The organism is Collinsella sp. TM10-22 (assembly GCF_003466125.1).
In the GTDB taxonomy this organism is placed as follows: Bacteria; Actinomycetota; Coriobacteriia; order Coriobacteriales; family Coriobacteriaceae; genus Collinsella.
The window spans coordinates 202,044-258,928 of record NZ_QSOC01000005.1; the positions used below are offsets into that span (position 1 = coordinate 202,044).

A 56,885-nucleotide genomic window follows, 5' to 3' on the forward strand; every position below is an offset into this window, starting at 1 on the left:
GCCTTTAAGTTTGGCGAGATCAGCGACCCCACGCAGATGTACCTCTCCGACCTGTACACCATCTCGCTCAACATTTGCGGCAACGGCGGTATCTCGGTGCCGCTGGGCCTGGGCGAGGATACTCAGCTGCCCGTTTCTGCCCAGCTGGTGGGTCCGGCGTTTAAGGACCGTCAGCTGCTCACGTTTGCCCGCGCCCTGGAGCGCGGCTTTGCCGATGCCGCCACGGGTGCGCCCGCGCTTTCCGTCGCGCCCGATTTTGCCGGGAAGGGAGGCGAGCTGTAATGAAGGAGCTTTCCGAGGTCCTGCAGGATTGGGAGGCCGTGATCGGCCTGGAGATCCATACCGAGCTCACCGCACTCGATACCAAGATGTTCTGCAACTGCAAGCTCAGCCACGATGACGAGCCCAACGCCAACGTGTGCCCGGTGTGCCTGGGCCTGCCCGGCGCCCTGCCGGTGCCCAACAAGCGCGCCATCGAGAGCATCGTCAAGGCCGGTCTCGCCACCAACTGCGAGATCCAGCGCCACTCGATGTTCTACCGCAAGCACTACTTCTATCCCGACATGGCCAAGAACTTCCAGACCACGCAGGGCCCGGTCGCCTTTGCCATGTACGGTCATCTGGATCTGGACGTGACCGGTCGCGGTGCCGCCGAGCGCCCCGACTGCGCGTTTGGCGAGGCCGAGGCCCAGAGCCTGGCGAGCGCCTCGGCCAATGCCGAGGGCTTGTCTACGTCCATGTCCTCCACGATGCGCGAGGGCAATCAGCGCGCCGGCCATCTGGCGAGCTACGATGCCTCCAACCTGCAGATGCCCGAGCGTCGCGAGGACGGTTCCTACACGGTGCCCATCCGCATCCTGCGCATCCACATGGAGGAGGACGCCGCCAAGATGGTGCACGTGGGCGGCGCCGAGGGCCGCATCACCGCCGCGGCCGAGTCGCTCGTCGACTACAACCGCTGCGGCACGCCTTTGATTGAGCTCGTGACCGAGCCCGATCTGCGCACGCCCGAGGAGGCGCGCCTGTTTATGGAAAAGCTCCGTCGCATCTTTGTGACGCTGGGTATTTCCGACTGCTCCATGGAGAAGGGCTCCATGCGCTGCGACGGCAACGTGAGCCTGCGTCGCCGCGGCGAGACCAAGCTGGGCACCAAGACCGAGCTCAAGAACCTCAACTCGTTTAAGAGCCTGCACGACGGCCTTGCCTACGAGATCTGCCGTCAGGCCGAGGTGCTCGAGGAGGGCGGCATCATCTACCAGGAGACCCGCCACTGGGAGCCCAGCCGCAAGCGCACCGTGGTCATGCGCGTCAAGGAGACGGCCGACGACTATCGTCTGTTCCCCGACCCCGACTTGGCGCCGTTCGATCTGGATGACGAGTTCATCGATCGCTGCCGTGGCGAGATTCCCGAGCTGCCCGATGCCAAGCGCGCCCGTTTTGAGGCCGACTTTGGCATTAAGGCGGCCGACGCCGAGCAGATTGCCGGCGACCCGGAGTTTGCCGACTTCTTTGAGGCCGCCGCTGCCGGTATGGCCGGCAAGGAGGCCCAGACGGTCGCAAACCTGCTGGTCAACGAGATGATCGCCTATCTTAAGAGCGTGGGCGTCTCGCTGGCCGAGTCCGGCATCGCGCCGGCCCAGGTGGCAGCGCTTGCCAAGCTACTGGCGACCGATGCCATCAGTTCCAACCAGGCGCACGAGGTCTTTGAGGCCATGGCCCAAACTGGCGACGACCCCAACAAGATCGTCGACGAGCGCGGTATGCGTCAGGTGAGCGATGCCGGCGCGCTGCAGCCGATCGTGGACGAGGTGCTGGCAAACTGCGCCGATCAGGCGCAGCAGTATCGTGACGGCAACCAGAAGGTCATCGGCTTTTTGGTGGGCCAGTGCATGAAGGCGAGCCGCGGCAAGGGCAACCCGAAACTCTTCAACGAGTTGCTGAGAAAGGCGCTCGCGTAGCACACGGGCAGGGAAGGCCATCGGGCGGGCGGGGCCCGGGCCTTTACTCTCAACTTCGGACAGTCCTGCGCAAGACGGAGGCGCCACTGGCGCCTCCTTTGCGTGCGGAACTCGTTGCGAGCAAAGGCCCGGGCCCCGCCCGCCCGATGGCCTTCCCCGCCCTGACGACTCGGCCTTTCGGGTCAGGTGGCTGAATGGAATAGAGTGAATGGGCGTGCCGTCGGCACGCCCATTGTTTTGAAGGGAAATCATTTTGAGGAAGCACCCGCCCTGCCGGGGCTCCCGGGTTCCGTGACGACTCGGCCGTTCGGGTCAGGTGGGCTGAATGGAATTTGGACTCCAAGATTTCCAAAAAGTTAACCTATGTTGACCTTAATAGTTAGATGAACTAAACTATTTTCTAAAAGTGTGCTCAAGCAAACTTGTTTACTCGGGTGCTGAGGCACCGTGCCGCGTCCAATGCGGCAAAAGGGAGAAGCAACATGAAGAAGTCGACGTTCAATACCCTGCTTGTCGGTGGCGGTTTTCTGCTCGGCACGGACGGCATCAAGCTGCTCACCAGCGCTCCGGTCAAGAACGCCTGCGTGCAGGGTATCGCGTGCGGCATGCGCATCAAGAACGCCTACCAGGACATGATCGAGCAGGCCAAGGCTAATGTCGACGACATGGTTGCCGAGGCGGCCTAAATCACCCAGAGCGAGGCCGCTGCTGACGAGGCAGCCGAGTAACGCTCCCAGGCACAAACTATGAGATTCTCGATTATGAGCGAGATCCCCGGCAGGACCCGTCTTCAATTGGCGGGTCCTGTGCCAGAGAGTGATCTCGATGCACTTCTTAAGCTTAGCGGCGATATCGACGGCGTGCACAAGGTGCGCGTTTATGGCCGCATCGGCCAGATGGCACTCGAATACGATGAGCCGCACCGCGATGCCGTGCTGGCCGCCGTCGGTGCGCTCGATGCCCAGGCCATTGCCGACGCAAAGACGGGTTACGTGATGCAGCTTGAGCCACGCAAGCACAAGCTCGTCATGGATTTTGCCACACTTTTCGGCGCCCACTACGCGCGCCGCTGGTTCTTGCCGACGCCTCTGCGTGCGGTGTTTGTCGTGGCCGGTTACATCGCATTTTTGCGCGCTGCCCTTCATGAGCTGGTGCAGCCGCGCCTGGCTTGCGTGCTGACGACCGACGGCTGGAGCGAGGATGAGGTCCTGCGCCTTTCTGCCTGCCTGGAGGAGCATTTCCCGCATCCGGTGGCGCGCGCAGTCATCAACGCTGCTCGCGAGCGTGGGCTCGAACACCGCGAGCGCCATGCCGCCGTCGAGTACATCGTGGCGCACGGCATCGCTTCGTCCATCGAAGGGCGTCGCGCCATCATCGGTTCCGTGCACTTTGTGTTTGAGGACGAGAGTGCGCAGCTCGATTCCGACAATAAGGAGCAAATCGAGTCCCAGATGCAGGGCCTGTCGCCGCTGTATCTGGCGGTCGACGGCAAGGTTGTCGGCGTGCTCGGCATCGAGGATCCGCTCAAGCCCGGGGCCCGTGAGGCCATCGCCGACCTGCATGCGCTGGGCGTCAAACATGTCGTTATGCTTACGGGCGACTCCGAGCGCACGGCCGAGCGCATTGCGCGCGAGGCGGGTGTCGACGAGTTTAAGGCCGAGCTGCTGCCCGAGGACAAGTACGCCTATGTGGAGCGGATTAAGCGCGAGGGGCGCCACGTTGCCATGGTGGGCGACGGCGTCAACGACTCACCGGCGCTGGGCCTGGCCGATGTGGGTCTGGCCATGGGCGGTGGAAGCGACATTGCCAAGGAGGTCGCCGACATCATCCTGGCCGACACGGATCTCGCCGCACTCGTGCGCCTGCGCCGCATGAGCCAGGGCCTCATTGATCATCTGACGAGTTCCTATTCTAAGGTGATGCTCACCAACTCGGCGCTGTTGGCATTGGGTATTATCGGCATGATCACTCCGCAGACGTCGTCACTGCTGCACAACGGCTCAACGATCGCCTACAGCCTGGGCAACGCAAAGGCGTACCTGCGTTAGCGTTTTCGATTGAGTATATGGCCTGCACCCTGGCGGCTGCGATGCCGCCAGGGTGCAGGCCTTCTTTTGTTTGACGAGATGTTAGCTCAAATATATGATCGTGCTAGCACTGCTAGTAAATGCTGAAGGTGAGGTTGAGATGGCTACCGTTGGCAGCATGGCGCAGGTGAATGTTCGCGTAGATCGCTCGGTTAAAGAGCGCGCCGAGGAAGCGCTGCAGCTTTCGGGCAGGTCACTGCCTGAGCTCATCAAAAAGGTGGTGGCCAAGGTCGCGCAGGGTGGCGGGCAGTGCGAGGAAGTGCTTGCGGCCGTCGACGACCGGCGGCAGACCATCGCGCCCGATACTCCGTTCGCCGCATCATGGGCGGCGGCGGATCAGCTTTACGCGGACCTGGGCATCGCTACGTCGCACGTATCCGACGATCGCGATTGGGACACAATCTATTCGGAAGCCATGGACGAGCGCTATCGCCAAAAGGGGATGATCCTGTGAGCGGGGCTCCCCTCAAAATAATGGTGGATGCCAACGTATGGGTTGATTCGTTTTGCGTCGACCATGCCGAGTCGCTTGCCGCGCGTGCGTTTATTGGGCGGGCGACGGAGACGGGGGCGTTGCTGTTCTTTCCGGTGCATATCGCTAAGGACGTGCTGTACGTTGTCCAACACGAGCTGAAGCGTAGCGTTCTTGCCAGCGGGGGAGCGCTCGACGAGGCTTCTGCCCGCGCGATTGGCGATGCGGCGCTGGCGTTTGTTCGAAATATGACCGAAAACGCCACGGCCGTGGGTGCAGATGCGTCGGATCTTTGGCTGGCCGACAAATATCTGACGCTCCATCGCGATTACGAGGACAACTTGGTGCTCGCCGCATGCAAGCGCGCGCAGGTTGATTACTTGGTAACTAACGATCGCAAACTGCTCGAACATGCCGATCTTGCAGCAAAGACACCTCGTCAAATGATGCCGATTCTTGCTTTGGCCAAACGCGACGGCGCGGCTATCGGTTGACGCGAACTGCTTGCGGGCTTCTTGGACGACGATGAGCCAAGGGGCCCACGTCTGCTATTTACAAAAGCTCGGCCTTAATGGCGGGACTTTCTGCGAGCTGCTCGGCCGCCTTTTCGTCGGAGCTGTCGAGTACTGCCAGACTGCGATAGACCCACTCGTTGACCTGGGTGTTCTTGACGCCTGCGGTTTGCATGAGGGCGCCTACCTCGCGGATTGCTGCGAGCAGATCAGCCTTGGGACCCGCGAGCTCGACTTCGATGCCGTGGTAGGCGGCCACGCCGCGGTTCTCACTCACGTGGTCGATAAAGTCCTCGACGGTCTCAAGCTGCTGGGCGAGAGCTGCATCATCGTCAGCGTCCAGCGCGACGAATGCGTTCGATACCGTGAGGGCGGGATGTCCGCAGGGGACAAAGCCCTCAATGACATCCATGGCTTCGGTAATGGTTGAGCCCAGGCCCACGAGGGCATTGACGAGTTGCTGCTTGGTATCCATAACGGTCCTTTCGACGGGTCAATTGTGCTTGGCGAAAATATACGTGACGCGATCGGTAGCAAAAGTGCGAAGTACAGCGCACATTGGGGTCTTCACAGCTCGTGGATAGAACATCTGTCTGCCTTTAGAACGTGGTAAGATAGCACTCCACAAGCGGGGCTCGCCCCGTATGTTCCTTGAAAAGTCGACGGCTGTTGGGTACTCGTGCCCAATGCCATCCAGACTTTCCCGACATTCGGGGGCGACTGGTTTCGACACGATAGCTCTGAGAGAGGAAGCAAGCCGAGGTCTCCTCGCCTCGTTAAACAGGGGTACCGTCAAATTGAATTGACAACAACTCTTCTTTTGAGCCTATGGCTCTCGCTGCCTAATTTATAGCGGCGCGTCAACCCGGTGATTTCCCCGACACCGGCGCGACGTCATTTTAGGGGAATGCTCCTGCGCACGTAATCGGTATGGCGCAGGCTAAGACCGAACCGGTTAGGACGCCGCGAGCGTGTCGCTGCGCGCAAAGCGTCCGAGACAAAACCAGCGACTGAGCTTGGAGATGCCAATCAGGGGGCTTTCGTGGACCGGAGTTCGATTCTCCGCGCCTCCACCACAAGTAATAGGCAGGTAGATATTCGTATCTACCTGCCTTTTTATTTCCAGCCCGTACCGCGGAGAATCGAACTCTATGCAGGGCGCGGGCGTAAAGAAAACGCGTGAGCGTTTTTAGCCCGCGGGCGAGGACGCCGGCAGGCGGCCGAAGCCGGTGCGGATTTGCGAAGCAAATACGCGGATTCTCCGCGCAATGCCTCGACTAGATATAGACGCGATGCCGATCGCGCTGCAGCCTGCCGTGCCCCGCAGCAACGCAGAGTGAGACGTGCTTTCCGCCAGCCGCCCCGCCCTCCTCAACTCCAAAACCTACACGCCCTCCATCCCAAAACTGGGTAGAAGAAGGCCAAAACGAAACAGCAGGAGGTCAACATGACTGCAGAAGATAAAGCAAAGAACGCCGGCAGGGTCGCGCTCGTCCTGGAGGGCGGTAGTTTTCGCGGGCAGTTTACCGCGGGCGTTCTCGACGTTCTCATGGAGGCCGGCGTCGAGATTCCGGCGGTATATGGCGTATCGGCCGGCGCCCTCAACGGCGTGAACTACAAGTCGCACCAGATCGGCCGTGCTAACCGTATCAACCTGGCTTTCTGCAACGACAACCGCTTCATGGGCGCCGCATCGTTTGCGTCCACGGGCTCCATCGTCGGCTACGACTTTATCTTCAACGATGTCCAGGACCGCCTGGATCCCTTTGACAGCGAGACGTTCGACGCGAGCCCCATCGAGATGTACGCCGTCGCGACGGACATGCTCTTTGGAACCGCCGCGTACCTGTCGGTCAAAAGTGCCGTGCTCGACCTCGACGCCGTGCGCGCATCGACGTCGCTGCCGCTGGTGACGCCACCGGTCGAGATTGACGGGCACAAATACGTCGACGGTGGCGTAGCCGATTCGGTCCCCATCGAGCACGTGCTGGAGGAGGCAGGCTTCGATCGCGCGGTCGTCATTGTCACGCAGGACCGCTCGTACGAGAAAAAGCCCTACGAGTTTATGCCCGCCGCACGAGCCCGCTATGCCGACTACCCCTATCTGCTTGAGGCTATCGAGACGCGCCACGACCGCTATAACATCCAGCGCATGCATCTGTGGAAGTATGAGCGTGAGGGCCGTGCGCTGGTCGTTGCTCCGCAAAAGCCGGTCGAGGTCGGCCATGTTGAGCACGATCCGGCAAAGCTCCTCGACCTGTATATTCAGGGCCGCCAGGAGGCAAAGCGCCTGCTGGGAGATATCGAGGCGTTTGTCGAGCGCTAGTGTCGCGACGTCATGACCCATGGACGACATGTGCAGAAACTCTGGTCGGAGTCAAAATACCTGTTGACTCGTACGGCGAGCGGGGTAATATGGACGGGTTACTTGCAGAGCCCCGTGAATCTCTGTAACAACACGTACTGTACATGGAGGAGTCTAAGTGATTTCGAAATCGACTCACTACGCCAAGCAGGGCGAGGTCCAGCGCAACTGGGTTCTCGTCGACGCCGATGGTGCTGTCCTGGGCCGTCTTGCCACCCAGATCGCAATGATCCTGCGCGGTAAGAACAAGCCTCAGTTCACGCCCAACAGCGACTGCGGCGACTTCGTTGTCGTCATCAACGCCGATAAGGTCCAGCTTACCGGTAACAAGGCCGACACGAAGACCTATTATCGCCACAGCGGCTACAACGGCGGCCTTAAGGCTGAGAGCTTCCGCCAGGCTATGGAGAAGCACCCGGAGAAGGTCATCGAGCGCGCTGTTCGCGGCATGCTGCCCAAGACCACCCTCGGCCGTGCCCAGATGACCAAGCTTAAGGTCTACGCTGGTGCCGAGCATCCGCACGCTGCCCAGAACCCCACGAAGATTGAGCTGGAGGCTTAAAGATGGCTGAGAACACCGTTGTCTACCAGGGTACCGGCCGTCGTAAGAACGCCGTCGCCCGCGTCCGTCTCGTCCCCGGCACCGGCAGGGTGACCATCAACAAGCGTGACGCCGAGCAGTATTTCGGCCGTCATCAGCTCGTTGAGAACGCCCTTGCTCCCTTCAAGGTGACCGACACCGCCGGTCAGTTCGACGTTATCGCTCTGTGCGATGGCGGCGGCATCTCCGGTCAGTCTGGCGCTCTGCGCCTGGGCATTGCTCGCGCTCTTCTGAACGCTGGCGACTACCGTGCTGATCTCAAGAAGGCCGGTTTCCTTACGCGCGATGCTCGCGTGGTCGAGCGCAAGAAGTACGGCCTCAAGAAGGCCCGCCGCGCTCCCCAGTTCTCCAAGCGCTAAGGTTTTATCTCCTTTCGAGATACAATGTACAAGCGGGGCCTGCCGATTCCTCGGCGGGTCCCGCTTTTCTTTTTCGACTAGGGTGGGCGGTTGCATATCGCCTGCTAGGGAAGGAGCGATCCTATGCCCCAGAACATCTTCGGTACCGACGGCGTCCGTGGCGTCGCCAATGCCGGCCTCTCGTGCGACCTCGCGTTTCGCCTGGGCCGCGCGGCGACCAAGTTCCTTGGTCCGGATATCTGTGTCGGCCGCGACACGCGTCTTTCGGGCACCATGCTCGAGAGCGCTCTGACCGCCGGCATCATGGCCGAGGGCGGCCGTCCGCACTGCTGCGGCGTCATCCCCACGCCGGCCGTGGCCCTGCTCACCGTTCAGAACGAGCTCGACGGCGGCATCGTCATCTCTGCTTCGCATAATCCGCCGGAGTTCAACGGCATCAAGTTTTTTAGCCGCAAGGGCATGAAGCTTCCCGATGCTGTCGAGGAAGAGATCAGCGCCTGGGTCATGTCCGAAGAAGCCATGGCTGCCGACACGCTGCCGACCGGTGCCGGCGTGGGCCACATCATTAAGATGAAGGATGCCCGCAAGGCATACGTCGACCACGCCATCGATACGCTTGATGGCCTGAAGCTCGACGGCCTGGTCGTTGCCGTCGACTGCGGTCACGGTGCTTCCTGCCAGACTACGCCCGCCGCTCTGCAGCGCTTGGGTGCCACGGTCCATGCCATCAACACCGATTACTGCGGCACTGACATTAACGTTGAGTGCGGCTCCACTCACCTCGAGCCCCTGCGCGAGCTCGTACTGCGCACCCATGCTGACATCGGTCTGGCCCACGACGGCGACGCCGACCGCGTACTGTTCGTGGACAGCGTGGGCAATGAGATTGACGGTGACTACATCCTGGCTATCTGCGGTTCTGACCTCGCCGCTCGCGGCAAGCTCGCCAACTCCGAGATCGTCTCGACCGTCATGTGCAACCTTGGCTTCTCCATCGCTATGAAGGAGCAAGGCTTCGAGATGGTTCAGACTGCCGTGGGCGACCGCTACGTTCTGGAGCGCATGCTCGCGGACGGCGCCGTCATCGGCGGCGAACAGTCCGGCCACATCATCTTCCTGGAGCACAACACCACCGGTGACGGCCTGGTGACGGCTCTGCAGCTGCTGGCCGTGCTCAAGCGCACCGGTCGTACCCTCACCGATCTTGCCGGTATCATGAAGAAGTACCCGCAGGTACTCGTTAACGTGCATTCCGACAACAAGGCTGGTCTGGACGATTGCCAGCCCATCTGGGATGCCGTCGCTGCTGCCGAGAAGGAGCTTGACGGCCGCGGCCGCATTCTGGTACGTCCGAGTGGTACCGAGCCACTGGTCCGCGTGATGGCCGAGGCCGAGACGCACGAGTTGACCCAGCGCGTTGTCGACGACATCGTCGAGGTTGTCAAGCGCGAACTTCCCTAATGGTCAAAAACGGGTGCCAAGTGGTAAACTGTTAAGGTTATTTGATTGATTGGTATGTCCGAGGGGGAGCATGTTCACTAAAGTCATAAGGTCTTTTGGTATGCGTGGTCGAGTCCTTACGCTGGATGCTCCCATCTCGGGCGACGTCATTCCGCTCTCCGAGGTAAACGACCAGACGTTTGCCACCGGCCTTTTGGGCCAGGGCGTGGCGATTCAGCCCACCGGAACGCGTGTGATTGCACCGGCTGATGCCAAGGTCGAGGCCATTTTTCCCACGGGGCACGCCGTTGCGCTTAACACGGTCGATGGCCTGGACGTGCTCATCCACGTTGGTTTGGACACTGTTCAGCTCGAGGGCAAGCACTTTACCGTACATGCGCAAGTGGGTGACATCGTCCATAAGGGCGATGTGCTCATTGAGTTTGATCGCGAGGCAATTGCTGCCGAGGGCTACGATGTGACGGTTCCCATCTTGGTGTGCAACTCCGTTGAGTTCTCGAGCATCAAGGGCTCCGTTGGCGTGCATGTCGAAGAGATGGACCAGCTCATCGTTGCTCGCGAGCGCTAGCAAGTGCACGTGGCCATTAGCCTACAATTCAAACACGTTTACGGAGGGCGCCCTTGAAAGAGGGCGCCCTCCGTGGCAAGATGGGATTTGTCCGAAGCTAAAAGGCTTCGGGTCACCGTGGACGGGCAGGGGCCTCGACGCGGCTAGACACGAGACACATACATTACGCGACCTCGCCCTGGTGGCCGCACACGTTGGTTGCGGCCGACGCGGGCCGCGGGCAAGTGCTTGTAAGGGGAGCCTTGCCTCTCTTGTACGAGAAAGGATGCGTAATGAAGATCATTAAAGCTAAAGACTACGAGGATATGAGCCGCAAGGCCGCCAATATTATCTCGGCGCAGGTTATCCTCAAGCCCGACTGTGTGCTGGGCCTTGCCACCGGCTCTACCCCGATCGGTGCCTACAAGCAGCTCGCTGCTTGGTACAAGAAGGGCGACGTCGACTTTGCCGAGGTCAGCACCTACAACCTGGACGAGTATCGCGGCCTTTCGCACGACGATCCCCAGAGCTATCACTACTTTATGCGTAAGAACTTCTTCGATCACATCAACATCGACCTGAACAACACGCATGTGCCTGATGGTTCCAACCCCGATGCCGCCGCTGCCTGCTCTGAGTACGACAAGGTCGTCGCTGCCGCCGGTTATCCCGATCTGCAGCTGCTCGGCATTGGTAACAACGGTCATATCGGCTTCAATGAGCCCGATGACCACTTCTCCAAGGGCACGCACTGCGTCGATCTCACCGAGAGCACCATTCAGGCCAACAGCCGTCTGTTCGACAGCATCGACGATGTCCCTCGTCAGGCCTACACCATGGGTACCCAGACCATCATGTATGCCCGCATGATCCTGGTCGTCGCCAACGGCGAGGCCAAGGCTCAGGCCGTGCATGACATGTGCTATGGCCCGGTTACGCCCGAGTGCCCGGCTTCGATCCTACAGCTGCACACCAACTGCGTTGTCGTTGCCGACGAGGCCGCCCTTTCGCTCTGCGAGTAGCGCGAATCCTGCACCTCGACATAGCCTTGCCTAAGGCCTCCGCATTGCGGGGGCCTTTTTGCTATCCCTTTCCGCCCACTTGACCAAGATCTTGCCGCAAGCTTGACGAATGCTGGATGCCCAACAGCTTGATTCATCCCATACCATATTCTATGCAAAAATGCCACTAAAAGGTCGTAGACGGTAGCGGGTGCTAGGCGAGTTGAATGACATGGCTGAACCTTGTTCATTTGCGTTACACTGCCGCTTAGATGGGACATGCTGACAAGCTCATTTACCTGCTTAAAGACCGATTAGTCGGGGGATTAATAACAATCGGCCCTTGCTGTACAAAAACTTGCCGCTTGCGTACCAAAAGACAACCTAAAGCACAAGGTCGCTCTATTCATAGCGCGGCCTGTATGGTCTTGCGGTTACAGTGTCCATACGGTCGAGTTGAGGAGTGGGCATGGTAAACGATTTGAGCAGTATAGACGACCTCGAGCTGATGCCGCTGGGCGGAGGCTATATGGTGCGCCGCGAACGCTTGATGAATGAGCTTATAGCCAAGGGCCGAAAGGCCGGAATCGTGGTTCTTTATGCGCCCGACGGGTTTGGGAAGACCTCGGTGCTGCTGCAGTACACCCATGAGGTTAAATGCGACCCGACGCGAGGCCCCGTGCGGATTATCGAGGCCGATCGCGCCATTGGGCGCGAGGTGTTTATGCAGCTCGAGGTGGTTACCGAAGAACTCAAAGACAAACCGCACTCCCTTATCGCGATTGATAATGTGCCAAACCTCGATCAGCACGATACCGAAGACCTCATCGACAGGATTCGCGGCCTGCGCGCTATGGGGGTAGGAGTCTTTATCTCCTGCCGTCCTTCAAATCGTCAGCTGATTCACGGGCTGGGCGATTCGGTTAAGATCAATGCGCAGATGCTCAAGGTGCATGCCTATGAGTATTCGGCGTGGGCATCGGCGTTTTCGATCAGCACGTCGCTCGACTTTTATCAGCTCACGCAGGGCGTGCCCGAGCTCGTTTCGGCATTGCAGACGGGTCTTTATGGCCAAGGCGACGTAGCCGGTCTGCTCGAAAACGAGATTGTCAACGTATATGGTGCGGCACTTGCCGATCTGGCTTCGCTCGACAATAATGCGCTGTTTTGCGTGGCATGTCTCATGATTTTGATGGGCGAGGGCAATATCGCAGAACTCGAGGCTTGTGGGGTGAGGCTGTCGATGGTCGACCAGTCCTACTTTGTACGCGACTACCCGATCTTTGGCTTGGACCCCGCCGAGCGGAGTTTTACGTGTCTGGGTACGGAGGATAACGGACGCTTGCGTTTGCGTAAGTTGGTGGCCGAGGTTCGCCCCGAACTTGTTCCGAGGGCGGCCCGGATTTTGCTTAAGGCGGGCCGATGCGATGCGGCGATGGGCCTGGCGGACGCCTTTTTGGACCGTGATGCGGTCCTTGAACTTGCTGGTCAGTATGGGGTCGATCTTGCTCTGACGGGGCACGGGGCCGATATCTGCCGAGCGGCGCTGGGCACGATCGATGTCGACGATCCGGCTCCAGAGCCAACGCCTGCCGAGGCGCTTGGCGTATATCTGGCAGCGGTCAGCGTGTCCAATACAAAGCTCGCTCGCTATATGGCATCGGTTATCGAGCGCGGGGGCGAACGGGCGGCCTGCGAAATAGACCCTGTTTCATGGAGGGTGGCCCAGACACTGACGGCTGTTTGCTATGGGGACAACGGGCTTGGGCTTCCTGCGAACCTGGCCGTGCCAGAAATCGAGACATCCCATACTGCACTCGATATGTTGTCCGCGCATATCGAGGTCAAGCGCTGTCTGACCGAGCGGGGAGATGACGGCGGCGTTCTACAGCGACTCAAAACGAGCAAGGCCTACGACTGTGAGCTCGACATTGCGGGGATTGTTACACGGGCCGATAGCATGCTGGTGGAGCTCTTTGATGGGTCGTTCGCGGGAACCGACGAGCGCGACGACGAGATGACGGTGGTGCGGGAGGCGCTCGACGTGCGTGGGCTTAAGGCGATGGCTATCTGGGTGCGTATGGTGTTGGCGGCACGGCGGCTCCTTTCCGGCTTGCCGGTAACCGACGACGCGGCGTTCAACGAGCTCGATCGTTTTGCCGTGCGCATGCGCGACAACCAGATTCAGCTGTTTGGCCTGTTGCTAGAAGGCTGGCAGTCGCTGGCAGAGGGACGGCCGGTTAATGCAAAGTTCCGTGCGGTCCAAGTGCTCAAACTTGCCGAGGAGTCGATTGCGTACATGCGCGATAACGCATTGCTGCTGGAGCGCGCGGCGTATCTGCGTAACACCTCGATGGTTTCGGTGCGCGAGGAAGCGGAGTTACTCGATATAAGCCAGACGCAGGTTGGTGGAGCGGAGGCCTGGATGGTGGCGTTGCATTTGGCCTGTGCGGGCCGAGACAGCGACCTTGCGGCCTGGATGTCCATGAATCGTGTGGGGATTCTAGAGCCATCGTATCGGCTCTTTGCGCGCCTTGCCATGCATTGTCTGGGCGAGCCGGCGGCCAGGATACGCAAGAAGCTTCCCGTGCGCGAGCTGTCGCGGTACTCGCTGCGCGACGATTTGGAAGGGGAGGGCGAGCGCCTGTTCCAGGCCAGCGAGGTTGAAGCCGTTGATACCATCGACCATATCGAGATTCGCATGTTTGGTGCGTTTCGCGCCGAGCGCGACGGGTTTCCCATCACGGACAAAATGTGGCGCCGCAAGAAGGCGGCGACGCTTGCCGAGCGGCTTGCACTGGGCATGGATGCGCTCGTCGACCGCGAGACGCTGGCAATGGAGCTGTGGCCCCATGCCGAGTTTAATAGCGCCCGTAACAACCTGTACTCGACGATATCGCGCTTGCGGTCGGCTTTGGGACCGACGCCGGATGGCAAGTCGTGTGTACTCATCCAAAATGAATGCATCGGACTCAACGGCGACTACGTCAAGACCGATGTGCGGCTGTTTGACCAGATAAGCCGTGAGGTTTTGGGAAATCGCACGGGTGCGCGCGGGCCCCATTTAGTTGAGCTGTGCCTTAAGATTGAGCAGCTTTATGCCGGACCGCTGTATGTTCCCAATGGCTGTAATCCCACCTACTTTTTGCGTATGCGACGCATTATGCAGTCAAAGTACATCGATTGCATGATTAAGGGAGCAAATGCCGCTCTAGAAGAAAACGATCTGCAGTCGGCGATTTGGCTGGCGGAGTCGGGGCTTCGGCAGGAAACGGCGCGTGAGGATATGGTGCGCTGTGCCATGCGTGTCTACAGCGCGGCGGGGCGGAGGCGCGATATCGTCGAGCTGTACAGCGGGCATATGCACCATCTGAGGGAGCAGGTCAATGGCGTACCCGAGCCCGAGACGCGGCGTCTATATGAGCGCTTGGTGGAGGGTCGGCTCAACCGCGTGCTGGTCGAGCGATAAAAAAACGGGCGCCCGAAGTACTTGGGCGCCCGTAAGCTTGCTATGTGTTGGCTCGCCGGATCATTGGCTCTTAGACGAGCTCGATCTTCTCGATATCCTTGCGCGAGGACTCGCGATACAGCGAGAACTTGCGGCCGATGACCTGGACGACCTCGGCGTGGCAGCGCTCAGCAAGCTCTTCGGCGGCCTCGCGGGCGGAAAGACTGGAGCCGTCCAGCACGGAGCACTTAACGAGCTCGTGCTTCTCCAAGTAGGCGACCGTCTGCTCGACGGTGCCCTCGTTGACATCGGACTTGCCGATGATGATGGCGGGGTTAAGGTGATGGGCCATGCTGCGAAGCTGCTTGACCTGGGCTCCTGTCAGTGCCATGGGTTCTCGCTTTCTATGTATGGGGCGCCCCGCGACGGGGCCTTAATCTACGTGAGCTGTCCCACGATAGCGCAGGAACGGCGCGGTGTGGAGTGCGTTTGCCCAGTTCGCAAAGAATGCGGATGCCAAGTGAGTGGGCGGTGCGGGCTGCGAACAGGCTATGAGCTGGGCGCAGAGACCGGCTCCCATGCAATAAACGCCCAACGAACCTTGCGGACATGATCGAGCATATAGCGCCCCAGCGGCACGCCCTTGGAGCCCGGCTCACCGGCATGGGGGTTCTCAATCATGTGTTGAGCGATGTAGTCGCGCAGGCGGTCGATCTTATCCTCGTTGCCATGCTCGAGCATACGGGAAAAATCCGCCACACCTGCTTCAAGGCTGTCGAAGGTATCGCGACGATGCGATTCTCGAGCCCATAGTACTCAATGCCAGCATCAAGCGTGCCCAACATAGCAGGGGAGAAATCAGCCGCAATCACAGGATGCCCAGCCTGAGCAAGCGGAATAGCAATCGACCCAGCCCCACATCCCATATCCAGCACCGACTCGCGGGGCTCAAGCGCCAATAGCTTTATAAAATCCCGGGCATACGGAGCAGTCTCAAGTGGCCGAAAATGCCGAGCTCGCTTATCCCATTCAAAAGAATCATCAGCCCGCCGCCGACTAGCTTGCAAGCGCACCATTCGCCATTCCAATCCGCGGAAAGCAGCTCAGAATGAATCAAATCATCAGCCACGGGCCATTTCCCCTCACAACAAAAAAGCGACTCCTCCCAAAAGAAGAGCCGCAACCAGCATATATCAGAAAGAACCGATCCAACGCCAAACCGCCGTACCAGCCTAGTGGTGCAGGAGCGAAGCAACTGCAACCGGGATAGAACCCAACTGAGGTCCCGTTGTGCGGGAGCCCCGGGGAGGGCAAATATATAAGGTCGATCGCGAGTTCCGCACGAGCCGGAGAGCACTTAATGTGCTCTCCGTGCGAGTCAGGACTGTTCGAGCAGGCGACCTTATATATTTGCCCTCCCCGGGGCTCCTCGCCCGAACCCCTCAGCTAGTTCTTCAGCGAGTTCAGCGGTGCCGGGAAGCGTCCACCGCGATGGGCAAGCACGGTGCCGGCGTTGGGGTTCACCGGCATGATGGGTGCACGGCCGAACAGGCCGCCGTACTCGACGCAGTCGCCCACGCCCTTGCCAATGGCGGGAATCACGCGGACGGCCGTGGTCTTGTTGTTGATGACGCCGATGGCCATCTCGTCGGCGATGATGCCGGCGATGGTCTCGACCGGGGTGTCGCCGGGGATAGCGATCATGTCCAGGCCGACGGAGCACACGCAGGTCATGGCCTCGAGCTTCTCGAGCGAAAGCGCACCGGCCTCGACGGCGGCGATCATGCCGGCATCCTCGGACACGGGGATGAAAGCGCCGGAGAGACCACCCACGCTGGAGCTGGCCATGACGCCGCCCTTCTTGACGGCATCATTGAGCATGGCGAGGGCGCAGGTCGTGCCCGGGCCACCGCAGGTGCCCACGCCGATGATCTCGAGGATGCGCGCAACGGAGTCGCCGATGGCAGGCGTGGGAGCCAGCGACAGGTCGACAATGCCTTTCTCGACACCCAGACGATGGGCGGCCTCGCGGCTCATGAGCTCGCCGGCGCGGGTGATCTTAAAGGCGGTCTGCTTAATCTTCTCGGCGACCTCCATCATCGATGCGGAATCGGGCAGCGTCTCCAAGGCTGCGGCCATAACGCCGGGGCCCGAGACGCCTACGTTGATGACGGCGTCGGCCTCGCCACCGCCGTGGACGGCGCCCGCCATAAACGGGGAGTCCTCGACCATGTTGGCAAAGCAGACAAACTTGGAGGCGCCAACGGAATCCTGGTCGGCCGTGAGCTTGGCGGCGTCGATGATGGTCTGGGCGGCCATGAGCACGGCATCCATGTTGATACCGGCGCGCAGGCTAGCGACGTTGACGCTGGAGCAGACGCGGCTGGTGGTAGCGAGCGCCTGGGGGATTGACTGGATGACGCGGCGGTCGGCGTCGCCGATGCCCTTCTGGACGAGTGCGGAGAAGCCGCCCAGGTAATCGATGCCGAGCGTCTCTGCCGCGCGGTCGAGGGCATGCGCGATGGGGGTGAGGTCCTCATCCTTGCAGCACGCGGCGATCTGCGCCACCGGGGTGACGGAAACGCGCTTGTTGACGATGGGGATACCGTACTCGCGCTCGAGGTTCTCGGCGGTCTCGACCAGATGTTCAGCCGTGTGCGTCACGTGGTCGTAGATCTTCGTGCACATGCGGTCGAGGTTCTCGTCACCGCAACCCATGAGCGAAACACCCATGGTGATGGTCCTGATGTCGAGGTTCTGCTCCTCAACCATGCCGCGGGTTTCCGCGATTTCTGCGGGCGTGATCGCCATCCTTGCGCTCCTATCTGCCAAAACGAGCATAGTCTTTTCTATTCTAACGTGCCGCACGTGCCAAGTGGCGCGTGCGGCACGTTTTGGTGCGGGGTTGTTTCCGTTGTGTTACCGCCCAAAGACCTCTTCGGCGATACGGGCGCTTTCGGCGGCGTCCTTGGCGTAGTAGTCCGCGCCGATCTGCTTGGCGTATTCGGGGGTGAGTACGGCGCCGCCTACGATGATCTTGACGTCCGGCACCTCGGCATGAAGCAGCTTGATGGTCTCTTCCATGGCCACGACGGTGGTGGTCATAAGCGCCGAGAGGCCGACGAGTTTGATATCGCGCTTCTTGACGGTCTTGAGTACCTCCTGCGGATCGACGTCGCGGCCCAGGTCAAAGACGGTGTATCCGTAGTTGTCGAGCAGCATCTTAACGATGTTTTTGCCAATATCGTGGATGTCGCCCTTGACGGTGGCCACGCAGATCTTGCCCTTGTCGGCAATCTCGCCGGCGGGCATCAGGCGCTTGATGGTGTCGAAGCCCACGCGTGCGGCCTCGGCCGAGGCCATAAGCTGCGGCAAGAAGAACTTGCCCTGGTCAAAGAGGACGCCAACCTCGTCGAGGGCGGGGATAAAGTGATTGTTGATGAGGTCCATGGCGTCGTGGTCTGCCAGCAGGCGCTCGGTCTCGGCGGCGATCTCGCCTTTGCGGCCCGAGACGACCATGCGACGAATCGGGTCGTCGTTGCCGTCGGTGCCGGCGGTGCCAGCAGCGGGCGCAGCGTCGGTCGATACCGCCTGGGCCGCCGTCGGGTTCGCGGCGATCTTGTACGGATCGGTCCAGCCGGCGTAGCGCTCGATGTATCCGGTCGAGCCCTCGTCCTCAACGCTCAAGACGCGATAGCTGTAGACGGTATCCATAAAGCGCTTGGAACCCGGGTTCATGATGGGGGCGTCCAGGCCAGCGCCAAAGGCGGCGGCCAAAAAGACCGAACCCAGGAGCGGCCGCGCGGGCAGGCCAAAGCTGATGTTCGACACGCCGAGCGCGCATTTGACGCCCAGGCGCTCCTTGCACAGGGACATGGCGCGCAGGATCTGCTCGGCCTGGCGTTGATTGGTCGAGGCGGTCATGACCAGGCAGTCAATGAGAATACGGTCCGGTCCGATGCCGTAGCGGGCAGCCTCGGCCACGATGCGCTCGGCGATGGCGAAGCGGGCCTCGGCGGTATCGGGGATGCCGCCTTCGTCGAGCGTGAGGCCGACAACGTTGGTGCCGTAGTGGGCGACCAGCGGAAAGATCTCATTCATGATCTGCTGCTTGCCGTTGACCGAGTTGATGATGGGCTTGCCGGCATAGCGGCGTACGGCGGCCTCGACGGCGGCGGGATCGGTGGAGTCGATCTGCAGCGGCAGCAGCGTGGAGCCTTGGAGCTGCTCGGTGGCCTGTTGAATGATCTTGACCTCGTCGATCTCGGGCATGCCCACGTTGACGTCCAGGATGTCGGCGCCCTGCTCCTGCTGACTGATGCCCTGGCTCACGACGTAGTCCAGGTCGCCGTCGCGCAGGGCCTGCTGCAGGCGCTTTTTGCCGGTGGGGTTGATGCGCTCGCCGATGACGGCGATCTTGTGGTCGTCGCAGGGAAGGTCCACCACGGTCTGGGCGCTCGTGACCGACATGCTGGGCTTGCGGTGACGCGGGCTGGGCGTGTGGTTGTCGATGAGGGTGCGAAGTGCCGCCATGTGCGTGGGCGTGGTGCCGCAGCATCCGCCGACGACGCCAACGCCGTCCTCGATCATGCCGGCGACGGCCTCAGCGTACTCGGGTGTCTGGACATCAAAGACGGTGTTGCCGTTGTCGTCCACGCGGGGGAGTCCCGCATTGGCCTGCACCATAACGGGCTTGTCGGTAACGGTGAGCATGCGTTCGGCGAGCCCGCGGAGCTCGGCCGGTCCCTGACTGCAGTTGATGCCCAAAACGTCGGCGCCGATGGCGTCGAGCGTGATGGCGGCCACCTCGGGGCTCGTGCCCAGGAAGGTGCGTCCGTCTTCCTCAAAGGTCATGGTGGCAAAGACGGGCAGGTCGGAGTTCTCGCGGCAGGCGAGGACTGCCGCCTTGATCTCGGCCAGGTCGGTCATAGTCTCGATAATAAAGAGGTCGACGCCCGCAGCGACGCCGGCGTGCACTTCCTCGGCAAAGAGGTCGTAGGCCTCGTCAAAGCTGAGGGTGCCCAGGGGGCGCAGCAGGGCGCCGATGGGGCCGATGTCGCCGGCGACGTAGCGGGCGCCGGCCTCGCGGGCGCAGGTGACGGCCGCGGCAAAGACGTCTGCCACGGTGGCAGCACCGTCGAGCTTGTGGGCGTTGGCGCCAAAGGTGTTGGCGGTGATCACGTCACAGCCAGCCCCGACATATTGACGTTGGATATCGGTGATAACCTGGGGCTCCTCAAAGTTGAGCAGCTCGGGCAGAGCGCCCGCCTTCATGCCGGCGGCCTGCAACATGGTGCCCATGCCGCCGTCAAACAGCAGGTGCCCCGTGCCCTCGATGGCCGCACGCAGGCGCTCATCCTTAATGTGCAGGTCGTCGATCGTGCGCGTCTTGTACGCGGCGCCGTTGCAGCGCGCAGTATTGACAGGTGCCGCCAGCGCAGTACCGTCAGAATCATGAGTGATAAGCGGAGTAAACATCGATGGCTCCTAATGGCTGGAATAGCAGGTGGTGTGGGCGGCGCGGAAGCGGCAGTACTCACGCATGCGGCAGATATTGCAGGTGGGGCGGCTCTGAGCGTCGTGGACCTCGCCGTCAAACAGACCGATCACCGCGGTCACGCTCTTGGTGGGCATGAGCAGGCTGGTAGGTGTGACGGTAAGCCCGATGAGCCGTGTGGCGTTGAGCACATTTACGATCGAGCGCTGTGCCGTAAGCGGGCAGTCGCCGTAGCCGGGACTGAAGCGCCAGTTACCGGCGAGTCCGTGTGCGGCGGCCGCGGTCTTGACTTGCTGGTCCATCTGCTCGACGGCGGCTTCCACATAGGCAGAGCACGCGGCGTCGAGCACTGCCCCCTCCAGGGGTTGCTGGGCTCCCGTGGTGCGCAGACGACGCTCGGCGTCCATGCCGAGGGTGCATGCCATGAGCGCGGCAAAGCGGGCGTCTTTGAGATGTCGATAGATATCGCGACCCCGCAGCTCAACGTTCGTGCCAACCAAGCGGATGCAGGGCTCGCCCTGCTCGTCGACGCCCGTGGCATCGACGGCAAACACGCATCGCACGCCACGGGGCTCAATGTCCAGTTCTAGGCGCTCGACCACAAGCTCAATTCGTCGTGACAGTTCAGGCTCAATCTGCTGACCGCCGTAGCCCAGATAGCGCAGCATCTCGGCACGGTCGACTCGGGGATGATGGGCAGCGTCGATACGGTAAAGCGCCGGCGACGCAAGGTCAGCCGGCACTTCGACAGTGGTTGTATCAATGTGCGGTTTTTCCATTACCCTAGGCGCTCCATAATGGTCGCGGCGATCGCAGGACGATTCATAGTGTACAGGTGCAGACCGTCGGCACCGTGCTCCTTGAGGTCGCAAAGCTGGTGGGTGGCATAATCTACACCGGCTGCCTGCAGGCTCTCGGGGTCGTTCTCGTACTTGGCGAGAATCTTGATGACGGGGGAGGGCAGCGACGCTCCGCACATAAAGACCATGCGGCTGATCTGGGACTTGCTCATAAACGGCATGATGCCCGCGGTGATGGGCACCGTGATGCCCGCTTTATCGGCAAGCTCGCGGAAGCGGTAGAAGCACTCATTATCAAAGAAAAGTTGCGTCACAAAGAAGCTTGCGCCGGAGTCCTGCTTTTGCTTGAGGTATTCGACCGAGAGGCTGAGGTCCTCGCAGGCAATGTGGCCCTCGGGGTAGGCCGCGGCGCCCACGCAAAAGCCGGCGTCGACGAGCTCGGGGATGAGGTCGCGGGCGTAGGCGTATTCGGAGGCGGGCTTGTCGTCCTCGGTCGCGCCGGCAGGGAGATCGCCACGCAGCGCCAGGATGTTATTCACGCCGGCGGTGCGGTACTCATCGATCTTGGCGGCGATATCGGCATGCGTGCGGCCGACGCAGGTGAGGTGCGCCACCGAGGGCGTATCGAATTCGCTCGTAATCATATGCGCGATGGGGGCGGTGGTGGCGCCGTTGCCCGAGCCGCCGGCAGAGCAGGTGACCGAGACAAAGCTCGGCGAAAGCTTGCACAGACTGCCTGCCACCTTGCGAGCCGTATCGAGGGTGAGCTCGCCCTTGGGCGGGAACATCTCAAACGAAACGGGCACGGTGCCCAGGGATGCTGCCTGCTTAAAAACCTCGTCGACGCGCATATCGTGCTCCTTTAGATACTTTAGTGCGATGTGTTGTAAGGATTCTACAGCACCGCTGCGCCACGCTGGAGTTTTACTTGCCATTTGGGAATACCAATCGAAGATGCTTCGCTATCGTCATTCCCTATAACAACGTAGCTCATTTGGGACGTGCCTCTATAGCCATCAACCAGCTGCCCAGGGTAGTCTTTTTGGGACGGGGCTTTTTTAGCTACCCTATGTCAAATATTGCCTTGAGCTTCGAAGATACCGGATGGGTAGCTAAAAAAGCCCCGTCCCAAAAAGACTACCCTTAAACCATGCGGGGAGGTCTGCAATTTATACAGTTCATTGGCTGTTAAGGGTGGCAATACTGCCGCGATGCGGTAACCTCATTGATTGGTTTCGTGACAGCAACATAACGGTAATGTCGCGGAAACACGGCGAGTCTAAGCTAAGGCTCGTTCGTTAGTAATCAACACCGCTTCTCACGCGGTGCCGATACGAAGGGAGTTCCGTATGGCCGAACTTACTGACCGCTTCGGGACCATGGTGTTCTCTGAGGAAGTCATGAAGGACTGCCTCCCCAAGGACATTTGGAAGCGCCTTGCTGCAACCCTCGAGGGCGGTGAGCCGCTCGACCTAGATGTGGCCAACGCCGTTGCCCATGCCATGAAGGTCTGGGCCATCTCCAAGGGTGCTACGCACTACGCGCACTGGTTCCAGCCGCTTTCGGGCATCACTTCCGAGAAGCACGACAGCTTCCTCGAGCCTAACCACGACGGCACCGCCATTACCAAGTTTACGGGCAAGAACCTCATCCAGGGTGAGCCCGATGCCTCCAGCTTCCCCAACGGCGGCCTGCGCGCCACCTTCGAGGCCCGTGGCTACACCGCTTGGGATCCCACCAGCCCCGCCTTTATCAAGGACGATGTCCTGTGCATCCCCACGGCTTTCTGCTCCTACACGGGCGAGGCCCTGGATAAGAAGACCCCACTGCTGCGCTCCATGACCGCGCTCTCGCGTGAGTCCAAGCGCGTTTTGGCGCTGTTTGGCAAGACCCCCAAGAAGGTCGTTCCTTCCGTGGGCGATGAGCAGGAGTACTTCCTGATCAAGAAGGACGCTTACCGCAAGCGCAGGGACCTGGTCATCACCGGTCGCACCCTCTTTGGCGCTGCTCCCTGCAAGGGCCAGGAGCTCGAGGAGCACTACTTTGGCGCTATCCGCCCCACCGTCTCGTCCTATATGAAGGACCTGGACGATGAACTGTGGGCGCTTGGCATTCCTGCCAAGACCAAGCACAACGAGGTCGCTCCCTGCCAGCATGAGCTCGCCCCTGTCTACGGCGAGGTCAACGAGGCCATCGACCAGAATCTGGTCATGATGGAGAAGATGAAGCTCATCGCCTCCCGCCACGACTTGGTCTGCCTGCTGCACGAGAAGCCCTTCGAGGGCATCAACGGTTCGGGCAAGCACAACAACTGGTCGCTTGGCACCGAGTCCGAGAACCTGCTCGACCCGGGCGACACCCCGCTCGACAACCTGCAGTTCATCGTCTTCCTCACCGCGGTGATCGAGGCCGTCGATAACTATCAGGAACTCCTGCGCGCCTCCGTTGCCTCGGCCGGCAACGATCATCGTCTGGGCGCCAACGAGGCTCCTCCGGCGATTATGTCCATCTTCCTGGGCGACCAGCTCACCGAGGTTGTCGAGAAGATCATCGATGGCAAGGCTTCCGTTCATGCCACGCGCGGTGTGCTTGACCTGGGCGCCGATACCCTGCCCAAGCTGATGCAGGACAACACTGACCGCAACCGCACCTCCCCGTTCGCCTTCACTGGCAACAAGTTCGAGTTCCGTGCCTGCGGCTCCGAGCAGAACGTCTCCGACTCCAACCTGGTGCTCGATGCCGCCGTGGCCAAGTCGCTCAAGTCCTTCGCCGACGCACTCGAGGGTACGCCCGAGGATAAGTTCCAGGACGCCGCGCTCGAGTACTGCAAGAAGGTGCTGACCGATCACCAGCGTATCCTGTTCTCCGGCGACGGTTACTCCGATGAGTGGCCCGTTGAGGCCGAGAAGCGCGGCCTTGCCAACAACAAGACCACGGCCGACGCTCTTCCCGCCTTTGTTTCCGATAAGGCCATTGCGCTCTTTGAGGAGACGGGTGTCCTGACCCGCGCCGAGGCTCAGTGCCGCTATGACTGCAAGCTCGAGAAGTACAACAAGCTCATGAACATCGAGGCCACCACGATGGTTCGCGAGGCGCGTCGTACCTATCGCCCGGTCATTACCGCCTATGCCACCAAGGTCGCTAAGGGCCTTGAGACTATTCGTGCCGCCGGTGCTGAGGCTGCCATGCAGTGCGAGCAGAACACGCTCAACAAGCTCTGCAACGGTATCACCGCCATCAACGACTCCATCAAGGCGCTCGACGCCGTGCATCAGAAGGCCGAGGCCCTCGATGGCCAGGAGCAGGCCAATGTGTATGCACACGAGGTCGTTCCCGCTATGGATACGCTGCGTGCCGCCGTGGACGCCATGGAAGAGATCGTGGCTGCCGACTACTGGCCGGTTCCGACCTACGATGACATTCTGTTCTACGTGTAACAGACACGTTTGATTTTGCGCGCGAAGGGGGTCTCGCCTGTGCGAGGCCCCTTTTTTGCTGCTCAGATCTATTATGGACGTGCTGCCGGGCAAGCGTTTCGTGTGAGGCATCTCAAAAGATGTAACCTGTTTTGGCGCACATTTGGCGCACATGTGCCGAAACGAAAACAGGCCAAGATGAAAAACGAACCCGCACGACTTAACATCGCGCGGGTTCGAACAAAATGCAAATGGTGCCCCCAGCGGGATTCGAACCCGCGATATCCACCTTGAAAGAGTTGAGCTTTCTGAAAATCGCAGATAAATGCATTTCAATAAAGCCAGCTAGATAGTTCGTTTAGTGCGTATTAGTTCATTGTGCCGCAAAGTGATACACTGAATTTTGCGGCGAGATTGCGGCGCAATTTGCGGCATACGACTTGAACGGAGCTAACAATGACCGTGTTTACGACCGTCCGCGTTAGGGAGCGCGATGGACGCGGCTGGATTGCCGAGGCATCGTATAAGGACGATTCTGGCAAGTGGCGCAAACGCTCTAAAACCTTGAAAGCAACGGGTAAGCGCGCGGCCCAGAAAGAAGCCGAGGCGTGGCTAGCCAAGCTGAATGCCGAGGAGGAGCGCAGGGAGGCTGAAGGGGCGACATTGGCGGCCTTGGGACTTAACCCCCAGTCGGCACCGACCGTCTCCTCGTATGTCCGTGACTACATAGAGGGAAAGAGCGAGATTGAACCATCGACTCGCAATGAGTACAGGAGGATGCTTGACAAGCTGATAGGTCCCCATATCGGCGATATCGAGTTGAAAGACCCGGCGCTCAACACGGAAACGGTCAAAGCATGGGTGGCCAAGGTCAGCAAACAGTACGCTCCAGCTACGGTCAGAAAGGCTCTCACTCTATTGAGGTCGGCAATGAGGGAGGCGGTCTATAACGACCTTGCTCCCAAAGACCCGACATTTGGCGTTAAGGTCAAAAAAGACGACTGCAAGCGTAAGAACTCACTAACGCAGGAGGGCGTTCGCGTTGTCTGCGGAGTATTGGAGATTGCAGAGCTAAATCCTTCAATGCTTGGAGTGAAAATCGCGCTCTATACTGGTATGCGCGAGGGCGAGATATGCGCCTTGCGCTGGAAGAACGTTAACCCCGCTCGCGGCGAGCTTACTGTCGAGGAGGCCATCGGAAGAGACGGTAGCAGGTTCTACCTCAAAGCGCCCAAAAACTCAGGTAGCTCTCGTACCGTGTATTTCGGCAGTGAACTGGCTGCTGACTTTGTCGAACGCCGAAAGGCTGTCGAGGCTGAGTGCAATGCTGCCGGAGTAAAGTTCTCTCCTGATATGTTCGTTCTCGGCAACATTCGCGGCGAGTTCCTGCGCCCCCTATACCTCTCTAACAAGTGGCGCGGTCTTGCGAGCGCGTTGGAGCTGAAGGGAACAAGAGGCATACGCCCGTCATTCAGCGACTTGCGCCATACGTTCGCAACTATGGCTGTTGCTGCTCATGTCGATATCAAGGCTATATCCGAGTCGATGGGACACTCGAACGCTGCTATGACCCTGAACACTTACGCCGACGCGACAGTCGAGGGCAAGCAGCGTGCCGCCCAGACCATGCAGGCCGTCTTGACGGGCGGTGGAGAGCAATGAGCATGAGGGACGACTATGAGCTTGACCCGGCATCATTCGAGGTCTTAGGGGAGCATATGGACGCTATCAAGGCGTTTTCTGAGGATAAGGCAAGGGCACGCGAAACCACAAAGTGGATCGAGGCTTTCCCAGATGGAACCGAATGGCTTGAGAGACACGGTTTGGTTAACTTTACTGCTCCAAAGTTCGCCGCTGACTCAAACGCAATTAAGCGAATTTGCGAGGCATGTGGGCTGAAACAGACGGTCATTGCCAAGGTATGCGAGCGCTCGATATCGACCGTTTCAGAATGGGCCAGCCGTCCTGAAACGGTCCCAGCTGTATGCGTTCGGAGGATTGCGGACTGTGCCGAAAGGGCATGGACGAATGAAAACGTTGGGTTCTCTGAGTTCCTAATGGAGCTGATGGACAGCTATTCAGTACCGCGCCGCTTATCGCCTGAGTTCGGATTGGGCATATATTCGAGGGACGCAATCAGACAGTCGTTGCTGTTTCTGAGCCAAGGGCAGTTGGACGCTCTGGTTGAGGTCGTCCGCGCAATGGTCATTGCCAACGGGGAAGAGCCAGATGCGTTCGATGCCTACGATTCTTGTTGTGAGGAGCTATTTTCAAAATAAATCGCTTCGGTTTGGAGTGCGAGTTTAGGGCATCACGCCGAACTATCGCGCGAACTCAGGGCTATAAGGCCTCAAAACTTCGGCTCGCGCAAGTGAAAATAGACGGGTATACCGAATAATTGCAGGTAGACCCGTCTTTTTGTATTGGATAGTTCTTCAGGTTAAGTTTGGTTCAACAGCGCTGTTACGTATCTCAAAGTCCTAGAGAAAGGCACGTCATGTGTACTCAGGAGCATCTGACTGAACTGAACAAGCTTGTGATTGACGGTCGATTCGGGGAACTGCCCAACCCGCTTATCGTTCCCGAGGCCGCGTCCATTGCCCGACGCTCCCGCCCGACCATTACCAGGGCGTGCAAGTCCGGTGCGCTCAAGGCCGTTCAGACGGGCAACAAGTGGAACATCAACCGCGATTCCCTGCTTGCCTATGCGGGCCTTATCTAAGGCGGCGCTTATGGCAAATAATACGAGGGCGGTCGTTGAGCTGTCGCTGGGAGCCGACCCGCTAGAGGCCGCGAAAGTCGGCTGTCTCAACGGCGCGACCCTGTGCAACGCCGACATTTACGGCATGGGGACGTTCGGGCTTGGCATGGAGCGCGAACAGGCGCTCCTGTCTGCCGAGGACGTTGACGGGGACTGCATCCTGCGCATTGCCGCGCCCGACGGCGGGCATGAGCTTGAGGTCCGCTGCTCAGATTGGCTTGCCGACAGGATCGAGCGCATGGACGCCGAACTCAAGCGGCGCGGAAGGCTTGCGAGAAAGGCGGCAGACCCCATGAGGTTTGTGGCAGCTGATGCCCATGAATAATGAGCTGAGGGCCGGGTACCGCGCTGAGGTGGAGCGCAAGGGCAAGGCGCTGAAGGCGATGCGCGAGGCCCGCGGGGTCCGCTCTGATAAAGGGCCGTGCGCGTTCGACAAGGTTCAGCTCAAAGACTGGTATACGTCCCTTCAAATCACGAACGAGGAATGGCGCTGCGCATACGTCACGGCAATGGTTGACTATTGGTTCACGGGCGTTACCCCGGACTATCTCGATGACATTCCGAAAGCGTATTTCAATGCGAACTTCGAGAGGCTCAGCGATGCCAGAAGGCAGTCCTTCGCAAAGAGCGATACCGGAGAGGACTCAAGCCTAGAGGCATGGGTTGACGGTCGCAACGGCACCATTCCCGCTGATAGCGAGGGGGTACCCAACCCCGTACCAGACCCCGTTCCCAGCCCCGTACCCAACCCCGTACCAGACGGGGTTCAGCCCTTATATAGCTATAAGCTACCAACTACTAGCCATGAGCCACAAGCCATTAGCCATGGCCCTACAAGGCCATTGGCTAATGGCGAGGAGGCTACGGGCTATGGGACGAGCGACAGCGAATCGCTTTTCGAGACGGGCGTTGCTCGGTTCCACGCTCCTTGCCCGAATTGCTGGGAAGTGGCAGAGGAGCCTGCCGGGTCCATTGATGGCATGGGCCTAATTCTCGTTAAGTGTCCGAACTGCGGGATGCAAACATATGGAAACCCGCCCGAGGGATATGAGGTCGAACGTGCTTTCGGCCAACCTTCGATCCTGAAGCGCAAAGAGGAGAATAAGCAATGAGAAAGACTGACCAGATGACGCTTGCCGTAAACCAGATGGCGTCTGCCGTAAACCAGATGACATTTGCCGCATATTCCGCCCTCACGGTCGAGGAGTACGGCAGGGAGGCGCTTGAGGCGGGGACCGTGACCTATACCGGGGACGGCGCTCCCGTCTACGAACCCGATGACTCGGGGGTCTACGACCTGACGACCGAGAGCGGCAGGAGGGCATGGAAGGCCAACGCCCCCGAGGGCGTGACGAGGACCATTATCGAGGACGGCGAGCCGTGGCTCGATTCGGTCGTTGGCATGTTCTCCGAACAGCTCGCGGACTGGATGGAAGAGCGGGGCGCGACCCTCTAGAAAGGCGTGGCGCGGGAGGTAGGGCCGCGCCGACAGCGCCCCGCTGCTCAGGGCAGACAATGCTGCCTGAATCGTAGCATATTTTTAAGCACCGTTGCGGATGAGGGGGTTAGTATATAACTACCCAGCGTGACGCGCCAGACACGGCAGACGCATATGCGATGACCTGCGGATATGCCGTCTAAGGCTCTCAGATGCCCTTTTTTAGTTTTAGTATGATTACGGTACCTAGTTGCTCACGCCAGATGCCAGACCGCCCTTATCGGCTGTCCTGTGGCCTCTCAGGGGCATTTCCGCATGGCAGACCGATTGGCTCTTGGGGTGGTTCCGATACTGAGGCGGGGAGAGATTAGCCCGACGCTGGCGCAGTTCAGGCTCTACTGGTTCGTGGCACTCGACATGGAGCGGCAGAAGGCGCGGCGAAAGATAGACCTCATGCGCCCCGAGGGAGACCCGAGGAGGGAGAGGGCGCTCTACTGCATGGAGAGGCAGGAGGAGGTACTGGACCGCGCGTACGCCGACATGCGCGAGATGGCCCCGACAGTGGGCGAGAGGGCGGTCGAGGTCATAACTGCCCACTACCTAGAGGGCGAGGACTGGCATGACCTGAGCGCGAGGATCGGGATAGCCTACGACAAGTGCAAGAAGATAGCGTACAGGGCGTTCAGGGAATACGACGCCGCGACATAGAGAAGGCCGCAGGAGAGCGAACCCTTGCGGCCTTTTTGTTTTCGTTCTCTGGGCGTGGTTTATGACCCGCGCCCCGCTCTCTAGTTCCTGACCGAGTACCGCTTACCGCAGTGGTTGCAAAGGTACTCGCGCTTTCCCTTCCTGCCCATCGCGGCGCCGACCACCATGCCCTCAAGGCCGAACGTCTCCGCGCCAATGAGCGCCTTTCCCGCGCTCGTGGACTTCGACGTGTTGTTCAGGAGCGTGACGTCGGTGGAGTCGCACTTGGGGCAGCGGAGTCCGGCCTTGCGCTGGGCCTTCTTCACCTTATCGGGGGTCGTGTCGAGCGCTGCGCGGTTGAGTTCTGCGTTCGGGTTGGCAGGAGCGTAGCCCTTTTCGGTGCTTGACTTAAGAGTTTGGGGCGTTCCATTCTTACGGCGGTCTCGTTCGTATTTCACGTCTCTGTGAATCTTGCTGATTGTCTCGTCTACCTTCTCACCGGATTGTGCAGTGAGCGCGTACAGGCTGTTAAGCTCTGTCTCCGTCATGCCGTTAGGCCTTCTGGTGTTGTAGACGAGAAGCAGGTCGTTTAGTTCCTTGGTACGGGGCATCCGATACGGAGCAGGGTCGGTTGTCTGCTTCGGCTTCGTCTCCGAAGTGTTATCCGTTGGCCTTTTATTTTGGAATGGCAACGTGAAGAAGTCGACGGTTACAACAACTATGAACAAAGAGCTGACAAGCCCAACTGGGTCGTTCAACATAGTGAGTACCGTTACGTGGTGTGCAAAGATGTACCAGCAAGCTGGGAAAACCAGCACCCAGAGAATCGGTCTAATCTTATCTATCATGCTGAACTCCTGTTCGCAATCGATCCGGTAACGGATTTGGTCGTCATTGGGCACTTCAACGCGCTGTCACTATGCCCAATGCGTCCGACAAGCCTTTTTGTTTTCGCGCGTCCCCGAGGGGCTTAGTAGCGCCCATGCCGGGGCGCTGTCACCTGTCCGGTGGGGTCGGGCGCTGCCCGTCTACTTTGCGAGCAGGAACCTGAGGACGACAATCGGGAGAATGACCGGGGCGAGGACAATCCCGAGCAGGTAAATCCAAAGCGTGCCCTTCATGGCTATCGACCTTCCTTTCCTGTTGCGATAGCGGTTGACTTGATTCTAGTCCTCACTGGACGTGAACGGGACGTGTTCGCCCCGCCTCTCCATGCCGCTCAGCTCCATCTGCTCATCTGCGTACACGGCTATGAGTTTGCGGCGGTGCGCGTTGCATCTGCGGTAGGCGTCGCGGATGCCGTTGAGCCGTACCGTGTTGAGCGCCAGATGCTCAGCCCATCCAACGAGGTCCTTCCTGTCCTCGGGGCTTAGCTCGCGGTAGCTGCCCAGCAGTTTGCGTTCGTCCTCGGTCAGTGGGGTCCTCTTGTTGCGTCTCTTGCTCATGCCCAGTCCTTTCACTCGATTTGTGATTTGGTTGCTCTTCCGAATGCTGTTTCGATCCGAGCGGAGAGCTTGTTGAGAGAAGCATAGGCATTGGTTTTGGAGGTTGAGCTGTCAAACGACCGGAGGCTCTTTTTACCGAACCCACTCACATGCAAGTGCGTTTGCTGAATGATTTGAGAAAACTCGGAAAAGTGGTTTTCGGCGAGTTTTGCGGCGATTTTGCGGCATTTCATTGCGGCGCAAGCCAGAAACGAAAACAGGCCAAGACGAAAAACACGCCTTGACCTGCTCAAATGCTGTGGTGCCCCCAGCGGGATTCGAACCCGCGATATCCACCTTGAAAGGGTGGCGTCCTTGGCCGCTAGACGATGGGGACAGCGGGAAAGAGTATAGCAGACTTTTTTGCCGGCGCGTATATCGTTGGCAAACTGGAAAACCACCACATAGGAGCTGGCTCTCTATCCCGATTTTCAAACATCTCAATCTGTAACATCTGGGCTGATAAATCGGCTCTATGTGTTACAGATCGAGACAAAAGGCAGGCGTCGGGACGAACATCTCATTCTGTAACAGTAAGACGACTTTTAACGGTCTAGATGTTACAGATTGAGACAAACCGCTGGGACGGGTCAAAACCACCACAAAGGTGCCTGTCCCCTTTGTGGTGGTGGGGTGCTAGGGGAGGAGCTTCATCGCGGCGTCGTGGGCAGCGTGCTCGTAGGTGTCGTCGAGGGGTTTGAGCGGCAGCAGGGCGGCGGCCTGTGCGTCGCCGCGGCGCTCGAGGGCGTGGGCGATGAGCCAGTCGGCGAGCTCGGGGTTCTTGGGCAGTGCCGGTCCGTGTAGGTACGTGCCGATGACACCCTTGTAGATGAGACCCTCAAAGCCATCGTCGCCGTTGTTGCCGGTGCCCGTGACGACGGACGTTCCAAGCGGCGTGGCATCGGCGTCCAAAAGCGTGCGGCCGCCGTGGTTCTCGAAGCCAACAAAGGGCTCGGGCGCCAGGTCGGTCTTGACGGCGACGTTGCCGATCAGGCGGTCGGAGCCGCGCACAGTCTCGGCGGCAATGACGCCCAGGCCCTCGATGCGATTTTCGCCCATATAGTACGAACGGCCGAGCAGCTGATAGCTGCCGCAGATGGCGAGCAGCGAACCGCCGTCCTCAACATAGGCTGCGACCTTGTCTTTTTGGGCGAGCAGCTCGTGTGCCACGGCTAGCTGGTCGCGATCGGATCCGCCGCCCATCATGACGATATCGGCATCATGCAGATCGAGCACCTCGCCCATGCGGACCTCATCCACGCGAACGGGGATGCCGCGCCAGGCGCAGCGGCGCTCGAGGGCGATGACGTTGCCGCCGTCGCCATAGAGGTTGAGGGCATCGGGATACAGGTAGACGATGCGCAGCGGATGCGAGAGCTCGACTGGCGCGATACCGACAGGAAGAGCGCTGCCGTCGGCACGGACTACGGCGCGGGCAGCAACCGTGGCTGCATCGGCACCCTTCAGTCCGTCGAGCTCCTTGACCAGCGGTGGAAAGGCCGTGTAGTTGGCGACGGCGTAGAAAGTGTCGCCGGCAGCCTCGTCTGCCACGGCACCAATCGCCTGCTCGACGCTCGAGATGATCGTGGCATCGATGCCGGCGTACTTGAGGCGCACTTGCATATCGTGCGCGCGTGTGCCGCCGGCAAAGGCGACAAGCCCCGTTGTGTCGGCGATGCGCTCAAAGTCGACGTCGTAGATCCACGATACATCGTGGCCGTCGGCATCGTTGTCATTGAGGAAGAAAGCGCAGAGTCTGCCGCCGGCCGTCTTGATGGACTGGATTTGTCGATCGAAGCCTACGGGATTCTTGGCCAGGTTGGCCTCGACGGTGCGGCCGGCGATATCCCAGCGCCCCATACGACCACCGGCGGGCACATAGGCATCGAGCGTAGGCTGCAGAAGCGCCGCGTCCACGCCCAATTCGTGCGCGGTAAAGAAGGCGGCGGCAACGTTATAGACCATGTACAGGCCGTTGTAGCGCGTGGCGATGTGTACGGCAGCCGCGTCGGGCGCAGATCCAAAGACCAGGTCAAAGCCGTAGCCGTCGCAGCCGAGCTCCACGCCCGTCACGCGACGGACAAGCCCAGGGCGGGCCCAGCCGCACGAGGGGCAATGATAGGCGCCAAGTTGCCCGTACTGCACATAGTCGTACTCCAATGGTGCGTTGCACTGTGAGCAAAAACGTGAGTCGCTAATGCGGTCGGACTCGGTGTTGGTGGCGCCGTCGATGCCAAAGGCGATGCTTGCATTGGGAACGCGCGCGGCGATCGCGGCACACAGCGGGTCGTCGGCGTTGTAGATGAGCGTTGTTGCCGGAGAGAGCTCCAACGCATGGGCGATGACGTCTTGGGTATGGTCGATCTCGCCGTAGCGGTCTAGCTGGTCGCGGAACAGGTTGAGCAGCACAAAGTACGTCGGCTTGAGCTTGGGCAGAACGCGTACGGTGTAAAGCTCATCGCACTCAAAAACGCCCACGCGCTTGCCGCTGGCAGTGTGCTTAAGGCCGCCGCGGGCCTCGAGCAGCGCGCCCACCACGCCCGGCTCCATGTTGTTGCCGGCGCGGTTGCATACCACGGTAGCACCGCTGGCAGCAACGGCGTCGGCGATGAGGTTGGAGGTGGTGGTCTTGCCGTTGGTGCCGGTGATCACTACGCTGCGGTCGACAAGGCCCGCGAGGTCGCTCAGCAACTCGGGGTCGATCTTCATGGCGATGCGGCCGGGGAGTACGCCGCCCTGGCGCTTAAGGACGGAGCGCAGTCCCCAGCGAGCGATATCGCTCGAGGTGCAGGCAAGAGATGAGCGGAGGTTCATGAAACCGTTCCTAACGTAAACGACATGGTCGGGTCGAGTGCGTCACTAAAATCCGTAGCGGCGCGCAAATTCCTGGGCAAGCTGCGACACGTCTTCGCAGGCATTGGCCCAGGGGGCAAAGTCGGGGGTGTCCGAGATAATGCCGTCCGCTTCCCAAACGGCTTGGTGCGAAAGATCCCAGGGATCGCGTGGCTCGGGTCGGCAGGGAAGGTACGGTGTCTGGTACATGGGATTCAGCAAGAAGAACGCGCCGCCCTCGCAGCGGTTAGCGAACTCACGCAGCGCACGCGCCGCCGGACGCATCTTGTTCGTTTTGAACAAGAGGATCGTGCGGGCGAGCAGGTACCAGGGGGAGTTCTCGAGTGCATCGGCCCCCACCTGTTCCTCGAGCTGGTGAGCCAGGGCAAAAAAGCCGTCCTGGTCTTCCAGGCGAGCGAGGGCGAGCAACACGGTGCCGGCAGCTCGGGTGGGATAGCCTTCTGCCTTAAGGACGCGGCGGGCGTAGTTGGCGGCAGCGCGGTAGCGGGCGCTCGCCATGCACAGCTGCGAGATGGCCTCGAGCGTGTGGAGCCACCCGATAAGTGCCGGCTCGCTCACGGTGAGATCTGACGCCGTCACACCGTCCGTCAAAACCTTGTTGGCCCAGTAGTGCGGGGCTTCCATATCAAACCCGGGCACGCTTTGCTGCAGGTAATCGGCCGTGGTTGCCTCGAGCTTCATCAGGTCGCCCAGGCAGGCGTCAACGGGTGTGTCGGCCAGGATGATGGCGAGCAACTGGGCATCGACGGCAAGCGCATCGATACGGACGATCTTGAGCAGCTCATCGCGCATATCGTCGAACAGGCGGTTGCGCGTCTGCTCAAACTCCTCGTCGCTGCCCATGTCCTCGATGCGATGGAGCTCGTCGAGCAGGTGGCGGTGAACACCGGCATAGGACAGCAGCGCCTGGGCATGCTCGGACTGCGCATACTTTTGGGGATTCGCGCTAATGTCGTTATGGACAAGCTCGCGTGCTGCATCGGTGAGCTCGGGGTGCGACGCCAGATAGGTGCGCTCCAAGTAGGCGGGGATGTAGACGCTCGGATCCATTAGAGGTCCCCTCCCTTAAATGGAAGCCCCTGCTCGGCTGCGCGCAGGATGCGCTCGTCGATCTGGGAACGCACGATGTCGCTGGTGGCGACCCAGGCGGCAAAGCTGGCGTTGTCGGGAGCGCCCAGGCCTTCCTGCAGCACCGGCGTCGCCTCGGACAGTGCAAGGACGAGCTCGTCGGTGGAGCCCACGCCCACGTTGACGCGGGCATAGACGCCATCGGGAAATTCGGTTTGGAAGTAGAGCGCCTCGGCTGCGTGCGGGCATGAGCGTGCAAGGATGCGCAGGTAGTGCTCGGCGTCCTCGTAGTCCAGCTCGCGCCAGGCAGCGCTCATCAGCGCGATGAGCGTCCACGGGTCTAAGTCACGCTCCGCGTCCTTGGGACGACGGCGCAGCGGCGTGTTGGCGAGATAGGGGACGGAGTGGGCGGAGCGAAAGCGCTTGAGCTCCTCGACGGGGTATTCGAGCTTTGCCATGGCGAGCATCGCGGTGTGGCGGACACCTGCGGGGTCGTTGGGCGCAAAGTCCAAGCTGCGATTCGCTGCCTCCAGTGACATGCGGTAACGGCCGCTAATGAGCGCGCGCGATGCTAAGGCGGCAAGCCAGCGCAGGTAGGGACGGCGGGTCAGGTCGCCTGCAGCCTCACGCTCGTAGGGGTCTTGCGCCGAGGCGATCTTGAGTGCCAGATCGTGCTCCACCTCGTCGCACTTGGACACCAGATACTGCACGTAGTACTCGTTGGAGTCGGCGGTGAGTGCCGTCAGCATGCGCTGGGCATCCCAGTTGGCCGGATCGAGTGCGGCCGCCTCGCGAAGCATGTTCTCGGCAGCTGCCTCTTCCTGCTCTGCCTGGGCATCGTCAGGGATAAAGGGAATGCGGTAGTCGACGGCCTCGACCACCTTGGCAATCAGATGCACGGCGCGGTCGCGGTCGTGCACGATGAGCGGCGCGGGGTTGCGGGTGAATTGCTCCATCAGACGCTCGACGGCGGGGCCGTCGGTGAGCGGGATATTGTCGCGGCGCAAGGCCTCAAGAACGAGGCGATGGCAATCCTCTTGAATGGGATCGAATGCCATGGGGCCTCCTTTGCTGCGGTTAGGGTTCAAATATCTCTATATAAGGTTCTAGTTTACCCGCATGTGGCACACCGGGGGTGCCGCACTTGGGCTTGCACCTTTGCACCACGAAGACGGATGTCACACAAATGTCGGCACCTTGGACGACCGAGTGGTATCACGGTGCCGCAAACGGTCGATTTTTGGCGGCGAACGGTGCATATTTTGGAGGGGCACAGTCCTGCCCGGGATATGTAGTCAACCTTGATAAAACGTTTGCCCAGCTTGGGAGTATGGATGCCGCACAAGGGTCTTCAGGGATAGAAAAAACGTTTCATCATTGGCGGCTTTAGGTGAATAACTGACCAACCAGAACGGTAAAATAGTGTTTGTCTGAGCGTTGAGACGTTTAGACATTGCGCATTGTCATCGCCGGCAACGCGCAAAATGGTCCTAACGGAGCCAATCGGGTGCTCCGTTATATACGCAAGTCTAAGAGGGGCTTGTTTAGGAGGCACAGTATGGGACGTTTTACCAATCCTCGCGATCTGTACTTTGGTGAGGGCGCTCGTCACGAGGTCAAGAACCTCAAGGGCAGCAAGGCCATCATCGTGAGCGGCGGCGGCTCCATGCGTCGCGGCGGTTTTCTGCAGGACGTCGAGGCCGACCTTAAGGAGGCCGGTTTCGAGGTCAAGCTGTTCGAGGGCGTCGAGTCCGACCCGTCCGTCGAGACGGTCATGAAGGGCGCCGAGGCCATGCGCGAGTTCGAGCCCGACTGGATTGTCGCCATTGGCGGCGGCTCGCCCATCGATGCCGCTAAGGCTATGTGGCTGTTCTACGAGTATCCCGAGGAGACCTTCGAGGAGGCCGTCGTCCCGTTCTCCTTCCCCGAGCTCCGTCAGAAGGCTCACTTCTGCGCCATCTCCTCTACCTCCGGTACCGCTACCGAGGTCACCGCGTTCTCCGTCATCACTGACTACGCCAAGGGCATCAAGTACCCGCTGGCCGACTTCAACATCACCCCTGATGTCGCCATCGTCGACCCCGAGCTCACCTACACCATGCCTGCCAAGCTGTGCGCTCACACCGGTATGGACGCTTTGACCCATGCCGTCGAGGCCTATGTCTCCACTGCCGGCTCCATGTACACCGACGCCAACGCCCTGCACGCCATCCGCGAGATCGTCGAGTGGCTGCCCAAGTCCTATGCTGGCGATCATGAGGCTCGCCAGCACATGCATGACGCTCAGTGCATCGCCGGCATCGCCTTCTCCTCGGGTCTGCTGGGCATCGTCCACTCCATGGCTCACAAGACCGGTGCCGCCTTCTCCGGCGATCATATCATCCACGGTTGCGCCAACGCCATGTACCTGGGCAAGGTTATCCAGTTCAACGCCAAGGATGCTCGCGCCAAGAGCCGCTACGCTTTCATCGCCAAGGAGATCCTGCATCTCGCCGGCGAGACCGAGGACGAGCTGGTCGAGGCTCTGGTTCAGGAGATCCGCGACCTCAACGACAAGCTCGATATCCCGCAGGGCATCAAGAACTACGGTGCCAAGGGCGTGAAGGCCGACGAGTCCATCATCGATTACGATGAGTTCGAGGCCAAGAAGCACGACGTTGCCGCCAACGCCATCCTCGACGCCTGCACGGGCTCCAACCCGCGCCAGCCGTCCCAGGAGGAGATGGAGCAGCTGCTCGAGTGCGTCTACACCGACACCCCGGTTACGTTCTAATCAGTTCGCCTTGTTCTGATGAGGGGCTCCGCACACAGCTGTACGGAGCCCTTTTTCTTTAGAGATTGGGATTAACATGGCTGCAATTTTCAATAGCCCCAGCAAGTATATCCAGGGTCCCGATGAGCTTGCAAAGCTCGGCTCCTACGTTGAGCCGCTCGGCGGCAAGGCCCTCGTCATCGTGACGCCTTCGGGCAAGAAACGTGTCGGCGCCAAGATTGAGGGCGGTTTTACCGAGGCTAAGGCCGAGCTGCTGTTTGAGGACTTTAACGGCGAGTGCTCCAAGGGCGAGGTCGATCGCCTGGTTGCGCTCGCTCGCGACAACGGTTGTGACATCATCGTCGGCGTCGGTGGCGGCAAGATCCTCGACACCGCGAAGGCCGTCGCCTATTACCTGGAGTCCCCGGTTATCATTTGCCCCACCATCGCCTCGACCGATGCACCGTGCTCGGCACTTTCAGTGCTCTACACCGACGACGGCCAGTTCGATAAATATCTCTTCCTTAAGGCAAACCCCAACATTGTCCTTATGGATACGACGGTTATCGCGGCGAGCCCGGTGCGCCTGACGGTTTCCGGTATGGGCGATGCGCTCGCAACCTATTTCGAGGCCCAGGCAACGCACGATGCCGACGGCGGCACCTGCGCCGGCGGCAAGGGCGGAATGGCCGGCCTGGCGCTCGCCAAGCTCTGCTACGAGACGCTTATGGCCGATGGCGTCAAGGCCAAGGTTGCGCTGGAGAAGGGTGCGCTCACGCCTGCCGTCGAGCACATCATCGAGGCAAACACGCTGCTTTCGGGCATTGGCTTTGAGAGCTCGGGCCTTGCTGCTGCCCATGCCATCCACAATGGTCTGACGATGCTGCCCGAGTGCCACGGCATGTATCACGGCGAGAAGGTCGCCTTCGGCACCATCGTTCAGCTGGTACTCGAGGATGCCCCGACCGAGAAGCTCGAGGAAGTCTTGGGCTTCTGCATTGAGCTGGGCCTGCCGGTCACGATGAAGGAACTTGGCGTTGCCGAGCTTACGCGCGAGCAGGCCATGATTGTTGCCGAGGCCGCCTGCGCGCCCGATGACACCATGTGCAACATGCCGTTTGAGGTGACGCCCGAGATGGTCGCAAACGCCATCCTGGGTGCCGACGCGCTGGGCCACTACTACCTTATGGATGAGTAAATCAAGCTAAGGAAGGGGCAAAGTCAGCAGATGGCTTTGCCCCTTTTTGCTATGGTGCAAAGGGGGCAGGTTACTTTGCACCAATCGCTGTTTGATGAAGGGCGGATTCTCGTATGGCGCTTCCCATGGTTTATGGCGGTCCCGGCCGGTATGTTCAAGGGCCGGGCGAACTTTCGCGTCAGGGCAGGTATTTGTCATGGTTGGGTTGCGCTGCCTATGTCTTGTTTGACCAGGGCACCGAGGATCGGCTGTGCAGGCAGATTGTCGATGGATTTCTGGACGACGATCTGAGTGAGCCGTTCTTTAAGATTTATGACGGTCCGTGTACGGAAGAGGCCGTTGTAAAAATGGCTAAGGAAGCCCAGGCTGAGTATTGCGACATGGTGGTGGGTATTGGCGGCGGCAAGATGCTCGATATCGCCAAAGCAGTAGCGTTTTATGCCGAGCTGCCGTTGTGCGTATGCCCCACGGCGGCCTCGATGGATGGTCCGTGCAGCGCGATTTCGGTGCTGTACCACGAGGATGGGTCGTTCGACCGTTACCTGATGCTCGAGAAGAATCCAGACCTGGTCGTGGTCGATACCAACGTGGTCGCAGCGGCCCCACTGCGTATGACGGTTGCTGGTATGGGCGATGCGATGGCAACGTACTTCGAAGCGCGTTCGTGCGCCGCGGCGCACGGCGCCAACGAGCACGGTGGCGCGCCGGGGCACTTGGCCCTGGTCGCGGCACGTACCTGCTACGACACGCTCATGGAGTGCGGTGTCGCTGCCAAGCGCGATCTCAAAAAGGGCCGTACATCGCCGGCGGTTGAGCGTCTGATCGAGTGCAATATTCTGCTCTCGGGCGTCGGTTTTGAGAGCGGTGGCTTGGCGTTGGCGCATGCCATCGCCAACGGTCTGACGGTCCTGCCCGAGTGCAAGGCCATGCATGGCGAAGCCGTGGCATTTGGCCTGGTGGTACAGCTGCGCCTGGAGCGTGCGCCCGAGCTTGATCAGGTGCTCGAGTTTTGCCAGCGCGTCGGTCTGCCGACGACGCTCGAGGAGCTGGGTCTTGGCGAGATTTCCGATGCCGATCTGCAAAGTGTTGCAAATGCGGTCTTTAGAAACGAGCGCAACATGGCCAACGAGCAGGCCAAGGTGACCAAACAAAAGCTCGTGCAGCTCATGCGCGAGGCATAGTTTGGCGCTTGATTGACCTTGTGCAATCGAGGCGGCGATAGGCCATGGGCTATTTGCCGCAAAGATGCGCCGCGTGAAATTTGCCCGAGGCGTGGACCGATAGCGTATTATTATCTCTTGCTTGTTTGCACTGCTCAGGGAGGGGCCGCGCATGGCGCAGGAACACGATCTGTTTGATGACATTATCGAGATCAGCAAGGGTTTCGACTTTCTTAAAAACCCGCTTGGCGGTGTGGCCGATGCACTCGATCCGTCGGCGCCGCAGTGGAATCCTGCCGACTACAAGGAACGTCCGCGCGGCAACACCATTCCGTGCTTGACCTGCAAAAACGAAAAGAGCGGCTGCACCGCGTGCATGGATGTGTGCCCGGTGGACGCCATCGAGGTCGAGGAAGACGCCATCGAGATTCTCGACTCCTGCCGCAAGTGCGGCCTGTGCGCCGCCGCCTGCCCGACCGAGGCGATTATCTCGCCGCGCCTGGCGCCCAAAAACCTGTATGACGACATTGTCTCGGCGGCCACGAGCCACGAGACCGCCTACGTTACCTGCACGCGTGCCCTTAAGCGCATGCCGCGCGAGAATGAGGTCGTCGTTGCCTGCGTGGGCGATATTACGGCCGAGACTTGGTTCTCGGTACTGGCTGACTATCCCAACGTGAGCGTGTATCTGCCGCTGGGCGTGTGCGATAAATGCCGCAACACCGGTGGCGAGGACATGCTGGGCGAGGCGATTGCGAAGGCCGAGGAATGGGCCGGTACGGGTATGGGCCTAGAGGTCGACCCCAAGAGCCTCAAGTGCCATAAGCGTCGCGAGTACGAGCGCAAGGAATACATGGAAAAGATTGCCCGTACCACGGGCCTGACCGTGACCAAACTCAATCCGGCGACGGCGGCACTGGCTTCGGTGACGCAGAAGCTCAAAGCCCATCGCCATCAGATCACCCAGCTGGAGCGCACACTCAACACCATGTGCGGTACCACGACGACCAAGCGTCGCCGTTCGCTCACGCATGGGCGCCAACTGGTGCTCTCGACGTTGCAAAACCACCCCGAGCTTGCCCAGAACATGCAGGTGAGCACGCCGGAGTGCGATTTTGACAAGTGCACGTCGTGCGGCGAGTGCGTTAACGCGTGCCCCACGTCCGCCTGCGATTTGGTGGGAAGCGGTCGCTTTGCACTGGAGTCCACGTATTGTTTGGGTTGTGGCGCCTGTGTCAAGGTTTGTCCCGAACATGCGCTCAAGCTGGTCGAGCACGATGCGTCCAACTTGGTTGTCGTCGACCCCGAAGCCGAGGAAAAGGCCGCTCAGAAGGCTAAGGCCCACGAGGAGGCCGAGAAGGTCAAGGCCGAGGCAAAGGCCAAGCTCGATAAGATGCTCGATCAGGTGGAAAAGCTCGCAGACTAGTCAGCGACCCCTATCTCTGCTTCATTTGCGCCGCCGTGGCGTCCGGGTTCGCCTGGATGCTGCGGCGGCGCTATACTTATGCAGTTTGAAGTACCTGTATCAAAAGGAGCTGTCGTGTCCCTTTCCATCGGTATCGTGGGCCTGCCCAACGTGGGCAAGTCGACGCTGTTCACCGCGCTTACCAAAAAGACCGGCCTTGCCGCCAACTACCCGTTTGCCACGATCGACCCCAACGTGGGTATCGTCGATGTGCCCGATAGCCGCCTGCAAAAGCTCGCCGACATTGTCAACCCGGGTCGCATTGTGCCGGCTACGGTCGAGTTCGTCGACATCGCAGGTCTGGTGAAGGGCGCTAACGAGGGCGAGGGTCTGGGCAACCAGTTCTTGGCAAACATCCGCGAGACCGACGCCATCTGCGAGGTCGTGCGCTACTTTAAGGACCCCAACGTCATGCGTGAGGTGGGCCGCACCGGCGAGTTCGTCGATCCCGCCGGCGATGCCGACACCATCATGACCGAGCTCATCCTGGCCGACATGGGCACGCTCGAGAAGCAGTTGCCCAAGCTCGAGAAGGAGGCCAAGCGCGACAAGGAGCTCATGCCCAAGTTTGAGGTCGCCAAGCGCCTGCTCGCCTGGCTCAACGAGGGTAAGCGCGCTGCGTCTATGGAGATGACCGACGAGGAGCGCGCCGCTGCCAAGGGCCTGTTCCTGCTCACCATGAAGCCCATCCTGTATGTGGCCAACGTGGACGAGGATATGCTCAACGACGACCTGGCGCCCATCGATGGTGTCAAGCCACTGCCCATCTGCGCCAAGATCGAGGCTGAGCTTTCCGAGCTCGATCCCGAGGATGCGGCCGACTACCTGGAGAGCTTGGGCCTGGAGCAGCCCGGTCTGGACGTGCTCGCGCAGGCCGCCTACAAGCTGCTTGGCCTGCAGTCGTTCTTTACGGCTGGCGAGATGGAGGTCAAGGCCTGGACGGTGCGTCAGGGCGCGACCGCCCCGCAGGCCGCCGGTGTCATCCACACCGACTTTGAGCGCGGCTTTATTAAGGCCGAGGTCATTGGCTACGACGACTACATCGAGCTCGGTGGCGAGCAGGGCGCCAAGGCTGCCGGCAAGCTGCGTATTGAGGGCAAGGACTATGTCATGGCCGATGGCGACGTCGTGCACTTCCGCTTTAACGTGTAAGGACGACGCATATGTTTAAGTATGGCAAAAAAGCTGGCTACATGGGTATTGCTCTGCTCGTACTTGCGGTGATTCCGCTGGTGGTCGCAGCGTGTGTTATCCCCAACATTGGTCCCGAGGTGGCAACGAAGTTTAACGCAGCCGGCGAGGTGACGCGCTGGGGCAAGAGCTACGAGTTGCTGGCACTGCCGGTGCTCAACCTACTGCTGAGCGTGGCGACGTACTTTACGGCAGGACGCCAGGCTAAAAACAATGATGACTCCGCCGCCATGGCGCGCATCGTGTGCGAGCGCTACCTGCGAAACGGCTGCATCACGGGTGTGTTTCTCAACGTAATCAACGTCTACTTTATGTACTCGGCGATTACCGGAACGGGCTTTGGCTTTGGTTTCTAACTTGTTCTTCTAGGCAACGAGCCTGCACGCATATTCAATGGCTGCTGCGAGGCCGCCGCTCGATCGTGGTTTAAAGACCATATCGGCGGCGGCCTCGTTTTCGTATCCGGCGCCGCGAAGGGTGAGCGCGGTACCGGCTTCTAGGAGAAGGGGCAGACCGCGTTGGCTGGTTGTGATTACGGCAGCCTGATTGAGCGAGCAGCTGTGCGCTTGGCATTGGATGGCAAGTTCGCCTTGCGCCGGGCAAGGGACCAGAACGGCGGCGACGCGACTTGATAGCAATGCAAATGCTGTGCGCTCATCGGGCGAAAGACATTCTGCTTCAACGACGACGAGCTTGGGCGGTGCGCTGTTTGTGCGAAGCGTGGCTCGGTACGTGCGGACCGAAGAACCCGACATAGAAAACTCCTGTGTATTCGGCAAAACGTAAACTATAGTTTACGTTTATGTTCGGCTCCATTTCAAACTCGTCTGCATGGACGAACGTGCTAAACAGATTCTTGGCAGGCGGGTCGAAGAGACGCGCAGGGACCTTGGTATCTCCAAGGTCGATTTTTGTGTGGCAGCAGGAATCAGCCGCCCCTATCTCGACAGAATCGAAGATGGAACGGCAAATTTCACGCTCAAGGTTCTATTTAAGATCGCGCCCGCCCTTGGCATGACGGTGTCAGAGCTTCTCGAGGGTATCGAATAGGGGATACCCGTCGACAACTGAATTACGCCATCGGGACGCGGTCGTGGTTGACTTGGCTGTAGAACAGGCGCTGAATCTCGGCGGCATCGCGTGACTGGCCGAGTGCCCACATAGTCTTGGCCACGAGCGTCTCGGTGGTCATGTCATCGCCGCGCAGAATGCCCGGATGGTCGGCGTAAGCACGGCCGACCTCGTAAACACCCAGGTCAAGGCCCTCTTCGGGGACTTGCGTGGTCATAACGACGGTGCGGCCCGAATCGACCCAGCGGAAAATTGCCTCTTGGAACGACTCGCCGGACTCGCCGAACTCGGGGATGCCGCCAATGCCAAAGGTCTCCAGAATCACGGCGTCGTAGCTATCGGCCAGAGCGTCCAGAACGCCAGGGTTCACGCCGGGCGTGAGCTTGAGCACAAATACGCGTGGGTCGATGTGGTCGTAGAAGCGCACCGGGTTTTCGCCTTGATGCGTGCCGTGAAGCCCGCTGCGCACGATACGGTCGTTGCGGATATAGGCGATGGGCGGATAGTTGACGCTAATGAACGCGTTAAAGCTCATGGTGCGCTGCTTACGGGCGCGTGTGCCGGCAATGGCGACGCCGCCAAACACGATCGAGACGTCATGCGAGTGCTCGTCGAGCGCATAGAGCAGGCTCTGGTACAGGTTGAGCTTGGCGTCGGTAAAGGGATTGCCCATGGGCTTTTGCGAGCCGGTGAGCACGATGGGCTTGGGGCTGTCCTGAATCAGGTAGGAAAGCGCTGCCGCGGTGTAGCTCATGGTGTCGGTGCCGTGCAGAATCACGAAGCCGTCGTGGTCGGCATAACCCTCGACGATGACGTCGCGGATACGCATCCAGTCACTGGGGCGCATATTGGTGCTGTCGATGTTCATGGGCTGCACGACGTCGAGCTCGCAGAGGCCCGAGATCTCGGGGACGCTCTGGGCGAGCTCCTCACCGGTCAGGGCGGGGGAGAGGCCATTGCCGTCCTCGGTCGATGCGATGGTGCCGCCCGTGGCGATGAGAAGGATGCGCTTCATGCTGGTATTCCTATCGTATTTGCCGCCGCAGAGGCGGAGTCGTTCGGCAGTATTGTGGCACAGGGCGTCCAATGTTCAAACGTATTACATCATCTGTAACGTTTAGTATCACTCCAATTGCCGTCAAATAGGGCCCCGGTCGTGCGTTTGCCGTGCGCTGATGGCTGCGAGGGACGAGAAACCCCATATAACGTGTACACTATGAAAGTTATTTTCGTTCATTCACGCGGGTGGGCACCGGCTCCCCGCCAACAAGAGGGGGAAACCATGGATCAAAAGGCTTCCGCAAAGGTCCTCGTACTCGACTTTGGTGCGCAGTACGGTCAGCTCATTGCCCGTCGCGTCCGCGACCTCAACGTGTATTCCGAGATCGTTCCCTGCGACATCTCGGCCGATGAGATTCGCGAGATGAACGCCTCTGCGCTCATCCTTTCTGGCGGCCCGGCTTCTGTGTATGCCGAGGACGCTCCGTCCATCGATCCTGCCATCTTTGACCTGGGCCTTCCCGTCCTGGGCTTTTGCTACGGCCATCAGATCACGGCCGTGACGCTCGGCGGCAAGGTCGGTCACTCCGAGGTGGGCGAGTACGGCCGCGCTACCATTACGCGCACGGCTGGCGCCAAGCTCTTTAACTCCACGCCCATGGAGCAGACCGTGTGGATGAGCCACCGCGACGCCGTTTCCGAGGTGCCCGAAGGCTTTACCGTCACCGCCAGCACCGACGTGTGCCCGGTTGCCGCCATGGAGTGCGTTGAGCGCAAGATCTTCACTACGCAGTTCCACCCCGAGGTCAAGCATTCCGAGTACGGTCAGCAGCTGCTGAGCAACTTCCTGTTTGAGATCTGCGGCCTGGAGCCCAACTGGAGCATGGACAACCTGGTCGAGACCATGACGGCCGAGTTCCGCGAGAAGGTCGGCGACGACCGCGTGATTCTGGCCCTGTCCGGTGGCGTCGACTCTTCCGTCGTGGCTGCGCTGGGCGCCCGCGCCGTGGGCAAGCAGATGACCTGCGTGTTCATCAACCACGGCCTGCTGCGCAAGGGCGAGCCCGAGCAGGTGGAGGAGGTCTTCACCAAGCAGTTCGACGTCGACTTTATTCACGTCCACGCCGAGGACCGCTATGCCGAACTTCTGGCCGGTGTGACCGAGCCCGAGGAGAAGCGCCGTATCATCGGCACGCAGTTCTGGAAAGAGTTCTTCGCTGTGGCCCAGCAGCTCGAGTGCGATGGCAAGCCGGTCAAGTACCTGGCTCAGGGCACCATCTACCCCGACATCATCGAGTCCGGCGCTCGTAAGACGGGCGGCAAGACGGCCACCATCAAGAGCCATCACAACCTGATCCCGTTCCCCGAGGGCGTGCACTTCGACCTCATCGAGCCGCTCGACCACTTCTTTAAGGACGAGGTCCGCGCACTTGGTCTGGCGCTGGGCCTGCCGGGCCACATCGTGTTCCGTCAGCCTTTCCCGGGCCCGGGTCTGGCCATCCGCATCATCGGCGCGGTCGATAAGGAGAAGCTCGAGATTCTCAAGAACGCCGACGCTATCGTGCGCGAGGAGCTCGACGCCTACAACCAGCGCCTGTTTGAGCAGACCGGCGAGCGCAACTCCGAACACAGCTGCTGGCAGTATTTTGCGGTCCTGCCCGACATTAAGTCCGTCGGCGTTATGGGTGACGAGCGTACCTATCAGCGTCCGATTATCCTGCGCGCCGTCGAGTCCAGCGACGCCATGACCGCCGACTGGGCCAAGCTGCCCTATGACGTTCTGGCCCGCATCTCCGGCCGCATCGTGGCCGAGGTTCCCGGCGCCAACCGCGTGTGCTACGACATCACGTCCAAGCCGCCCGCGACCATCGAGTGGGAGTAAGGCCATAGTGGTTTACAGGTTATGAAAAACAGCCTCTGACCTGCGGTTTTACTTATTTCTAGCTGGTTGAACAATCGGCCCGTGACAAAGATTTGAACATTTTACAAGCTTCAAATCGGCATCACGGGCCTTTTTCATGACTTCACGGAGTTTCAAAAATCTGCTTTGACCTGCGGTTTTGCGTTTACTCAACTAAGGTGCAAGCCACCCGCAACTACTCACCACGAATAGTTGCCAAGAAGGCTGGAAGTGCCGTCAATACGCGCTGGTTTTTACGATAATCGCAGGTCTGCCCGTGAAGTCGCCATGAAGTCACATTGCTCGCTCCCATGAGGCTATTTCGACGTCGATATCGCGCATTGAGCCATCTCCGAAACCCGATAGGAATTCCGACAAGGTGAGCAGCGACCATGCGAAATCCTCGTCAAGCGCCATGCCCTCGCGCCTTGCACGGAGCAGCTCCCTATAGACCTCCTGGGCATATTCCAACAGCATCTTCGCCACTCTTGAGCTCGGAACCACGACGACGCTCTCGTCGAGCACCTGCGCCTCCATGTAGTCCTGCTTGCTCAGTCCGGAGAGCCTGCTGAGCACGTCGATCTTGGCAAAGGTCACCTCGTCGACTCTGAACGCCACGGTCCTCATACTCCTTCTTCCCTTGAACGTCATCGCCTACACCTACAGCTTCCCGTCCAAGGCCAAGGCGATCTTGGAGTCTGAATCGGAGTAAGGGTGCACGTACCTATGAGTTATCTCCTGACCCGAGTGTCCGAGCCTGGCCGCGATCGCTGGGACGCTGAAGCCCTTCTCGATGAGCATTGAGGCATGGCTGTGCCTCAGGTCGTGGACGCGGATTCGTCGCAAGCCCGCACCCCTCGCACCGCGCGCCAAGGCCTTACCCAATGTGCTTGCGGTGACTTTCGGCAGCACCCTGTCCGTAGGATTCGACCCCTCGTTCCACGAGAAGTAGTCCCCGACTTCATCCGTAAGGAAGCCGGGCATGGTGACGACGCGGTACGACTGCCTTGTCTTCGGCGGGCCGACCACATCCCTTCCGCCGATTCTAGACAGGCTCTTGGTAACCCTAACGGTGCCCTTGTCCAGGTCGAAGTCCTCGTAGGTGAGCGCCAACATCTCACCCCTCCTCAAGCCGCACCAGAACAGCAACTCGAATGCCAGATGAAGGTGAGGGCGGTCTGCCACCATGTTCGAGAACCTGAGGTACTCGTCAGCGGTCCAAACCGACCTGGGCTCGGTCTCGCGTCCCTCCGGCGCACCTGCGACAAGCACTGGGTTTCCCGTTGCAAGGGCGTGGCACCTGATCATGTGGTTGAACATGGCGGAAAGCTGTGAGGTCAGCGTGTTCAGGTACGCCGTCGAATAGGGCTTTCCGTCCTTTGTCCGCAAGGACATGAGCCATGTTCCCCATTCCATCACCGCCAGCGCGTTGACGTCGCCAACGGAGACCCCTTTGAAGAACGGGACGATTCGCTGCTCGAACATGCAGCGCTTCCCCTGCACCGTTCCTGGCCTGAGCCTGGGCACAATCTCTTCAAGGTAGAGCTCGCAGGCGTCCTCGAACGGCATCGACGCCACGCCGACCATGCGGTGGTTGAACGACTTCTCCCACGCCAGCGCCTCGCGCTTTGTAGCGAAGCCCCTCTTCATCTTCTTCCTGCTTTCGCCCCGCCAGTCTCTGTACCTGAGGCTCACGTACCGCGTGCCCCTCTTCTCGTCCTTGTATGCACCCATGAAACCTCCTTTCTTGAAGCGCCTCCTTGTTCGTGGTATAAATTCATCGGAGGCATTTGCTTCTACCAAGTGGCCGGGGTGTCCCCCGGCACTTTTCGTTTTAGGAGCTTTCTCATAGCCAGGGAGCTGAGCATATTCGTCGACGAGTCGGGCAGCCAAAACGGCCATTCGGCCTACTGCATCGTGTCCCTGGAGTTCCATTAGCAGGACGAGGTGCTCGACGGCTACATCTTGGCCATGGAGGAAGACCTCGCGAGGAAGGGTCTGCCGAATCTCCCGTTCCATGCATCTCCCCTGATATACGGCAAGGAGCCTTACAGGGACCTTGAGATGGAAACTCGGAAGAAGATGCTTGCCAGCTTCGAGTCGTTCTGCCGCCGTGCGCCGTTCCGCTGCAAGTCGTTTGCCTACAAGAGGAGCGAGGTCGAGGAGCCGGAGCTTTTCACCGCAAGGTTCAAGCGCGACCTCGTCGTCTTCCTCACCGACAACCTCGAGTACTTCCAGAACTTCGACCGTGTGAAGATCTACTACGACAACGGACAGCGGATGGTGACCGCCGCCCTCCACAGCGCGCTGGACTTCATTCTCTCCAAGGACGCGGTCCTGTACAGGATGGCGAGCGCCAGGGAGTACAGGCTTTCCCGGGTTGCGGACTGCATCTGCACCCTGAAGCTCACCGACATCAAGTTCCAGAGAAGCGAGCTGACGGAGACGGACGCGAAGGTGTTCGGCACCAACTACCCCGCATTCAGGAAGAACCACCTGAAGCATATCCAGAAGAAGGAAATGCTTTAGTCGAAGCGTATGCGCTTTGTGACCTAGCGTGACCCCAGAGAATGGCCCAGTTGGTCCGAAAAACCGTGACCCAGATCTGACCCCATGAATTCTCGACAGTTTTTGAGACTGGATGTAAATAGGGTTGACTGAACAAACTGGGACAAACTGGAACAAACTGGAGAAAGTTTTTTAACTATAGAGTGAAAGTTGCCCGTATAGGCTTTGCGCAATAAGAAAACCCCAGTTTAACTGGGGTTTTCTTATTGCGATCGCATCCCTAGGCTTCTCACGGTCAGGGAGCTGACGGAGGCACACGTGAAAGAGACCGGCGGAAATCACATCGCACCCAAGGAAACGGAGGCGAGGAGCGCTCTCTCGAGTGCTCCCTGGAACTCGTCAGCAGTCATCTGCGGAACCAAATCCTTGATGTTCCTCACGCGGGCGAAAACAGACCTCATGGCGGTGCCGCAGTACTTCCTCTTGCCGGGGGCAAGCAGGCGATCCATCGCGTCCAGGTCCACATCGAACAACACGCTGCCGTGGAACACGACCAGGTCGCCAGCGTCTTGCCATGCGCATCCGCATACCTTGCGACCGGCGACGTAGACGTCGTTGCGGTCGTTTCGGACGGCCGGCGCGCCCAGGGCCATCAGGGCCCGCTCGGGAACCTCCATGGCGCGCGGAAGTAAATCACGCGGCACCGCCATCGAGAATGCCACGCACCCCTCGTCGCGGTAGACCGCCCCGCCGCCGCTTTGCCTCCGGACGATGTCGACGCCCAGCTCCTTAGCAAGTGCGGCGTCGACTTCCGCTTCAATGTCTTGGTTGAAGCCCACCGAGACGCAGGGGGCGTCCCGGTGGGTGAAAAGGAAGGGCGTGCCCGTGCGAAGAAGCTCCTGCTCGAAGGCGAGGTTCTCGTAAGCGGTGCGGTAGGGGCTCTTCACGACGTTCAGCATCAGTCCACCGTCGCCAGGAGCTGGCCCTCAGACACCATGCCGCCCTTGCAGGCAATTTCGATCTTTCCAGCGCACGGTGCCACGACCTCCATCGTGCCCTTGCCCTGCTCGAGGGAAGCAACTACTTGCCGGCCTCCACGGTATCGCCGTCTGCGACCTTCCAGAACAGGATGCGTTGCTTCGGGTCGATCTGATCTCCATGATTCCTCCTACCTCAAGTACGCTGCGACTTCCGCCGGCGTGAGCACCATGCCAGCGGACACGACCTTGCCGTCGACGACCAGCGCTGGCAGGCTCATGGCGCCGTAGCCCATGACGCGGTCCATGTCGGTGATGTACTCAAGCTCCGCCTCGAGCCCCAGCTCGGCGATGGCCGCTTGGGCGTTCTCGTTGAGCTCGTGGCACTTCTTGCAGCCGGCTCCCAGCACCTTCACCTGGCGGGCGCCTCCGCAGCCGCAGGGCTCCGCCTTCATCTGAGGGGCGTCCTCGCCGCATGCGCAGGGGGCGGCCGCCTTCTCTTCCTTCTTCTTTCCGAACCCGAACAATCCCATGACAATTTCTCCTTTCGACGCGCCCGCACCGTGCGGGCTCCTAACTGGTTAGAACAGCGGCTGCAGGAAGTTGAACACGTAGCCGCTTATGCACATGCCGACGATGCACAGCCCCACGAACGTCACCATCAGCCTGGGCTTAATGACGCGGGAGAGCATGGTCAGGCTGGGGATGGACAGCGTGGTGACGCTCATCATGAAGGCCAGCACCGTGCCCAGGCCCGTGCCCTTATAGTACAGGGCCTCGGCGATGGGGATGGCGCCGAAGGTGTCGGCGTAGATGGGCGCGCCGACGAGGGTGGCCAGCACCACGGCGAAGGGGTTGCCGTCGCCCAGGACCAGCTCGATCCACTCGGCGGGGATCCAGTTGTGGATGAAGGCGCCGATTCCCACGCCCAGCAGGATGTACGGGAACACCTTCTTGAACGTGCCCCAGGTCTCCTTGCGGGCGTAGGCCAGGCGCTTGGCCACGGTCATGGACAAAAGCTCGGCGTCCGCCGGCGCGTCGCCGCGCACGAAGTCGGTCAGGTGTCCCTCCATGCCCATTTTCTGGATGATGGCGCCGCCGGCGATGGCGATGAGCAGGCCCACCACCGTGTAGGCCACGGCTACGCCCGGACCGAAGATGCTCATGATCAGCACCAGGCTGCCCAGGTCCACCATGGGCGAGCTGATGAGGAAGCTGAACGTGACGCCCAGCGGCAGGCCCGCGCGGGTGAACCCGATGAACAGCGGGATGGAGCTGCAGCTGCAAAACGGCGTCACCGTTCCCAACAGCGCTCCCACCACGTTGCCCCAGACACCCTTGAAACGGCCCATTATCTTGCGGCTGCGCTCCGGCGGGAAGTGGCTCTGGATGTAGCTGATGGCGAAGATGAGCACGCACAGCAGGATGACGATCTTCACCGTGTCATAGATGAAGAAGTGGAGCGTGCCGCCCCACTGGCCCGCTGTGTCAATACCGAGCGCGCCCAACAAAGCGGCGATCAGTTCGCTCAGCCACTGCATCTTCAGCACCTGGTCCAAGATGAACATTCCGATGGATTCCATTGGCGCTCCTTCCATATTGACGTATCAATATATATCTATGTATGAGGGCAATATAGGAGACACATAGACGTATGTCAATATATAAATTTGCGTGATATACTGAAGCTGCCAGACAGACAGGAGGAAACCATGGACAACGAGAGCCTCGCGGCGGCGTTCAAGGCGCTGGGCGACCCCACGCGCCTGCGCATCTACCAGGCCATCAAGGACAAGGACGATATCTGCGCGTGCAACATCCTTGAGCAGATGGACATCACCCAGCCCACCCTTTCCCACCATGTGAAGCAACTCTGCGCCGCCGGGCTGGTCAGCTGTCGAAAGGATGGCCGCTGGATGCACTACTCCGCCAACAACGAGACCGCAGCGCTTCTTTCCGATTGGATCTCCGGTTAGGCCGTGATCCAACGTGACCCCAGAGAATGACTCAGTTGGTCCGAAAAACCGTGACCCAAATTTGACCGCATGCCCAAACGTCAATTTTTGAGACTGGATGTAAATAGGGTTGACTGGAACAAACTGAGACAAACTGGAGCAAACTGGAGAGAGTTTTTAACTATAGATGACCAATAAGCACTGGAGAGAGATTGGTCATCCTTTCGCCTCCTGCGCTCTAGATCTAAATGCGCCTTTCGAAGAGATAGCAACAAGACTTGGTGAGATTGCGCAATGCTTCAAAGAAGGCCGTTTTCAAGCACTGAAGATGTAGATCGCCACCCTTACTCTATCTCCGCAGTGGATTTCCAAGCTATAATGACCGTGTGTCACATCCTCGCGAGTTTCGTGACTCATCGTGACTTACGAGATTGCCCCAGTGAAATCGATATACCGTGACTCAAATTTGACGGCATGCGAATTCTAACGAAATAGATAACCACATAACGTAAATGCAGCCATAGATACAAAAGGAATCGAATGGCCAGAGAGGACTGCGCTTACCGATGGTCGATTCTTGACAGGCAAACTCAAGCCTCGTTAATATTACATGGTTTGCCAGACCGAATTAACAAAGGAGGGGTGTCGTGGTTGGTCTTTTCCGCACGTGGATGAGCGCCTAGAAAGCGGCGCTGTTGTGGCGTCGCGCTGTTTTTCTGCACGCCATTTCACGATTGGACATAACCATGATATTTGAAACCTCTCGGGGCAGGTCTGCTCTGCTGTGCCATTCATGGCAATTCAAGCTTTGTTTCGTATGGGGCGGGGAGCTCGTTTCGACATTGACGAGTTCGATTCTCCAGATGGGTCTTATTTGGCATCTCGCCCTCACGACAGGGTCGTCTTCTCTCCTCTCCTTAGCATCGCTGGCAGGCTTTCTGCCGATTGCTTTGTTCGGAATCCTTGCGGGCGCCGTTGTCGACAGACTGCCTTTGAAACGTGTCCTCATCGGCGCCGACCTCTTCATTGCCGCGGTGGGTGCCGCCTTGGCGATTGCCTCGTTGGCCGGCAGCTTACCTGCATGGCTAATTCTCATCGCCTTGTTTCTCCGTGCAGTTGGTACTTCGTTCTACACGCCAGCCTCCCAATCTCTCACGCCCCATCTCGCCCCACCGGAGCATCTCGTTCGCCTATCGGGGGTGACTCAGGCGATTCAGTCCGGCGGATACATTCTTGGCGCCGCGCTTGCAGCAGTGATTTATCCCGTGGCGGGCATTACCGCTATGATTGTCCTCGACGTGCTGGGAGCGCTTTTCGCTTCTTTAGCCGTCCTCGCCGCACAGATAGACGCAGGGGGCCTCGACGAAGCCGACCGCAGCTTGTCCTTTTCCAATAAGGTTCGAGAGCTCTTCTCTGAGATTTCGGACGGCTACAAGCTGATTAGGGGGTACAGGGGGCTGTTCGCCCTTCTTTGGTGCGGGTTCGTCTTCGCTTTCGCGTTCTCTCCGCTCGCGGCATTGTTCCCAATAATGACCTTGGGGCATTTTGGCGGTAGCACGGGGGATGCCGCTTTGGTGGAAATCCTTTTTTCTGCAGGCATGCTGGCTGGGTCCGGTATCTTGGCGGTTACGGGAGGGTTCCGCAATAGGTCGTTCACCATGGTCGCCGCGATTGCCGGCTTCGGCATTGCCGCAATCGTATCCGGATCGCTCGGCCCGTCATTGTTCGCTGCTTTCCTGCCGGTGAGCTTTCTTATGGGCGCATGCTCCCCGTTGTACGCGGGAACCCAGACTGCCCTTATGCAGGAGCAGATACCTCCTGAGTACCTAGGCCGCGTTTTCGGCCTCTACGGAACCATCATGGCTTGGGCCATGCCCATGGGCCTCGCAGCCCCCTCCGTTTTTGCGGATCTGCTTGGAGCTCCGTTATGGTTCGTCGGCTCTGGAGCGACCATGGTACTGCTTGCGATGGCTATGCTGCTTGCTCCGAGCGTCCGAAACGCGGGGAAAAGAGATACCGGGCAGATTCAATAGCCCAAATATTCGAAAAAAAGAGGCAGCAGCCATCGGTTCAAGCGTCAGCCTTCAAGCCCTTGCGACGACGAGGTATTGCACCGACATTCCGCATCGCGCTCCTTATTCGTCGCCAACTATCATTTTCGGATTTGCCGGCTTGCGCAAGGTCAAAACGCTCGCGCCGGCAATTGGGCAAAGGCGAAAAATCGACGTGAGCAATCTTTTTTGGCATGGCTGCGCTTCCAGTAAAACGCTAATACACAAAAGGCGGTTCAACCTATGGAACTCATAGTCAAAGCTAAAGACATCTTTTTGGAATATGCCGGCCGCGATATCCTAGATATCGAAGAGTTGGAAATCTACTCCTACGATCGCATCGGCTTGGTGGGAGACAATGGCGCAGGCAAAACCAGCCTGCTTAAAATTCTGAGCGGCAATCTTACCATTGCGGACGCCGACGTCAGGCGTTTCGGCAGCATTGCCCTCATCGGCCAACTCGATGAACTCGACCTTGATGCGGCTCAGGGCAGTGGTGAGATGCTCTCCCGTCTCAACGTCGCCGGAGTGGCGCAGGAGACGATGAGCGGCGGAGAGGAGACACGCGCCAAGATTGCCTCTGCGCTCTCCCAGCAGGCAAGCGCGATCTTTGCTGATGAGCCTACGAGCCACCTCGACCAAGACGGCATCAGTCTTCTCGTCGGACAACTCAAGGCATTTGATGGAGCCCTGCTCATTGTGAGCCATGACCGTTATTTTCTCGATCAGGTAGTGGACAAGATCTGGGAGCTCAAAGACGGCGGTATTTCCGAATTCTGGGGTGACTACTCCGACTATCTGCGACAGAAAGAAGAAGAGCGCAAAGTTCAGGCGGCTCGATACGAAGAGGCGATGCGCGAGCGCGAGCGCCTTGAAGCCGCCATCGAAAAACAACGGAAAAAAGCACGGCAGGTCGACGCCAAGCAGAAGGGCGCAAAGAAAAGCAACGAGAATGCAGGTCGATTGGGACATCAGAAAGCAACCGGCACCAAACAGAAGAGGATGTACCAGGCGGCTAAGAACATGGAGAAGCGCCTCGAAGCGCTCGAAGGGATTGAGGCCCCTGACAGCATTCGCACCGTGCGGTTCCGCCAGAGCAAGGCCCTGGAACTGCATAGTAAATTTCCCATCTCGGCAGACGATTTCAACTTGAGCTTCGGCAACTGCATGCTCTATGACCACGCGAAATTCGAGATACCGCTCGGTGCCAAAGTGGCCATCACCGGTGGCAACGGTACAGGAAAGACCAGCCTGCTGAAGGCAATCGCTCGACGCGCCGACGGTATCAACATCTCTCCCAAGGCAGAGATCGGTTACTTCGAGCAAACAGGCTACAAGTTCGACGCCCGTCAGTCTGCGATCTCGTTCATGCAGGATGGTTGCGAGTACAGCATGACCGAAATCCGAAGCATCCTCGCCTCTATGGGAATCGGACCGCGTGACCTGGCAAAGGACGTTGGCGTTCTCTCGGGAGGCGAAGTCATCAAGCTGCTGCTCGCGAAGATGCTGCTGGGCAGATACAACATCTTGCTCATGGACGAGCCTGGAAATTACCTGGACATCAAGAGCGCCGAAGCCCTCGAGCAGATGATGAGCGCCTATGCCGGAACGATAGTGTTCGTCTCCCACGATAAGAGGCTGGTCGAGAACGTCGCAGACATTATTTACGAAATAAAGGACACCAAGCTAGTCAAAATCTTTCAGCGCGAATAACCCTAAATGAGCAGGATATATTCCCAGAATGGAGACAAAAGGCCTCGAAACAGGCCTTTTTCTCCGCGATGCATAGGTCAATTGATAAGGTTCACAGAAATTCGGAAGAATTGGCAATCCGAGTTTTCCGAGACACGAAAGAAATTTTCAAAGCGGGGAAGCGGATGAACCAGGCCGATCTTATAGTCGCAAGGATAGAGCGGGCGCGGCAGGACCGCGGCATCAGCGTGGCCGAACTCGCCCGCCGAATCAATGTGGACAGAAAGCGCCTCTGGTACGTCCTCAACGGGCAGCGCTCCATGCACGTCGACGAGTTCGTTCGCCTCTGCGCGGTCATGGACATGAGCCTCGCCTGCTTCCTCACGAAGGAGCAGGCGAGCGACCTGGCCGAACACTACGGATGGGCGCGGATGGCCCAGGTGGTCGGCAACTTCTTCGGAGGCTCGCTCTCGGTGGGCATAGACCGATACCGCAACTTGGGCGACCAGGGCGACAACGGCGTCTACGTCATCGACGGATGGAAGATAGTCGATCGCTACGCCACGGCGTACGACGAGGACTGGAACGCGGTCGGCCTGAGGCTCATCGACCCCTCCGCCGAGCAGCGCGTGCCAGGAGGCATGTCCGATCGATGCGATCTTCGAGCCGCTTTACTTCCGCGCGATGCGTCTGCGCGGTTCCGTGTGCCTTTTCGTCTACGCGACGATTGAACCGCCTGATGGCGATTGGCGCGCACGGCGGGAGCGGAGACGGGTCGAGGTGGTCGGGCCTTCACGAAACGGCCACGAGCCGCGTGCCTTAGCTGCGGCTAAGTCCCTGAAAAGTAAAAGGCGCCCATGCGGGCGCCTGCCTAGTAGCTGGAGTTGTTCGGTTGTGGTCGGAGTGCTTGTCTTCCGCGGTGCTGTCGTCCGGGGTCCGGCATCTGTCGTTCGCCTCTTCTGTCGTGTTTGATGTTGCACGTTATGCGAGTGACCTTGCGCGAGCCTGCCGGCCCGTTGCCCCAGGTGCACCCGGATAAATGGTACCCATCCGTTGGAACATGAACATTGTGGGAGGGGCGTCTGGACAAACTGGAACGGACGAACGGGACGATGTTTGTTCGATTTGCATCTTTTTGTCGTAGCCTCGCG

Annotated in this window: 55 protein-coding genes, 1 tRNA gene and 1 other RNA gene (1 of these 57 only partly in view); 35 read left to right on the top strand and 22 right to left on the bottom strand. The window is 59.7% G+C overall.

Annotated features, from left to right (window positions below; all coding sequences use genetic code 11):
- The 6 genes from gatA to DXD94_RS06865 form a co-directional block, all read left to right on the top strand.
- Positions 1-282 carry the 3' portion of an Asp-tRNA(Asn)/Glu-tRNA(Gln) amidotransferase subunit GatA gene (gene gatA / locus DXD94_RS06845; RefSeq protein WP_117763614.1) on the top strand. The gene continues 1,233 nt to the left of window position 1, outside the view, so 282 of the gene's 1,515 nt are visible here — the last part of the coding sequence; the start codon falls outside the window, past its left edge; the stop codon is at positions 280-282.
- The gene (gene gatB, locus DXD94_RS06850; RefSeq protein WP_117763615.1) at positions 282-1,958 is read left to right on the top strand and encodes an Asp-tRNA(Asn)/Glu-tRNA(Gln) amidotransferase subunit GatB; all 1,677 of its coding nucleotides are present in this window, start codon (positions 282-284) and stop codon (positions 1,956-1,958) included. The genes gatA and gatB overlap by 1 nt, the downstream gene beginning before the upstream one ends.
- 482 nt (positions 1,959-2,440) lie before the next feature.
- Positions 2,441-2,644: a DUF1490 family protein gene (locus DXD94_RS06855; RefSeq protein ID WP_117763616.1), complete on the top strand. Its 204-nt coding sequence runs from the start codon at positions 2,441-2,443 to the stop codon at positions 2,642-2,644.
- Positions 2,645-2,764: 120 nt separating this feature from the next.
- Positions 2,765-4,006, top strand: a complete 1,242-nt coding sequence (locus DXD94_RS06860; protein ID WP_233540338.1) for an HAD-IC family P-type ATPase — start codon at positions 2,765-2,767, stop codon at positions 4,004-4,006.
- Between the two features lie 139 nt (positions 4,007-4,145).
- Positions 4,146-4,499, top strand: coding sequence for a hypothetical protein (locus DXD94_RS09655; RefSeq protein ID WP_158564805.1), 354 nt, complete (start codon positions 4,146-4,148; stop codon positions 4,497-4,499).
- Complete coding sequence (locus DXD94_RS06865; RefSeq protein ID WP_158564806.1) at positions 4,496-5,011, top strand: PIN domain-containing protein; 516 nt, start codon at positions 4,496-4,498, stop codon at positions 5,009-5,011. Before DXD94_RS09655 ends, DXD94_RS06865 begins: the two co-directional genes overlap by 4 nt.
- 58 nt (positions 5,012-5,069) lie before the next feature.
- Here DXD94_RS06865 and DXD94_RS06870 read toward each other — a convergent pair whose 3' ends face one another.
- Positions 5,070-5,504 (bottom strand): hypothetical protein, encoded by a 435-nt coding sequence (locus DXD94_RS06870; protein ID WP_117763619.1) that lies wholly within the window; start codon positions 5,502-5,504, stop codon positions 5,070-5,072.
- Positions 5,505-5,741: 237 nt separating this feature from the next.
- Here DXD94_RS06870 and ssrA point away from each other — a divergent pair.
- From ssrA to DXD94_RS06910, 8 genes are all read left to right on the top strand, one after another.
- Positions 5,742-6,105, top strand: a transfer-messenger RNA (tmRNA) gene (ssrA, locus tag DXD94_RS06875).
- A 371-nt stretch (positions 6,106-6,476) separates the two neighbouring features.
- Complete coding sequence (locus DXD94_RS06880; RefSeq protein ID WP_117734642.1) at positions 6,477-7,355, top strand: patatin family protein; 879 nt, start codon at positions 6,477-6,479, stop codon at positions 7,353-7,355.
- A gap of 157 nt (positions 7,356-7,512) precedes the next feature.
- A complete protein-coding gene (rplM, locus tag DXD94_RS06885) occupies positions 7,513-7,956 on the top strand; it encodes a 50S ribosomal protein L13 (protein ID WP_022094635.1) in 444 nt (147 codons plus the stop codon).
- A 2-nt stretch (positions 7,957-7,958) separates the two neighbouring features.
- The gene (gene rpsI, locus DXD94_RS06890) at positions 7,959-8,354 is read left to right on the top strand and encodes a 30S ribosomal protein S9 (RefSeq protein WP_117763620.1); all 396 of its coding nucleotides are present in this window, start codon (positions 7,959-7,961) and stop codon (positions 8,352-8,354) included.
- 123 nt (positions 8,355-8,477) lie between these two features.
- A complete protein-coding gene (gene glmM / locus DXD94_RS06895) occupies positions 8,478-9,815 on the top strand; it encodes a phosphoglucosamine mutase (protein ID WP_117763621.1) in 1,338 nt (445 codons plus the stop codon).
- 100 nt (positions 9,816-9,915) lie between these two features.
- Complete coding sequence (locus tag DXD94_RS06900; protein WP_306421699.1) at positions 9,916-10,383, top strand: PTS glucose transporter subunit IIA; 468 nt, start codon at positions 9,916-9,918, stop codon at positions 10,381-10,383.
- Between the two features lie 272 nt (positions 10,384-10,655).
- Positions 10,656-11,384 (top strand): glucosamine-6-phosphate deaminase, encoded by a 729-nt coding sequence (gene nagB, locus DXD94_RS06905; RefSeq protein ID WP_117734640.1) that lies wholly within the window; start codon positions 10,656-10,658, stop codon positions 11,382-11,384.
- Positions 11,385-11,832: 448 nt separating this feature from the next.
- A complete protein-coding gene (locus DXD94_RS06910; RefSeq protein ID WP_117763623.1) occupies positions 11,833-14,832 on the top strand; it encodes a BTAD domain-containing putative transcriptional regulator in 3,000 nt (999 codons plus the stop codon).
- A 70-nt stretch (positions 14,833-14,902) separates the two neighbouring features.
- Here the strand turns inward: DXD94_RS06910 and DXD94_RS06915 are convergent, their stop codons facing one another.
- The 8 genes from DXD94_RS06915 to DXD94_RS06940 all read right to left on the bottom strand — a co-directional run bounded on the left by DXD94_RS06915 (position 14,903) and on the right by DXD94_RS06940 (position 21,959).
- Positions 14,903-15,202, bottom strand: a complete 300-nt coding sequence (locus tag DXD94_RS06915) for a YhbY family RNA-binding protein (protein ID WP_117763624.1) — start codon at positions 15,200-15,202, stop codon at positions 14,903-14,905.
- Between the two features lie 158 nt (positions 15,203-15,360).
- Positions 15,361-15,570, bottom strand: a complete 210-nt coding sequence (locus tag DXD94_RS09860) for a hypothetical protein (RefSeq protein ID WP_233505083.1) — start codon at positions 15,568-15,570, stop codon at positions 15,361-15,363.
- Positions 15,489-15,737 (bottom strand): hypothetical protein, encoded by a 249-nt coding sequence (locus DXD94_RS09865; RefSeq protein WP_233505082.1) that lies wholly within the window; start codon positions 15,735-15,737, stop codon positions 15,489-15,491. Before DXD94_RS09865 ends, DXD94_RS09860 begins: the two co-directional genes overlap by 82 nt.
- Positions 15,738-15,775: 38 nt before the next feature.
- Complete coding sequence (locus DXD94_RS09715; RefSeq protein WP_199406600.1) at positions 15,776-15,940, bottom strand: hypothetical protein; 165 nt, start codon at positions 15,938-15,940, stop codon at positions 15,776-15,778.
- 317 nt (positions 15,941-16,257) lie between these two features.
- The gene (locus tag DXD94_RS06925) at positions 16,258-17,622 is read right to left on the bottom strand and encodes a PFL family protein (RefSeq protein WP_035136908.1); all 1,365 of its coding nucleotides are present in this window, start codon (positions 17,620-17,622) and stop codon (positions 16,258-16,260) included.
- A gap of 108 nt (positions 17,623-17,730) precedes the next feature.
- Positions 17,731-20,289 carry a homocysteine S-methyltransferase family protein gene (locus tag DXD94_RS06930; protein ID WP_199407115.1) on the bottom strand — a complete coding sequence of 853 codons (2,559 nt, stop codon included), beginning with the start codon at positions 20,287-20,289 and terminating at the stop codon, positions 17,731-17,733.
- Positions 20,290-20,298: 9 nt separating this feature from the next.
- Positions 20,299-21,087: a vitamin B12 dependent-methionine synthase activation domain-containing protein gene (locus tag DXD94_RS06935; RefSeq protein ID WP_117743227.1), complete on the bottom strand. Its 789-nt coding sequence runs from the start codon at positions 21,085-21,087 to the stop codon at positions 20,299-20,301.
- Positions 21,087-21,959 (bottom strand): methylenetetrahydrofolate reductase, encoded by an 873-nt coding sequence (locus DXD94_RS06940; RefSeq protein WP_117743228.1) that lies wholly within the window; start codon positions 21,957-21,959, stop codon positions 21,087-21,089. The genes DXD94_RS06935 and DXD94_RS06940 overlap by 1 nt, the downstream gene beginning before the upstream one ends.
- Before the next feature lie 498 nt (positions 21,960-22,457).
- Here DXD94_RS06940 and DXD94_RS06945 point away from each other — a divergent pair, with 498 nt between their 5' ends.
- The 8 genes from DXD94_RS06945 (at position 22,458) to DXD94_RS06980 (ending at position 29,431) form a co-directional block, all read left to right on the top strand.
- On the top strand, positions 22,458-24,545 hold the full coding sequence (locus DXD94_RS06945) for a glutamine synthetase III (protein WP_117763625.1): 2,088 nt from the start codon (positions 22,458-22,460) through the stop codon (positions 24,543-24,545).
- A gap of 435 nt (positions 24,546-24,980) precedes the next feature.
- Positions 24,981-26,186, top strand: a complete 1,206-nt coding sequence (locus DXD94_RS06950; protein WP_117763626.1) for a tyrosine-type recombinase/integrase — start codon at positions 24,981-24,983, stop codon at positions 26,184-26,186.
- Between the two features lie 2 nt (positions 26,187-26,188).
- Positions 26,189-26,803 carry a hypothetical protein gene (locus tag DXD94_RS06955; protein WP_147347134.1) on the top strand — a complete coding sequence of 205 codons (615 nt, stop codon included), beginning with the start codon at positions 26,189-26,191 and terminating at the stop codon, positions 26,801-26,803.
- Between the two features lie 218 nt (positions 26,804-27,021).
- A complete protein-coding gene (locus DXD94_RS06960) occupies positions 27,022-27,246 on the top strand; it encodes a helix-turn-helix domain-containing protein (RefSeq protein WP_117763628.1) in 225 nt (74 codons plus the stop codon).
- 10 nt (positions 27,247-27,256) lie between these two features.
- A complete protein-coding gene (locus tag DXD94_RS06965; protein ID WP_117763629.1) occupies positions 27,257-27,610 on the top strand; it encodes a hypothetical protein in 354 nt (117 codons plus the stop codon).
- Complete coding sequence (locus DXD94_RS06970; protein WP_117763630.1) at positions 27,603-28,397, top strand: hypothetical protein; 795 nt, start codon at positions 27,603-27,605, stop codon at positions 28,395-28,397. The genes DXD94_RS06965 and DXD94_RS06970 overlap by 8 nt, the downstream gene beginning before the upstream one ends.
- On the top strand, positions 28,394-28,741 hold the full coding sequence (locus tag DXD94_RS06975) for a hypothetical protein (protein WP_117763631.1): 348 nt from the start codon (positions 28,394-28,396) through the stop codon (positions 28,739-28,741). The genes DXD94_RS06970 and DXD94_RS06975 overlap by 4 nt, the downstream gene beginning before the upstream one ends.
- 297 nt (positions 28,742-29,038) lie before the next feature.
- Entirely contained in the window at positions 29,039-29,431 is a 393-nt protein-coding gene (locus DXD94_RS06980) for a hypothetical protein (RefSeq protein ID WP_117763632.1), read from the top strand.
- Positions 29,432-29,511: 80 nt separating this feature from the next.
- On the opposite strand, the gene DXD94_RS06985 is transcribed toward DXD94_RS06980, so the two are convergent.
- The 6 genes from DXD94_RS06985 to DXD94_RS07015 form a co-directional block, all read right to left on the bottom strand.
- A complete protein-coding gene (locus tag DXD94_RS06985) occupies positions 29,512-30,258 on the bottom strand; it encodes a hypothetical protein (protein WP_117763633.1) in 747 nt (248 codons plus the stop codon).
- Between the two features lie 318 nt (positions 30,259-30,576).
- Positions 30,577-30,855: a hypothetical protein gene (locus DXD94_RS06990; protein WP_117763634.1), complete on the bottom strand. Its 279-nt coding sequence runs from the start codon at positions 30,853-30,855 to the stop codon at positions 30,577-30,579.
- Between the two features lie 299 nt (positions 30,856-31,154).
- Positions 31,155-31,231: transfer RNA gene (locus DXD94_RS06995), tRNA-Glu, on the bottom strand.
- A 299-nt stretch (positions 31,232-31,530) separates the two neighbouring features.
- Complete coding sequence (locus tag DXD94_RS09870) at positions 31,531-33,708, bottom strand: MurT ligase domain-containing protein (protein ID WP_233540339.1); 2,178 nt, start codon at positions 33,706-33,708, stop codon at positions 31,531-31,533.
- A gap of 45 nt (positions 33,709-33,753) precedes the next feature.
- The gene (locus DXD94_RS07010; RefSeq protein ID WP_117763635.1) at positions 33,754-34,797 is read right to left on the bottom strand and encodes a hypothetical protein; all 1,044 of its coding nucleotides are present in this window, start codon (positions 34,795-34,797) and stop codon (positions 33,754-33,756) included.
- Entirely contained in the window at positions 34,797-35,873 is a 1,077-nt protein-coding gene (locus DXD94_RS07015) for a hypothetical protein (protein WP_117763636.1), read from the bottom strand. The genes DXD94_RS07010 and DXD94_RS07015 overlap by 1 nt, the downstream gene beginning before the upstream one ends.
- Positions 35,874-36,373: 500 nt before the next feature.
- Between DXD94_RS07015 and DXD94_RS07020 the strand changes: the two genes are divergently transcribed.
- From DXD94_RS07020 to DXD94_RS07045, 6 genes are all read left to right on the top strand, one after another.
- A complete protein-coding gene (locus DXD94_RS07020; protein WP_117763637.1) occupies positions 36,374-37,588 on the top strand; it encodes an iron-containing alcohol dehydrogenase in 1,215 nt (404 codons plus the stop codon).
- 76 nt (positions 37,589-37,664) lie between these two features.
- The gene (locus tag DXD94_RS07025) at positions 37,665-38,765 is read left to right on the top strand and encodes a glycerol dehydrogenase (protein ID WP_117763638.1); all 1,101 of its coding nucleotides are present in this window, start codon (positions 37,665-37,667) and stop codon (positions 38,763-38,765) included.
- A 125-nt stretch (positions 38,766-38,890) separates the two neighbouring features.
- A complete protein-coding gene (locus tag DXD94_RS07030; protein ID WP_233540341.1) occupies positions 38,891-39,946 on the top strand; it encodes a glycerol dehydrogenase in 1,056 nt (351 codons plus the stop codon).
- A 151-nt stretch (positions 39,947-40,097) separates the two neighbouring features.
- Positions 40,098-41,351: a 4Fe-4S binding protein gene (locus DXD94_RS07035; protein ID WP_117763640.1), complete on the top strand. Its 1,254-nt coding sequence runs from the start codon at positions 40,098-40,100 to the stop codon at positions 41,349-41,351.
- A 114-nt stretch (positions 41,352-41,465) separates the two neighbouring features.
- On the top strand, positions 41,466-42,542 hold the full coding sequence (gene ychF / locus DXD94_RS07040) for a redox-regulated ATPase YchF (protein WP_035136922.1): 1,077 nt from the start codon (positions 41,466-41,468) through the stop codon (positions 42,540-42,542).
- An 11-nt stretch (positions 42,543-42,553) separates the two neighbouring features.
- Positions 42,554-42,937: a DUF1648 domain-containing protein gene (locus tag DXD94_RS07045; RefSeq protein ID WP_089572786.1), complete on the top strand. Its 384-nt coding sequence runs from the start codon at positions 42,554-42,556 to the stop codon at positions 42,935-42,937.
- A 9-nt stretch (positions 42,938-42,946) separates the two neighbouring features.
- On the opposite strand, the gene DXD94_RS07050 is transcribed toward DXD94_RS07045, so the two are convergent.
- On the bottom strand, positions 42,947-43,336 hold the full coding sequence (locus tag DXD94_RS07050) for a hypothetical protein (RefSeq protein WP_117734622.1): 390 nt from the start codon (positions 43,334-43,336) through the stop codon (positions 42,947-42,949).
- 76 nt (positions 43,337-43,412) lie between these two features.
- Between DXD94_RS07050 and DXD94_RS07055 the strand changes: the two genes are divergently transcribed.
- On the top strand, positions 43,413-43,631 hold the full coding sequence (locus tag DXD94_RS07055) for a helix-turn-helix domain-containing protein (protein WP_099432713.1): 219 nt from the start codon (positions 43,413-43,415) through the stop codon (positions 43,629-43,631).
- 22 nt (positions 43,632-43,653) lie between these two features.
- Here the strand turns inward: DXD94_RS07055 and DXD94_RS07060 are convergent, their stop codons facing one another.
- Positions 43,654-44,667 carry an asparaginase gene (locus DXD94_RS07060; RefSeq protein WP_117763641.1) on the bottom strand — a complete coding sequence of 338 codons (1,014 nt, stop codon included), beginning with the start codon at positions 44,665-44,667 and terminating at the stop codon, positions 43,654-43,656.
- 267 nt (positions 44,668-44,934) lie between these two features.
- Between DXD94_RS07060 and guaA the strand changes: the two genes are divergently transcribed.
- The gene (gene guaA / locus DXD94_RS07065) at positions 44,935-46,533 is read left to right on the top strand and encodes a glutamine-hydrolyzing GMP synthase (protein WP_117583320.1); all 1,599 of its coding nucleotides are present in this window, start codon (positions 44,935-44,937) and stop codon (positions 46,531-46,533) included.
- Between the two features lie 312 nt (positions 46,534-46,845).
- Here guaA and DXD94_RS07070 read toward each other — a convergent pair whose 3' ends face one another.
- The gene (locus tag DXD94_RS07070) at positions 46,846-47,202 is read right to left on the bottom strand and encodes a hypothetical protein (RefSeq protein WP_147347135.1); all 357 of its coding nucleotides are present in this window, start codon (positions 47,200-47,202) and stop codon (positions 46,846-46,848) included.
- Between the two features lie 9 nt (positions 47,203-47,211).
- Positions 47,212-48,285, bottom strand: a complete 1,074-nt coding sequence (locus DXD94_RS09660) for a site-specific integrase (protein ID WP_158564807.1) — start codon at positions 48,283-48,285, stop codon at positions 47,212-47,214.
- 213 nt (positions 48,286-48,498) lie between these two features.
- On the opposite strand from DXD94_RS09660, the gene DXD94_RS09665 reads away from it, so the two are divergent.
- Positions 48,499-49,080, top strand: a complete 582-nt coding sequence (locus tag DXD94_RS09665) for an ABC transporter (RefSeq protein ID WP_158564808.1) — start codon at positions 48,499-48,501, stop codon at positions 49,078-49,080.
- Positions 49,081-49,397: 317 nt separating this feature from the next.
- On the opposite strand, the gene DXD94_RS07080 is transcribed toward DXD94_RS09665, so the two are convergent.
- From DXD94_RS07080 to DXD94_RS07095, 3 genes are all read right to left on the bottom strand, one after another.
- A complete protein-coding gene (locus DXD94_RS07080; protein ID WP_117763644.1) occupies positions 49,398-50,018 on the bottom strand; it encodes a lipoate--protein ligase family protein in 621 nt (206 codons plus the stop codon).
- A 209-nt stretch (positions 50,019-50,227) separates the two neighbouring features.
- The gene (locus DXD94_RS07090; RefSeq protein WP_117763646.1) at positions 50,228-50,569 is read right to left on the bottom strand and encodes a thioredoxin family protein; all 342 of its coding nucleotides are present in this window, start codon (positions 50,567-50,569) and stop codon (positions 50,228-50,230) included.
- Between the two features lie 48 nt (positions 50,570-50,617).
- Positions 50,618-51,619 (bottom strand): permease, encoded by a 1,002-nt coding sequence (locus DXD94_RS07095; RefSeq protein WP_199568407.1) that lies wholly within the window; start codon positions 51,617-51,619, stop codon positions 50,618-50,620.
- 129 nt (positions 51,620-51,748) lie between these two features.
- Here DXD94_RS07095 and DXD94_RS07100 point away from each other — a divergent pair, with 129 nt between their 5' ends.
- The 4 genes from DXD94_RS07100 (at position 51,749) to DXD94_RS09720 (ending at position 56,465) form a co-directional block, all read left to right on the top strand.
- Positions 51,749-52,012: a helix-turn-helix transcriptional regulator gene (locus DXD94_RS07100; protein WP_117763648.1), complete on the top strand. Its 264-nt coding sequence runs from the start codon at positions 51,749-51,751 to the stop codon at positions 52,010-52,012.
- 725 nt (positions 52,013-52,737) lie between these two features.
- A complete protein-coding gene (locus tag DXD94_RS07105; protein WP_117763649.1) occupies positions 52,738-54,024 on the top strand; it encodes an MFS transporter in 1,287 nt (428 codons plus the stop codon).
- 261 nt (positions 54,025-54,285) lie between these two features.
- Positions 54,286-55,755, top strand: coding sequence for a ribosomal protection-like ABC-F family protein (abc-f, locus tag DXD94_RS07110; protein WP_117734620.1), 1,470 nt, complete (start codon positions 54,286-54,288; stop codon positions 55,753-55,755).
- Between the two features lie 164 nt (positions 55,756-55,919).
- Positions 55,920-56,465, top strand: a complete 546-nt coding sequence (locus DXD94_RS09720; protein WP_199568408.1) for a helix-turn-helix domain-containing protein — start codon at positions 55,920-55,922, stop codon at positions 56,463-56,465.
- Positions 56,466-56,885 lie beyond the last annotated feature (420 nt).

Coding starts and splice junctions, on each gene's coding strand:
- gatB (WP_117763615.1), top strand. CDS start 282: ATGAAGGAGCTTTCCGAGGTCCTGCAGGATTGGGAGGCCGTGATCGGC.
- DXD94_RS06855 (WP_117763616.1), top strand. CDS start 2,441: ATGAAGAAGTCGACGTTCAATACCCTGCTTGTCGGTGGCGGTTTTCTG.
- DXD94_RS09655 (WP_158564805.1), top strand. CDS start 4,146: ATGGCTACCGTTGGCAGCATGGCGCAGGTGAATGTTCGCGTAGATCGC.
- DXD94_RS06870 (WP_117763619.1), bottom strand. CDS start 5,504: ATGGATACCAAGCAGCAACTCGTCAATGCCCTCGTGGGCCTGGGCTCA.
- DXD94_RS06880 (WP_117734642.1), top strand. CDS start 6,477: ATGACTGCAGAAGATAAAGCAAAGAACGCCGGCAGGGTCGCGCTCGTC.
- rpsI (WP_117763620.1), top strand. CDS start 7,959: ATGGCTGAGAACACCGTTGTCTACCAGGGTACCGGCCGTCGTAAGAAC.
- glmM (WP_117763621.1), top strand. CDS start 8,478: ATGCCCCAGAACATCTTCGGTACCGACGGCGTCCGTGGCGTCGCCAAT.
- DXD94_RS06900 (WP_306421699.1), top strand. CDS start 9,916: ATGCGTGGTCGAGTCCTTACGCTGGATGCTCCCATCTCGGGCGACGTC.
- nagB (WP_117734640.1), top strand. CDS start 10,656: ATGAAGATCATTAAAGCTAAAGACTACGAGGATATGAGCCGCAAGGCC.
- DXD94_RS06910 (WP_117763623.1), top strand. CDS start 11,833: ATGGTAAACGATTTGAGCAGTATAGACGACCTCGAGCTGATGCCGCTG.
- DXD94_RS06915 (WP_117763624.1), bottom strand. CDS start 15,202: ATGGCACTGACAGGAGCCCAGGTCAAGCAGCTTCGCAGCATGGCCCAT.
- DXD94_RS09865 (WP_233505082.1), bottom strand. CDS start 15,737: ATGGGATGTGGGGCTGGGTCGATTGCTATTCCGCTTGCTCAGGCTGGG.
- DXD94_RS06925 (WP_035136908.1), bottom strand. CDS start 17,622: ATGGCGATCACGCCCGCAGAAATCGCGGAAACCCGCGGCATGGTTGAG.
- DXD94_RS06930 (WP_199407115.1), bottom strand. CDS start 20,289: ATGTTTACTCCGCTTATCACTCATGATTCTGACGGTACTGCGCTGGCG.
- DXD94_RS06935 (WP_117743227.1), bottom strand. CDS start 21,087: ATGGAAAAACCGCACATTGATACAACCACTGTCGAAGTGCCGGCTGAC.
- DXD94_RS06940 (WP_117743228.1), bottom strand. CDS start 21,959: ATGCGCGTCGACGAGGTTTTTAAGCAGGCAGCATCCCTGGGCACCGTG.
- DXD94_RS06945 (WP_117763625.1), top strand. CDS start 22,458: ATGGCCGAACTTACTGACCGCTTCGGGACCATGGTGTTCTCTGAGGAA.
- DXD94_RS06950 (WP_117763626.1), top strand. CDS start 24,981: ATGACCGTGTTTACGACCGTCCGCGTTAGGGAGCGCGATGGACGCGGC.
- DXD94_RS06955 (WP_147347134.1), top strand. CDS start 26,189: ATGAGGGACGACTATGAGCTTGACCCGGCATCATTCGAGGTCTTAGGG.
- DXD94_RS06960 (WP_117763628.1), top strand. CDS start 27,022: ATGTGTACTCAGGAGCATCTGACTGAACTGAACAAGCTTGTGATTGAC.
- DXD94_RS06965 (WP_117763629.1), top strand. CDS start 27,257: ATGGCAAATAATACGAGGGCGGTCGTTGAGCTGTCGCTGGGAGCCGAC.
- DXD94_RS06970 (WP_117763630.1), top strand. CDS start 27,603: ATGAATAATGAGCTGAGGGCCGGGTACCGCGCTGAGGTGGAGCGCAAG.
- DXD94_RS06975 (WP_117763631.1), top strand. CDS start 28,394: ATGAGAAAGACTGACCAGATGACGCTTGCCGTAAACCAGATGGCGTCT.
- DXD94_RS06980 (WP_117763632.1), top strand. CDS start 29,039: ATGGCAGACCGATTGGCTCTTGGGGTGGTTCCGATACTGAGGCGGGGA.
- DXD94_RS06985 (WP_117763633.1), bottom strand. CDS start 30,258: ATGATAGATAAGATTAGACCGATTCTCTGGGTGCTGGTTTTCCCAGCT.
- DXD94_RS06990 (WP_117763634.1), bottom strand. CDS start 30,855: ATGAGCAAGAGACGCAACAAGAGGACCCCACTGACCGAGGACGAACGC.
- DXD94_RS09870 (WP_233540339.1), bottom strand. CDS start 33,708: ATGAACCTCCGCTCATCTCTTGCCTGCACCTCGAGCGATATCGCTCGC.
- DXD94_RS07010 (WP_117763635.1), bottom strand. CDS start 34,797: ATGGATCCGAGCGTCTACATCCCCGCCTACTTGGAGCGCACCTATCTG.
- DXD94_RS07015 (WP_117763636.1), bottom strand. CDS start 35,873: ATGGCATTCGATCCCATTCAAGAGGATTGCCATCGCCTCGTTCTTGAG.
- DXD94_RS07020 (WP_117763637.1), top strand. CDS start 36,374: ATGGGACGTTTTACCAATCCTCGCGATCTGTACTTTGGTGAGGGCGCT.
- DXD94_RS07025 (WP_117763638.1), top strand. CDS start 37,665: ATGGCTGCAATTTTCAATAGCCCCAGCAAGTATATCCAGGGTCCCGAT.
- DXD94_RS07030 (WP_233540341.1), top strand. CDS start 38,891: ATGGTTTATGGCGGTCCCGGCCGGTATGTTCAAGGGCCGGGCGAACTT.
- DXD94_RS07035 (WP_117763640.1), top strand. CDS start 40,098: ATGGCGCAGGAACACGATCTGTTTGATGACATTATCGAGATCAGCAAG.
- DXD94_RS07045 (WP_089572786.1), top strand. CDS start 42,554: ATGTTTAAGTATGGCAAAAAAGCTGGCTACATGGGTATTGCTCTGCTC.
- DXD94_RS07050 (WP_117734622.1), bottom strand. CDS start 43,336: ATGTCGGGTTCTTCGGTCCGCACGTACCGAGCCACGCTTCGCACAAAC.
- DXD94_RS07055 (WP_099432713.1), top strand. CDS start 43,413: ATGGACGAACGTGCTAAACAGATTCTTGGCAGGCGGGTCGAAGAGACG.
- DXD94_RS07060 (WP_117763641.1), bottom strand. CDS start 44,667: ATGAAGCGCATCCTTCTCATCGCCACGGGCGGCACCATCGCATCGACC.
- guaA (WP_117583320.1), top strand. CDS start 44,935: ATGGATCAAAAGGCTTCCGCAAAGGTCCTCGTACTCGACTTTGGTGCG.
- DXD94_RS07070 (WP_147347135.1), bottom strand. CDS start 47,202: ATGACGTTCAAGGGAAGAAGGAGTATGAGGACCGTGGCGTTCAGAGTC.
- DXD94_RS09660 (WP_158564807.1), bottom strand. CDS start 48,285: ATGGGTGCATACAAGGACGAGAAGAGGGGCACGCGGTACGTGAGCCTC.
- DXD94_RS07080 (WP_117763644.1), bottom strand. CDS start 50,018: ATGCTGAACGTCGTGAAGAGCCCCTACCGCACCGCTTACGAGAACCTC.
- DXD94_RS07090 (WP_117763646.1), bottom strand. CDS start 50,569: ATGGGATTGTTCGGGTTCGGAAAGAAGAAGGAAGAGAAGGCGGCCGCC.
- DXD94_RS07095 (WP_199568407.1), bottom strand. CDS start 51,619: ATGGAATCCATCGGAATGTTCATCTTGGACCAGGTGCTGAAGATGCAG.
- DXD94_RS07100 (WP_117763648.1), top strand. CDS start 51,749: ATGGACAACGAGAGCCTCGCGGCGGCGTTCAAGGCGCTGGGCGACCCC.
- DXD94_RS07105 (WP_117763649.1), top strand. CDS start 52,738: ATGATATTTGAAACCTCTCGGGGCAGGTCTGCTCTGCTGTGCCATTCA.
- abc-f (WP_117734620.1), top strand. CDS start 54,286: ATGGAACTCATAGTCAAAGCTAAAGACATCTTTTTGGAATATGCCGGC.
- DXD94_RS09720 (WP_199568408.1), top strand. CDS start 55,920: ATGAACCAGGCCGATCTTATAGTCGCAAGGATAGAGCGGGCGCGGCAG.